The following is a 53,445-nucleotide window of genomic DNA, read 5'->3' on the forward strand; positions in this document are numbered from 1 at the left end:
GAGCGCTGCCACGTCAGCCAGCCGACGCTCTCTGTCGGCGTCAAGAAGCTTGAAGACGAACTGGGCGTCTTGATCTTTGAACGCAGCAAAAGCGCGGTGCGCGTCACGCCTGTCGGCGAAGGTATCGTGGCCCAGGCGCAGAAAGTACTCGAACAGGCCCAGGGCATTCGCGAGCTGGCCCAGGCCGGCAAGAACCAGCTGGCCGCACCGCTCAAGCTGGGCGCCATCTACACCGTCGGCCCGTATCTGTTCCCGCACCTGATCCCTCAACTGCATCGCGTGGCACCGGACATGCCGCTGTATATCGAGGAAAATTTCACCCACGTCCTGCGCGACAAGCTGCGTACCGGCGAACTGGACGCGATCATCATTGCCCTGCCGTTCCAGGAAGCAGATGTCCTGACTCGCTCGCTGTACGACGAGCCGTTCTATGTGCTGATGCCCAGTGGCCACCCCTGGTCTGCGAAAGACACCATCGACGCCTCCATGCTCAACGACAAAAGCCTGCTGTTACTCGGTGAAGGTCATTGCTTCCGGGACCAGGTGCTCGAGGCCTGCCCGACCACGCGCCGGGGCGAAGCCGCCAGTCACACCACGGTCGAATCCAGTTCGCTGGAAACCATCCGCCATATGGTCGCCTCGGGGTTGGGTGTCTCCGTCCTGCCATTGTCGGCCGTCAACAGTCATCACTATGCAGAGGGCGTGATCGATATCCGCCCCATGACGCCCCCGGTCCCCTACCGCACGGTCGCCATCGCCTGGCGGGCCAGCTTTCCGCGGCCCAAGGCCATTGAAGTGGTGATGGACTCGATTCGTCTCTGCTCCGTCAGCCGTTCGCCCAGTCCGGCCGTCACCGAACCGGCATGAGCGAACTGTCCCAGGTGCCGGTAACCACCCTGAAAGGGGTGGGCGCCGCACTGGCTGAGAAGCTCGCCAAGGTTGGCCTGGAAACGCTCCAGGACGTGCTCTTCCATCTGCCACTGCGCTACCAGGACCGCACCCGCATCACGCCCATCGGGGCCTTGCGTCCTGGTCAGGATGCCGTGATCGAAGGCGTAGTCGCCGGTGTCGACGTGGTCATGGGTCGACGACGCAGCCTGTTGGTGCGCCTGCATGATGGCAGCGGTGGCTTGTCCCTGCGTTTTTTTCATTTCAGCCAAGCGCAAAAAGACGGCATGAAGCGTGGCACTGCGTTGCGCTGTTACGGCGAAGTACGTCCCGGCGCCACCGGCCTGGAAATTTATCACCCCGAGTACCGCGCTCTGAGCGGGGCTGAGCCCGCGCCGGTCGAACAGACCCTGACGCCCATTTATCCCAGTACTGAAGGCCTGACCCAGCAACGCCTGCGTACGCTTAGCGAACAGGCCCTCGCGCGTTTAGGGCCCCACAGCTTGCCAGACTGGCTGCCCCTCGAGCTTGCCCGCGATTTCCGCCTCGGCGCACTGGACGAGGCGATCCGCTACTTGCATCGCCCGCCACCGGATGCCGACCTGGACGAGCTCGCCGAGGGCCAGCACTGGGCTCAGCGCCGCCTGGCCTTCGAAGAATTGCTCACTCACCAGTTGTCCCTGCAGCGCCTGCGCGAGCAAGTGCGCGCTCAGGCCGCACCCGCCTTGCCAATCGCTCAGCGCTTGCCGCAGCTGTTTTTACAGAACCTTGGCTTCGCGCCCACTGGCGCGCAGCAACGCGTTGGTGCCGAGATCGCCTATGACCTCAGCCAGCATGAGCCCATGCTGCGCCTGGTGCAGGGTGATGTCGGCGCCGGCAAGACCGTGGTCGCCGCGCTGGCCGCCCTGCAAGCGCTGGAAGCGGGCTTTCAGGTGGCGCTGATGGCGCCCACCGAGATTCTCGCCGAGCAGCACTTCATCAACTTCAGCCGCTGGCTGGAGCCGCTCGGCATTGAGGTCGCCTGGCTGGCCGGGAAGCTTAAAGGCAAGGCACGCGCCAGTGCCTTGGAGCGTATCGCCAGCGGTGCACCCATGATCGTCGGCACCCACGCGCTATTTCAGGAAGAGGTGCGTTTCCAGCGTCTGGCCCTGGCGATCATTGACGAGCAACACCGCTTCGGCGTGCAACAGCGTCTGGCGCTGCGCCAGAAGGGTGTCGATGGCCGGCTCTGCCCGCACCAGCTGATCATGACTGCCACGCCGATCCCGCGCACCCTGGCCATGAGCGCCTACGCCGACCTGGACACCTCGATTCTCGACGAGCTGCCACCGGGGCGCACGCCGGTGAATACCCTGGTGATCGCCGACAGCCGCCGCATCGAAGTCATCGAACGAGTACGCGCCGCCTGCCAGGAAGGCCGTCAGGCCTATTGGGTGTGCACACTGATCGAGGAATCCGAGGAACTCACCTGCCAGGCGGCCGAGACCAGTTTTGAGGAGCTCACCTCGGCCTTGGGCGAGCTGCGTGTCGGATTGGTACACGGACGCATGAAGCCGGCCGAAAAAGCGGCAGTAATGGACGCGTTCAAACGTGGCGAACTGGAGTTACTGGTTGCCACGACAGTGATTGAAGTCGGCGTCGACGTACCCAATGCCAGCCTGATGATCATCGAGAATCCCGAGCGCCTGGGTCTAGCACAGCTGCACCAACTTCGCGGCCGGGTCGGCCGTGGCAGCGCAGCCAGCCACTGCGTCCTGCTCTACCACGCGCCGTTATCGCAGCTGGGTCGCGAACGGCTGGCCATCATGCGCGAAACCAGCGACGGCTTCGTCATCGCCGAAAAGGACCTGGAACTGCGCGGCCCGGGCGAAATGCTGGGCACCCGGCAAACCGGCCTCTTGCAGTTCAAGGTCGCCGATTTATTGCGCGACGCCGACCTCCTTCCCGCCGTACGCGATGCGGCCCAAGCGCTGCTGGCCCATTGGCCTCAGCATGTCAGTCCACTATTGGAGCGATGGCTGCGCCATGGACAGCATTATGGCCAGGTTTAAGCATCCTGAACCCTACTGAATCGCGCCTTGCGGCCGATATAGTTGAAACCCTGGCACTACCGCGGACCCGTTTCATGAGTGAATGTTTTTCGCCTCAAGAGCACGTGTTGACTCCTCCCCTTATCATTCAGCAGCTGTTGCGAAAACTGGCCGTTCCCGTGCGCACGCGCATTGAGGAGCCCGGTCAACCGGCAGCCCAACGTGTCCAGGCGGTTCTGCTCGAAGATAGCGCCGGTGCCGTCCTGGTTCTTTACCCGCGCAACCAATTGCTCGATCTGAAACGCCTGAACGAGGTCAGCGGCCGCCCGTTGAGCATCATCAAGCCGGATCGCTTGAGCCGCATGCTCACCCGACACGGCCTGAGCAGCCTGCCGGCGTTGCCGGCGATCACCAGTTCGCCTTGCTTGTACGATGAACGGCTGCTTGAACAACCGGTACTGCTCATCGAAGCCGGTGTCCCCAATCTACTGCTCGATATTTCCCGCGAGCATTTCCAGCTATTACTCGGCAAGGCCAAGCCAGGCCTGTTTGGCCAGCCGTTGAGCAATATCCGCCTCAACCTGACCCGCCCGACCGACGACGGTACGGAAATCGACCAGGCCGTGCAGAATTTCACCGCTCGACGCATCCAGCAGCGTCTGGGCGAGACCATGGAAATTCCGCCGCTGGCGCAGACTGCTCAGCGCATCATCAAATTGCGGGCCGACCCAGAAGCGAACATCGACGACATCACCAGCGTGGTGGAAACGGATCCGGCTCTGGCCGCCCAGGTTATCCGCTGGGCCGCCTCGCCTCTGTATGCCGGGCCGGGGCAGAAGGTTCGCTCGGTAGAGGACGCAATCATCCGTGTGCTCGGTTTCGATCTGGTGATCAACCTGGCACTGTCCTTGGCGCTTGGCCGTCATCTGAATCAGCTCAGCGACCCGAAGCAACAGCGCACGCCTTATTGGCAGCAAGCCATTTACACCGCGGCGCTGATCGAAGGTCTGACCCGCCTGATGCCCCTCCCACAACGCCCCGAAACCGGACTGGCCTATCTCAGCGGCCTGCTGCACAACTTCGGTTATCTGCTGCTGGCGCATATTTTCCCACCGCACTTCGCGATGATTTGCCAGCATCAGGAAGCCAACCCGCACTTGGCCCATGGCCATATCGAACAACACCTGCTGGGTATTACCCGCGAGCAGATCGGCAGCTGGATGATGCGCGACTGGGCCATGCCGGATGAAATCGTGACGGCGCTACGCTTCCAGCATGACCCGGACTATGCCGGCCCGCATTGCGCCTACCCAAACCTGGTATATCTGGCGATCAACCTGCTGCGTGGACGCGGAATCGGCTCAAGTCCGCCACAGCCGATTCCCGATGGCCTCTTGCAGCGCCTGGGACTGGAGAAAAGCCAGGTTGAACACGCCCTGGACAAGGTATTGAAAGCCGAAGCGGCGCTGCGAGAGCTGGCCAACAACATCTCCCAGGCGCGCTGACTGCCCCTACCGGATTCGGTGTCGACGCAAAAACGCCACGCGGCCCAGAGATCGCGTGGCGTTTTTCATTTCGGCGTGTTCAGGCCGCTTTTGGGGACGCGCTTTTTTTCTTCGGCATCAGGTACTTGGTCAGACCCTGGAACCACATCACCAGCGCCGGGTTACCTTGAATCTGGATGTCTTTGTTCTGGATGCCCTGCATAAACGCCAGCTGCTTGTTCTTGGCGGTCATGGTGGCATATCCGTAGGTGGCGTCCTTGAAGCCAAGGGCAAAGGCCGATTGCTGGGCCGGACCGCGCTTGCTGACCACGCGTTGATCCTTGACGATGAAGTGGCGGGCGACCTTCCCGTCCAGGGTGTGCAACTGGAAAACCAGCTCCTTGTCGGCCAATTGCTTCTGGAAGTCAGGATTAGTGCGGCTGGCCTTGCTCATCAGGCGACCCAACATCCAGAGAAGAAAGCGGAATTTCATCGAAACAGTCTCAATGACAAAAGATAAGGCGCGCGATTGTAGCGGCAGGCCCGCCATATCACAGCCGGTCTTTCGGACAAATTCAAGCAATCGTCTGCACTAGCCGGCGCGCCCAGTGCAGACGCTGCCGGCCTGTCAGTTCACGGCGTCCTTGAGGGACTTGCCGGGTTTGAACGCCACAGTATTACTGGCCTTGATCTTTACGGGCTCGCCCGTTTGAGGATTCTTGCCGGTGCGCGCGCCACGGTGGCGTTGCACGAAGGTACCGAAGCCGACCAGGGTGACACTGTCCTTGCGGTTCAGCGCACCGGTGATTTCGTCGAGCACGGCATTGAGGACGCGGTTGGCTTGCTCCCGAGTCAAGTCAGCCTTTTCCGCAATGGCTGCGGCGAGTTCTGGTTTGCGCATACAAATTGCCTCTTAGACGGTGTTGTTGTTGTTTTTTCCGTGCTGCTCGCAGGAACAGCGCCCAAGGCGCCGCAGCGGCTCTACGCTGCGGCAGTCCTTGGAGAATGGCATGACACTCTGGGTCATGCCAGTTCCCCTATCCGCTTTCGTGAGCCAATGACCAGTCGTCTTAGGCAGAACCGTGCTCAGCCCAACAGGTCGGGGAGCTGGCGATTCAGGGCCAGCCGACCCTGCACCTCGGCACCGGCCAAGGCATAGCCGAGCAACTCGCCTTGCGCATCACGGCACAGCGCCCGGATATCCGCACCTGCGCCTTCGACTTGCCATTCGCCGTGCCGGCCTGCCGGAACCGGTGACAGCACCAGCGGACACACCGGCGTCTTGACCATGATCGGCATCGGCCCGTAGCGCACCTCACCCGGCTGTCCTGCCAACGACTTGCCCAGGGCACGAGCACCGGCCATCAACGGCATCACGTACATCAGGTTGAGACCGTCCACTTCGGCGCAATCGCCCAAGGCATAGATGTTCGGCTGAGAGGTGCGCAGCTCGCGATCGACCACAATGCCGCGATTGACCGTCAGCCCGGCCGTCTGTGCCAGTGCCGTGCGCGGGCGCAAGCCTACGGCGGAGAGCACCAGGTCGCACTGGACGTGCGTGCCATCAGACAACACCGCGCTCAGGCCATTCACCGTACGGTTCAGACTGACCAGCGTAGGCCCCAGGCGCAGGCGCACACCCAAACCCTCCAGGCCAGCCTGCAGTGCACTGGCCGCAGCGGGATGCAACAGATTCGGCATCACCTGTTCGCACGGCGCGACCATCTCGACCTGATAGCCTCCCAGGCTGAGGTCATTGGCAAATTCACAACCGATCAGGCCGGCACCGAGGATCAGCACGCGCTGCTGGCCGACTGCAGCGGCGCGAAAACGTCCGTAATCATCCAGGTCGTTGATCGAATAAATCGCCTCGCTGGCATCTCCCGCCACCGGTACGCGGATGCAATCCGCGCCCAGGGCCAGCACCAGATCGCGGTAGTCCACGGCTTCCTCATCAAGCCACAAGCGCCGCTGCGCTGGATCCAGGCCGGTCACTTGGGTATGGGTGCGCACCTGCGCATCCAGTTGCACCGCCATGGCACCCGCCTCGGCCATTACCAGAGCGTCGGCATCCTGGCCCTTGGCGAAGCCGGTGGAGAGCATGGGTTTGGAATAGGAGCGCCCATCATCGGCACTGATCAGCAGTAGCGGCGTCTGGCTATCGAGCTTGCGAAATTCCCGAGCCAAGTTATAGCCGGCCAACCCTGTGCCCACGATGACGACCGGCTTGTTGGGTATTGTCGATCCTCTCATGCCGATCAAGCGACTTTCTGCATTTCAAAATCCGCCTTGCTGACACCGCAGTCGGGACAGATCCAGTCTTCCGGCACATCGGCCCAGCGGGTGCCAGCAGGAATTCCCTCCTCTGGCCAGCCCAGTGCTTCGTCATAAATCAGACCGCAGACCACACATTGCCACTTGTTCATCCAGGCGCCTCAATTCGTTGCGTTGGCCGGCAACGCTATACCATGCCTGCCCCTCAGCCAACACTTGCGGACCCCTCCCTTGGTTGAGTGCAGCATCCGGTGCCAAGCCGTACGCGTGATAGACTTCGGCCTTCTTCCGCTGTGCCGATTGCCACCCGTGTCCGATTTCTGCTCCTGGCTGACCGCCGACCGTTTTGCCCCTGCGCTCGAACCGCTGTGCCACGACTGGCTGCACGAACCGGGATCCTTGACCCGCCGCCTCACCGCGCTTGCTTGCGGCGTCTTCAACGTCGAACCGCTGCGCGAAGGCTGGCAGCCACTGCGCCCTGACGAATGCACGGCCCTGGCCCTGCCCCGCGGAAGTACCGGCTGGGTGCGCGAGGTCTATCTGTGTGGACACGGCCAGCCGTGGGTGTTCGCCCGCAGCGTCGCCAGCCGGGACGCCTTGCAGGCCTTGGGGCTGGATCTGCAGCATCTGGGTACGCGCCCGCTGGGCCACCTGCTATTCAGTGACAAGGCCTTTGCGCGCACGCCGTTCGAAGTCTGTCATTACCCAGCGGCCTGGCTACCGGAGGCCATCCGTCAGCCCCAACTGTGGGGCCGGCGCTCGTGCTTCCTGCGCGGCACCGCGGGTGTACTGGTCGCCGAGATTTTCCTGCCCGCGCTGTGGAAGGCGGCGCAGAGCGCTCGCACGCCTCTATAATCGCCGCGTCCATTTGGAGGGGCCCCATGTATACCCACCTGCTGCATTCCTTCAATCGCCTGCACCCACGCGCCTGGGATTTCATTCAGCTCATGCGCCTGGACAAGCCCATCGGTATTTACCTGCTGCTCTGGCCGACGCTGACCGCCCTGTTGATTGCCGGCAAGGGCGCGCCCAGCGTTGCCAACGTGGTGATCTTCACCCTGGGAGTGATCCTCATGCGCTCGGCGGGCTGCGTGATCAACGATTTCGCCGACCGTAACGTCGACGGCCATGTACGCCGCACCCGTGAACGCCCGCTGGCCAGGGGCAAGATCAGCGTGCGCGAAGCCTGGACCCTGTTCGCCGTATTGGTCGCGCTGAGTTTCGGCCTGGTATTGATGACCAATGCCGTCACCGTCTGGCTGTCGTTCGGCGCCCTGGCGGTCGCCTCGCTGTACCCGTTCATGAAGCGCTACACCTATTACCCGCAGGTGGTGCTCGGCGCGGCCTATTCGTGGGGCATTCTGATGTGCTTCACCGCCGAGACCGGCAGCCTGCCGCCCGAAGCCTGGCTGCTGTTCGTCGCCAACCTGGTGTGGACCGTGGGTTATGACACCTACTACGCCATGGCCGACCGCGAGGACGACCTGAAGATTGGCGTGAAATCCACCGCCATTCTGTTTGCCGAAGCGGATCGCGCGATCATCCTCGGCCTGCAGTTTCTCTCGCTGTTCTGCCTGATGCTCGCCGCGGCGCGCTTCGAGCTGGGCCTGTACTTCCACCTCGGCCTGGTCGGTGCCGCGCTGTGCTTCTTGTGGGAATTCTGGCGCACCCGCCATCGTGATCCGCTGGTCTGCTTTCAGTGCTTCCTGCACAACCACTGGGCGGGGCTGGTGATTTTGATTGGCGCACTCGTCGATTACGCGCTGCGCAGCACGCCCCTGGCCGGCTAGTCGACTGGTGGCCTACCTCGGCCAACAGCGCGCCCTTACTTCGGCTTGGCGACGTGCCAGACGCCCATCAGGGTGTCGCCGGTGGTGTCGCCGGGTTTGGTGTCCTTGACGTAGGTGTACAGGGGCTTACCGTCATAGGCCCACTGTTGCGTGCCGTCGTCGCGGGTGACCAGGCTCCAGTCACCCGAGCCTGTGGCGTCCTCGCTGGCGACCAGGGGTGGCCAGATATCCGCGCATTCCTGGGTACAGTTGGATTGGCCCTCGCTGTCCTTGCCGTAGGTGTAAAGGGTCATGCCCTGGCCGTCGACCAATCGACCTTCTTTCACCATGGCCGGCTCCTGCGCCAGCACCAGGGCCGGCAGCGCCAGCCATGCGGCCAATGCGGCCCCCGTCAGCAACGTGAAACGTGTTTTCATCGTAATGTTCCTCTTGCCAGGCCAAGCGCGGGCTGCGGCCAGTTCGAAGGGTATGACCCTGCGCCCAGGCGGCATGTTCAACCCTGCCCCATCGGCAGCTGAAGTCCGCCTGTCACATCCCTGCAATAATTCCGTTATCTAATGCAGGCCAGTGACTGGAACCCAAAAGGCGATACCCATGGCAGGAAAAACCATTCTTATCGTCGATGACGAAGCACCCATCCGGGAGATGATTGCCGTAGCGCTAGAAATGGCCGGCTACGAAAGCCTCGAAGCCGCGGACAGCCAGCAGGCCCACAGCATGATCGTGGACCGCATGCCCGACCTGATTCTGCTCGACTGGATGCTGCCCGGCACGTCGGGCATCGAACTGGCCCGGCGCCTGAAGCGCGACGTACTGACCGCCAACATCCCGGTAATCATGCTCACCGCCAAGGGTGAGGAAGACAACAAGGTGCAGGGCCTTGAAGTCGGCGCCGATGACTACATCACCAAACCGTTTTCCCCGCGCGAGCTGGTTGCTCGCCTCAAGGCGGTGCTGCGCCGCACCGCGCCGGACGATGGCGAGACGCCGATCGAAATCGGCGGCCTGCACCTGGACCCGGTCAGCCACCGGGTGACCATCGACGGTCGTCCCGCCGAAATGGGCCCGACCGAATACCGTTTGCTGCAGTTCTTCATGACTCATCAGGAGCGCGCCTACACCCGCAGCCAGCTGCTCGACCAGGTGTGGGGTGGCAACGTTTACGTTGAAGAACGTACCGTGGACGTGCACATCCGCCGGTTGCGCAAGTCGCTGGGCGAAAACTATGAAGGGCTGGTGCAGACCGTGCGCGGCACCGGTTACCGTTTTTCCACTAAAGGTTGAGTAACGCCCTTGAATTCCAATTGGCGAAGTGTGCTGTTCCGCCACATGGCCCTCTTGGTGGGCACCAGCCTGCTGCTGGGTCTGTTCACCAAGGCGTGGGGCTGGAGTGTGGCACTGTGCCTGGCCGCCTACCTGGCCTGGCTGCTCACGGGTCTGCTGCGACTGCGCCATTGGCTGGAACATGCCGAACCGGACGATGAAGTGCCCCATGCCAGCGGCTTGTGGGAAGAACTCTACGACCGCATCCACTACCAGAAGCGCCGCAGCCGCCAGGCCCGCGATCGGCTGCAGGCGGTGATCAACCGCGCCCAGAAGTCGACTGCCGCGCTCAAGGATGCGGTGGTCATGCTCGATCGCGACGGTAATCTGGAATGGTGGAATCCCGCCGCACGCACGTTGCTCGGCCTGACCGCACCCCAGGACACCGGCCAGGCGGTGACCAACCTGATCCGTCATCCGCGTTTCAAGGATTATTTCGATCGGCAGAATTTTCACGACCCGCTGGAGCTGCCCTCGCCGATCAACCCGCAGCTGCAACTGCAGTTTTTTATCACCCTGTACGGTCAGAGCGAGCACCTGATGGTGGTGCGAGACGTCACGCGGCTGCAGCTGCTGGAGCAGATGCGCAAGGACTTCGTGGCCAACGTCTCCCATGAACTGCGCACCCCCCTGACGGTGATTACCGGCTATCTAGAGACGCTGCTGGATAACGTTGACCAGATCAATCCGCGCTGGCTGCGCCCCATGCAGCAAATGCAGCAGCAGGCCGGCCGCATGCAGAACCTGCTCAATGACCTGCTGATGCTGGCCCGCCTGGAAGCCACCGATTACCCCTCGGACAACCAGCCGGTGGCGGTCGACCTGTTACTGCTGTCAATCCGTGCAGACGCCCAGGCGCTATCGGGCGAGCGCCAGCATCGCATCAGTCTTGAGGCCGATCCGCACCTCAAGCTCAAGGGCAGCGAAAGCGAGTTACGCAGCGCTTTTTCCAATCTGGTGTTCAATGCGGTGAAATACACCCCGGATGAGGGGGAGATCCAGATTCGCTGGTGGGGCAATGAACAGGGTGGCCATCTGTCGGTGCAGGACAGCGGCATCGGCATCGAACCGCGGCATATTTCTCGCCTCACCGAGCGTTTTTACCGGGTCGATGCCAGTCGGGCTTCCGACACCGGCGGCACTGGGCTGGGCCTGGCGATCGTCAAGCATGTACTGTTGCGCCACCATGGCCGCCTGGATGTGATCAGCACGGTGGGCCAAGGCAGCACCTTCACCTGCCACTTCCCGCACAACCAACTAGTCCAGCGCAACGCGCCAAATTCAAGAGACTGATCTTTATGCCTTGAAAAACCGTGCGCGCAGGCCCATCTTGCGCGCTTCATTGGCCAACTTTCGTATCCATGGACCCTTCCCCTAGTTTTACCGCTGCCTCCTATTTTGCCGACTTCGGCCTCGTCCTGTTCGCCCTGTTTCTCGTCCTGCTCAACGGCTTCTTCGTCGCCGCGGAGTTCGCCATCGTCCGCCTGCGCGCCACCAAGGTCGACGCCATCGCCGAACAACACGGCTGGCGGGGACATATTCTGCGCACCGTTCACAACCAGATGGACGCCTACCTGTCCGCGTGCCAGCTGGGCATTACCTTGGCGTCGCTGGGATTGGGCTGGGTTGGCGAACCCGCCTTCGCCCATCTCCTCGAACCCATGCTGGAGATGTTCGGCGTCGAATCCGAGGCTTTGCTCCACGGTATTGCCTTCTTTTCCGCCTTCGCGGTGATTTCCTACCTGCACATCGTGGTCGGCGAACTGGCGCCCAAGTCCTGGGCGATTCGCAAGCCGGAACTGCTGTCGCTGTGGACCGCCGTGCCGCTGTACCTGTTCTATTGGGCGATGTATCCCGCCATTTACGTGCTCAACGCCAGCGCCAATGCCATCTTGCGTATTGCCGGGCAGGGCGAGCCGGGCGAACACAGCGAGCATCACTACAGCCGCGAAGAACTCAAGCTGATCCTGCACTCCAATCGGGCTCACGACCCCAGCAATCAGGATATTCGCGTACTGGCCTCGGCCGTCGAAATGGGCGAGCTGGAAGTCGCCGACTGGGCCAACTCCCGTGAAGACCTGGTCTATGTCGAGCGCAGCGCCAGCCTCGAAGACGTGTTCCGTGTGTTTCGCCGCCACAAATACAGCCGTTACCCGATTTATGATGAGGATGCTGGCGAGTTCATCGGCGTTCTCCATATCAAGGACCTGCTGCTGCAACTCTCACTGCTGGAAAAGCGTCCCGAGCACATCGACCTCGACGAGCTGATGCACCCGTTGGAGCGCGTTTCACGGCACATGCCGCTGACCACGCTGCTCGAAACCTTCCGCCAGGGCGGGGCACATTTCGCCTTGGTCGAAGAGGCCGACGGCAAGGTGATCGGTTACCTGACCATGGAAGACGTGCTCGAAGCGCTGGTGGGCGATATCCAGGATGAACACCGCAAGACCGAGCGTGGCATTCTGGCGTACCAGCCCGGCAAGCTCCTGGTGCGCGGCGACACGCCGCTATTCAAGATCGAGCGCCTGCTCGATGTCGACCTCGACCATGTCGAGGCGGATACGCTGGCCGGCCTGATCTATGACACGCTCAAGCGCATGCCGGAGGAAGAAGAGGCGCTGGACACCGAAGGCCTGCGCATCATCATCAAGAAGATGAAAGGCCCCAAGGTTGTCCTGGCCAAGGTGCTCAAGCTGGGGTGAGGCCCGATGGATGGGCAGCCGTTTACTCCGGCAGTGCCCGTCCATGATCCAGGTGCTGATCCACCAGCCACTTGCCATGCGCAATGGACGCGCGCTGAGCACTGTCCAGGTCGGCCAGAAAAGCCGATTGCACCGGCAAGGCGATCCGCCGCGTGGTGTGTCCGTCCGGGGCGGTGATATGGCAGCCGCCCGCCCAGGGCGTGGGCAAGTCCGGATGCTCGACCACATCGGCCTTGATGGCATGTTCGCGATACTCGCACTGCAATCGGGTCATGAAAGCGGTCCTCCTGGCGATTGCACCACGCCGCGCGGCCCGTCCGCGGCGGCTGGGTTCTACGGCATGTTGAGTAATTAGTAGTCAATATGAGCGCGCGCCTGCGCAACTCCGTAGCAGCCGACGAAGGGTCGTACCGCTATTCGCCGCCCACCGCAAAATTCGGCAGGCTATTGACCGGCTGGGTAAAGGTGAACGGAATCGATTCCAGCGCCAGCCCGACATTACGCTGCACGACGAAGTGCAGATGAGGGCCGGTGCTGTTGCCGGTATTGCCGGAGCGGGCGATCAGACTGCCGGTTTCCACACGCTGCCCTTCGCGCACTCGCACCGAGCCACGCATCAGGTGCAGATACACGCCCATGGTGCCGTCGTTATGCAGGATGCGCACATAGTTGCCGGAAGGGTTATTGCCGCGCCCGCTCTGCTGATTTTCCAGGCTGACCACCACACCGCCACGGGCGGCCAGAATTGGCGTGCCTTCTGGCATGGCGATGTCCATGGCGTAGCGCCCTTTGGGTGTAAAGTGACTGTAGCGACCGTTGGCGCCCTGGGTCAGCCGGAAGGGGCCGCCCTGCCACGGCAGCGGGTAACGGCTGCTGGTCGGCAGCAGCCGTGGATCGCCCAGGGCATGGCGCAGCTTGGGCGTATAGCTGAGCGGCTTGGCAGGGTCTCGCGGCGCCAGGGTCAGCAGGCGGATCTCGCTGCGTGGCGGCAAGATCCAGCGTACTGGCTCATCCGGAGCGCCCACGGCATTGTCCACCTCACTCAGGCGCAGCTCGATCTCCACCGGCGCGTACAACTCATTGTGCACCACCAGAGTTTCGCCGGCGGCGTGCTTGCGCGTGGTTAGATGAACGCGATTCTCCAGCTCCTCGACCATGCGGTCGCGAAACACGAACACCTGAGCACCGCTGTGGGCCTGGTCGCTGTAGGTGACCACGCCGTTGGCATCGGTGTACTTGTAGATGGTCAAGGCGGTGGTTGGCACGCACAGGGCCAGCAGACCGCCGAGAAGAAGCAAGCGTGCAAGCATGGTGAAGAATATCTGAACCGCACTAGGCTGAACGCGGGAGCCTAGCGAGCCTTGCCAGGCGGTGCGAGTGGTGCGGACTCAAGCTGTGAAGCCGTTCGATTTCCGGCTCCGTCGAGGAGCCGAAGCGTCAGGAAGCTCTCAGGCGCCAGGCACAAAATGCCTGTGCTGAGTACCGCGGGCGATCTGCCGCGACAAGTAATCGAGCTTCTTCGGATCACTGTCGACAAAGCGCAAGACCAACTGCAGCCATTCGCTGTCCGCCCGGGGCTCCGCAGCAGCAATGGCGTGCACATAGCCATTGAGCCGTGCCACTTCGCCCCCTTCGCCCTGTTCGAGGTCCAGCACGGCACTTTCCAGCACCTGCGGAATGAAACTGGCGCTTTTGATCAGCACCGAGGCATCTTTGAGGCTGAGGTCCTTGATCAGGCACGGGAGGATGCCACCGGACAGGCGCAACTGACCACGCCCGCGATTGTTCAGGGACTTGTTCACCGCCGGTTTTGGCGCAGTCGCGCTGACGGCAGGTTTGCCAGCGGCGGAGGCGCCCGGCACGGGCGGGGCATTGAGAAGCGACTTCGCCGCATCGACACGCGCACCGGTCAGGGCGCTGACCGAGTCGCCGGCCATGGCATAGGCGGACTGGCTGTTGGTGCCCGACGCCAATGCTTCAAGACGCCCCGACTGGTGCAGAGCCTTCTTGACCTTGCCAAGCAGCTGTTCGCTGGTGAACGGTTTGCCAATGTAATCGGTCACGCCTGCCTTGACCGCCTGCACGACATTTTCCTTGTCGCCGCGACTGGTGACCATGATGAACGGCGTGGTCTGGTGCGCGTCATCGCTGCGACACCACGCGAGAAGCTCGAGTCCGGACATCTCCGGCATCTCCCAATCGCAGAGGATCAGGTCAATCTCGTTACGGCTGAGGTATTGCTGGGCCTTGCGGCCATTGACGGCCTCTTCGATGCGAATGCCCGGAAAATGCACACGCAAGCCCTTCTTTACCAGATCGCGAATGAATGCCGCGTCATCCACGATCAGTACGCTGACTTTGTTCATCGCACCCTCCCACTCGAGGGGATCAAGCATAGGCGGCAGTAATAGCCTAATGCCACTTCAAATCGTTCCGCTGATTCAGCCAAAACCCGCCCCTTTCGCCCACGGCACAAGGAAAACCGAGGCGTGCGCCGGTTTTCCGTACGTTGACACCTAGCAGTGCCTGTTCTGTTGGGTATCGGCTGGCCCAGGCCTGGCTTTAGCAAGCCATTGAAAACGACAGCAGGGGCCAGACTGCGAGCGCTGCGGATCAAGTTTGGCGAAACGATGGTACCGTTTGGCCGCGAACGTTATGCGCCCACTCGCGGCCATGCAGCGGTTCTGCACGTTATGCCGGCGAACCCTTGTCGCCCTGAACTTCCTCGCGCATGCGCTTGAGGCCCATGTGACGTACATCGGTGCCGCGTACCAGGTAAATCACCAGTTCGGCGATGTTGCGCGCATGGTCGCCGATGCGCTCCAGCGAGCGCAGCGCCCAGATCACATTGAGCACGCGCGAGATCGCCCGCGGGTCTTCCATCATGTAGGTGACCAGCTCGCGCAGGGCGGTCTTGTACTCGCGATCGACGGTCTTGTCATACTGCGCCACTGCCAGGGCCAACTCCGGGTCGAAGCGCGCGAAGGCGTCCAGCGCATCCTGCACCATCTTGCGTACTTGGTCACCGATATGCCGCACCTCGACATAACCACGCGGCGCCGAGCCTTCCTCACACAGTTGAATGGCGCGACGGGCAATCTTCGACGCCTCGTCGCCGATGCGCTCCAGGTCGATTACCGATTTGGAGATGCTGATCACCAGGCGCAGGTCGGAGGCCGCCGGCTGGCGGCGGGCGAGGATGCGCAGGCACGCCTCGTCAATGTCGCGCTCCATCTGGTTGGTCTGCTCGTCGAGCTCACGCACCTGCTGGGCCAGGCCCGAATCAGCCTCGATCAGCGCGGTGACCGCGTCATTGACCTGCTTTTCCACCAGGCCACCCATGGCCAGCAGGTGGCTACGCACCTCTTCCAGCTCGGCGTTGAACTGCTGGGAGATGTGTTGGCTGTGATTGTCTTTCATATCAAAACTCCGAAAAGCCGCTGAAGGCTGAAGGCTGAAGGCTGGACGAGGAAGCCATTCGTTCAGCCTCCAGCCTCCAGCGCTCTTCTCGTCTTGCGTGGTACTAGCCGTAGCGCCCGGTGATGTAGTCCTCGGTCTGCTTCTGCGCCGGGTTGGTGAACAGCGTGTCAGTGTCGCCGTACTCGATCAGTTTGCCCATGTACATGAACGCCGTGTAGTCCGAAACGCGCGCGGCCTGCTGCATGTTGTGGGTGACGATGACGATGGTGTACTTGGACTTCAGCTCGTAGATCAGCTCTTCCACCTTGAGGGTGGAGATCGGATCGAGCGCCGAGCAGGGTTCGTCGAGCAGCAGCACTTCCGGCGACACGGCGATGGTCCGCGCGATCACCAGACGCTGCTGCTGGCCGCCGGACAGGCCCAGGGCCGACTCGTGCAGGCGGTCCTTGACCTCGTCCCACAGCGCCGCGCCCTTGAGCGCCCACTCCACGGCTTCATCGAGGGTGCGCTTCTTGTTGATGCCCTGGATGCGCAGTCCGTAAACCACGTTCTCGTAGATGCTCTTGGGGAACGGGTTGGGCTTCTGGAACACCATACCGACGCGGCGGCGCAGCTCGGCGACATCCTCGCCCTTGCGGTAGATGTCGTGGCCATCAAGACGAATCTCGCCGTCGACGCGGCAACCGTCCACCAGGTCGTTCATGCGGTTGAAGCAGCGCAGCAGGGTGGACTTGCCGCAGCCGGACGGACCGATGAAGGCGGTCACGCGCTCCTTGGGAATGTTCAGGGCGACATTGTGCAGGGCCTGCTTCTGCCCGTAGAACAGGTTCAGGCCGGGCACTTCCAGCGCCACCTTCTCGTCGGCCAGCGACAGGCTCTGCTTGTTGCGACCCAGGGCGCCGATGTCGATGCCGTGGCTATGGTTTTGTGCTTGCATGGGTGTCTCCGTCATTCGCTGGAGGCCGAAGGCTTGAGGCTGGACGAAAAAGCCCTCACTCGTCCAGCGTTCAGCCTCCAGCGCTTTTATCGGCTGTTAGTGTTCAAGCGCCTTGTACTTTTCGCGCAGGTGGTTGCGGATGTAGACCGCACTCATGTTCAAGGTGGCGATTACCACCACCAGCAGCAACGCGGTGGCATACACCAAGGGGCGTGCGGCTTCGACGTTGGGGCTCTGGAAGCCGACGTCGTAGATGTGGAAGCCCAGGTGCATGATTTTCTGGTCGAGGTGCAGGTAGGGATAGTTGCCATCCAGGGGCAGGCTCGGCGCCAGCTTGACCACGCCCACCAGCATCAGCGGCGCCACTTCACCGGCGGCACGCGCCACGGCAAGGATCAGGCCGGTCATCATCGCCGGGCTGGCCATCGGCAAGACGATCTTCCACAGCGTCTCGGCCTTGGTGGCACCCAGCGCCAGCGAACCCTCGCGCACGGTACGCGGAATGCGCGCCAGGCCTTCTTCGGTGGCAACGATCACCACCGGCAGGGTAAGGATCGCCAGGGTCAGCGAGGCCCACATCAGGCCCGGCGTACCGAAGGTCGGCGCCGGCGCGGCTTCCGGGAAGAACAGCCGGTCAATGGAGCCGCCCAGCACATAGACGAAGAAGCCCAGGCCGAACACGCCGTAAACGATGGACGGCACGCCGGCGAGGTTGTTCACCGCAATGCGGATCACCCGGGTCAGCACGCCCTGCTTGGCGTATTCGCGCAGGTACACCGCCGCGATCACGCCGAACGGCGTGACGATTACCGCCATGATCAGCGTCATCAGCACCGTACCGAAGATCGCCGGGAAGATGCCGCCTTCGGTGTTCGCCTCACGCGGCTCGTCGCTGACGAACTCCCACAGCTTGATGAAGTAGAAGCCGAGCTTGTCCCCGAACGACATGGCATTGGGCTGGAAGGCACGCACCACCTTGCCGAGGCTGATCTCCTGCTCCTGGCCATCGACCGTGCGCACCGTCACGCTGTCACGGTTGAACGCCTGATACAGCTCGACCAGGCGCGTTTCCAGTACCTTGTACTCGGCATCCCACTGCGCCCGCTCAGCATCCAGATCAGCCTGGGCGACGGCATCCAGCTTGCCTTGCAACTCCAGCTTGCGGCCCTGCAGGCGCAAACGCTCCAGGCCATGGTTGATGCGGCCAATGTCCTGCTTTTCGAGCGCCACGATGTCCTTGTGCAGCGCATCGACACGGTCGATGCGACGCTGCAACTCGCCCCAAGCGGCCTCGCCCTCGGCGACCAGCTGGCCGCTTTCCTTGACGTTCACCAGGTAGCCGTAGAAGTTGCCCCACTCGCGGCGCTCCAGCACCATCAACTCGGCAGGCGTGCGCAGGTTGGCCAGCCATTCGCCGACCACCCAGCTGAAGTCGGCGCCATACACTTCACGGTTGCCCACCTTGAGCAGCTCGCGGGTCATGAACTCGCCGCCTTCGGCGGTGACTGGCAGGCCGGACGCGGCCAGGCGAGCACGCGGCACTTCTTCCAGCTGCACCACTTCGCCCGCCAATACACGACTGGCCTGGCCGGGCATTTGGTAATCGGCTTCGATCACATCGGCCGGCCAGAAATGTCCCAGCCCGCGGGTGGCAATCACCAGCAACAGCCCCAGGGTCATGACCACCGCGATGGCAACCGCCCCCGCGTTCATCCACACCCAAGGCGTGCCGCTTTTGAACCAGGTTTTCAGATTGTTCTGTTTCACGTCAAAACCTTCCTCTTACAGCGCCGCGTACTTGCCACGCAGGCGCTGGCGGATCAGTTCGGCCAGGGTGTTCATCACGAAGGTGAACATCAGCAGCACCAGGGCAGCCAGGAACAGCACGCGATAGTGGCTGCTGCCGACCTCGGATTCGGGCATCTCCACCGCCACGTTGGCGGCCAGGGTGCGCAGCCCCTCGAAGATGTTGGCTTCCATGATCGGCGTGTTGCCGGTGGCCATCAGCACGATCATGGTTTCACCCACCGCGCGACCCATGCCGATCATCAGCGCCGAGAAGATCCCCGGACTGGCGGTCAGGATGACCACGCGGGTCAGCGTCTGCCAGGGCGTGGCGCCCAAGGCCAGCGAGCCGTAGGTGAGGCTCTTGGGTACGCTGAACACGGCGTCCTCGGCGATCGAGTAGATGTTCGGGATCACCGCAAAGCCCATGGCCAGGCCGACCACCAAGGCGTTGCGCTGGTCGAACGGGATGCCCAGGTCATTGCTCAGCCACAGGCGCATGTCGCCGCCGAAGAAGGCATTCTCCAGGTGACCGCTGATGCCCAGCGAGAAGGCACCCACGCCCAGCACCACCGGAATCAGCAGCAGTGCTTCCCAGCCGTCCGGCACGCGCAGGCGGATGGACTCCGGCAGGCGGCTCCACAGCCAGGCGGCGCCGATAATGCCCACCGGCATCAGCAACAGCAGACTGAAAATGCCTGGCAGGTGCCCCTCGATATAAGGCGCGAGGAACAAACCGGCGATAAAGCCGAGAATCACCGTGGGCATCGCCTCCATCAGCTCGATCACCGGCTTGACCTTGCGGCGCAGCGTCGGGGCCATGAAGTAGGCGGTGTAGATCGCCGCGCAAATGGCCAGCGGCGCGGCCAGCAGCATGGCGTAGAAGGCTGCCTTGAGGGTACCGAAGGCCAGCGGCGCGAGGCTCAGCTTGGGCTCGAAGTCGGTATTGGCCGAGGTCGACTGCCACACGTACTGGGGTTCGTCGTAGCTCTCGTACCAGACCTTGCCCCACAGCGCGCTCCAGGAAATCTCCGGGTGTGGGTTGTCGATGACCAGGTTTTGCAGGCTGCCCTCGCGCTCCACCAGCAGACGGTTGGCACGGGGAGACAGTGCAGCGTGCGCGGTGCCGTCGGCCACGGATTGGGTGAGCAGCGTGCGGTGCGCGGTGCTGTGGAAAACACCGACCTGGCCCGTCTGGTCCATGGCCAGGAAGCCTTTGCGGCGCTCCTCGGGCAGGATCTGCGTAATCGGGCTGTCGCCCAGCTGGAAGTTGCGAACGTTCTGCAGGGTGGACTGGCCATCCTCGTCGCGCACCATGAACCACTGGCCGATGCCGCCCTTCGAGTCGCCAATCATCAGCGAGATGCCGCCCAGCAGGGAACGCACCGTGGTGACCTCGCCCGTGCCGCTCAGCAGCTTGTAACGGCCGTTGAACTGCTGGCGACGCAGGTCGAACACGTCCACGCTCGCCTTGCCATTGAAGGCGAACAACCATTGCTGGCGCGGGTCGACGAGCACGGCCTTGATCGGCTCGGCGAGACGCGGCAGCTCGAAGCGATGCTCATCTCGGGTGACCTCGCCAGTGAACAGGTTTTCCTCACGCTCCAGACGCAGAGCATGCAGTTCATTGCCCGTGGCAGCGACCAGCAGCAGGCTCGATCCATTCAAGCTGACACTTACCTGCTGCAGCGCACGACCCTGGGGGTCCAGTTGGATCGGCTCCGGGCCGTAGGGGTAAACCAGCTCGGGGGTGATGGTTTTCTGATTGTTGGGGTAACTGAGCGTGTAGGCGTGTTCGATGACCAGCGCTTGGCCATTGCTCAGGCCCAGGACAAAGCGGCTGCTGCCGGGCGTGTCTTCGCCCAGGGAGACAATCTGGCTGTCGGCCGGCAAGGCTACGGCTTCGCTGCGCAAGACGTCGCCGCTGGTCACCGAGAAAAACTGTGCCTGTCCGTCTGTACCCAGGCGCAATCCCACCTGGTTCTGCTCTTCGACGGCCAGCAGCAAGGGCGGCGATTGCTCCGTCAGCCAGGCAGGTTGCACGGCCTGTTCGGCCTGCAGGTCGGCGCCTTGGAACATGGGCAGGACGACTTGAGCCAAGTAGAAGAAGATCAGGGTAATGGCGCCCAGCACAGCCAGGCCGCCAATGGTGACGTACCAGCGGGCCAGACGGTCCTTGAGAGCGCGTATGCGCCGCTTGCGCTTGAGGGCAGGAGTGTTGAAATCCAGCCCCGGCGAGTGGGAAGGAGCAGTCATGGGTTCATTCGCCAATTCATTCATGCCAGGAATTCCGCGACCGCTACCAAACGCAGCGGGCTGTCGTAAATTTTAAGTCGCCACTTTATGCCGATCGTGTGACAGAAAAGTTACAGCGCACTAACACGACAATGCCCGTCATCGCCGAGGGCGTGACGGGCATTGGGGGGAGTCGCGAAGCCCGCGCCAGGCGCGGGCTTGCTGACTTACAGACCCAGTTCTTTCAGCGTCTTGTCGACCACGTTCTTGGGCAGTGGGATGTAACCGTCCTTGACGACCACTTCCTGACCCTGCTTGGACAGCACCAGCTTGATGAACTCGGCATCCAGCGGGCTGAGCGACTTGTTGGGCGCCTTGTTCACGTAGACGTAGAAGAAGCGCGCCAGCGGGAACTTGCCGGCCAGGGCGTTAGCTTCCGAGGCTTCGAAGGCTTCACCGCCCTTCTTGGACAGCGGCACGGCACGGACGCTGGAGGTCTTGTAGCCGATGCCTGAATAACCGATGGCGTTCAGGGTGCTGGAGATCGACTGCACCACCGAGGCCGAACCCGGCTGCTCATTGACGTTGGCCTTGAAGTCACCCTTGCACAGCGCTTCTTCCTTGAAGTAGCCGTAGGTGCCGGACACCGAGTTGCGACCGAACAGCTGAATCGGCTTGTTCGCCCACTCACCGGTCAGGCCCAGCTGGCCCCAGGTGGTGATGTTCTTGTCGCCGCCGCACAGACGAGTGTTGGAGAAGATCGCGTCGACCTGGGCGATGTCCAGGCTCTTGATCGGGTTGTCCTTGTGCACGAACACCGCCAGGGCGTCGATGGCCACCGGAACCGCGGTCGGCTTGTAGCCGTACTTCTGCTCGAAGGCCTGGATCTCGTTGTCCTTCATCGGGCGGCTCATCGGCCCCATGTTGGCGGTGCCTTCGGTCAGCGCCGGCGGTGCGGTGGAGGAACCGGCCGCCTGGATCTGGATATTGACGTTCGGGTAGCTGCGCTTGAACTCTTCAGCCCACAGGGTCATCAGGTTGGCCAGCGAGTCGGAACCCACACTGGACAGGTTGCCGGATACACCTGACGTCTTGCTGTAGCTGCTCAGTGCCGGATCAACGGCCGCCATGGCTCCAACAGAAGTGACACCCGCGGCGACAAAGGTCATGGCCGCCATCAATCGCTTCAATTTCATTCCTTGCTCCTGAACTCTTGGTATTGGGATGCTTCGGGGGCCAGTATCTGCAGGCCGTGTGACCAGTCTATGAATGCAATATGACAGTTGGATGACGTCGGCGGTCATGGTCGCCCGGCCGCCAGGCTGCCGGTATACTGCGCTGCGGTGCTTTTTTATCCAGACGCGCCTACCACAACAACGATAACGACGATGCCCAAGAGCCTTTACCCCATGACTGAAGATCACGACCTGGAACTGGACGATCCGATTCCCCAAGGCGACCTGGCCATGCAGTTCACCGCGTTGCCACGTGAGACCAACGGCTTCGGCGATATCTACGGTGGCTGGCTGGTTGCACAGATGGACCTGGCGGGCACCTCCATGGCCAGCAAGATCGCCGGTGGCCGGGTAGCCACAGTGTCCATCGAGCGCATGGCGTTCATGGTGCCGGTGTCCGTCGGCGCACAGCTGTCCTTCTATACGCAAACCCAGCACATCGGTCGCAGTTCGGTGCGCCTGCTGGTCGAGGTGTGGAGCGACGATCCGCTGTCCAGCGAGTGGCGCAAAGTCACCGAGGCGGTGTTCGTGTTCGTCGCCATCGATGGCAGCGGACGCACCCGGCCGGTTCCCAAGCGCTAGCCATTGCCGCCCCACGTAACGCTGGGTGCAGAGCGGTTGTTTGCCGCTCGTGCGGCGCGACGGCTTATCTTTCAAGGCCGGTGAAGTTGCCGGCGTTTGGCCATGGGCCTAGAATCGCCGCCCTTCCTGCTTTCTCTTCCCTTAAGGACTCCCCATGTCCGCGAAAACTCCCCCCCTGCTCGCGCTTGCGCGGGCAATCGATGCGCTGAACGCGGCGCTGGGCCGAATCTGCGCCTGGATTCCCGTGTTTCTGGTATTCGGCACCACCGTCGTGGTCGTGCTGCGTTACGGTTTTGGCACAGGCGCCATCGCTCTGCAGGAAGCAGTGATGTACGGCCATGCCCTGGTGTTCATGGGCGCTGCCGCCTGGGCCTTGCAACGTGGCGCGCATGTGCGGGTGGATATTCTCTACCAACGCTTTTCCACCCGCACCCAGACCATCATGAACATGCTCGGCACGGTGATTTTGCTGATGCCGATGTGCGGCTTCCTGGCCTGGCTGAGCTGGGGCTATGTCAGCGCGTCCTGGGCCACGTTTGAAGGCTCGTCCGAAGCCGGCGGTCTGCCGCTCGTGTACCTGCAAAAAACCATCATTCTGATTTTGGTGTTCAGCCTGTTGCTGCAAGCCATCTCCGACCTGATCAAGGGCGCCTACCGACTAGCCGGCCGCCTCGCCTACGAAGACGCCGAGGTGCAACGTGGCTGAAGCAATGTCGCTCCTGTTGTTCGCCGGGATCTGTATTTTCCTGATGTCGGGCTACCCGGTGGCCTTCGTGCTGGGTGGAGTCTCCCTGCTGTTCGCCGGGATCGGCATCCTGACCGGCACCTTCGATGGCAGCTACCTGTCCGCGCTGCCCAACCGCATCTACGGCATCATGAACAACCAGACCATGCTGGCCGTGCCGCTGTTTGTATTCATGGGCGTGATGCTGGAGAAATCACGCATCGCCGATGACCTGCTGGAGTCCATGACCCGGCTGTTCGGCGCCAAACCCGGCGGCCTGGCGATCTCCGTGTGCCTGGTCGGTGCGCTGCTCGCCGCGTCTACCGGCATCGTCGGCGCCACCGTGGTAACCCTGGGCTTGCTGGCGTTGCCAACCATGCTGCGCCGCGGCTACGACCCAGCCATTTCCACCGGCACCCTGGCCGCCACCGGTACCCTCGGGCAGATCATCCCGCCGTCCATCGTGCTGGTTTTGCTGGGTGACGTGATGTCCAGCGCCTATCAGCAAGCACAGTTGAAGATGGGCATCTTCTCGCCGAAGACCGTTTCGGTCGGCGACCTGTTCATGGGCGCGCTGATTCCCGGCCTGCTGCTGATCGGCCTGTACATCCTTTACTTGGTGGTGATGGCCCTTCTCAAGCCGGCGAAGCTGCCCGCGCTGCCCAAGGAAGAACTGGGCGAGGTGCACTGGGGCAAACTCCTCGGCGCGCTGCTGCCGCCTTTGTTGCTGATTTTCCTGGTGCTCGGCTCGATCCTGCTCGGCTTTGCCACCCCGACCGAGGCGGCGGCCATCGGCGCCGTGGGCGCCACCGTACTGGCGCTGAGCAAAGGCAAGCTCAACTTCGCCCAGCTGCGTGACGTCTCGCAAAGCACCACCTCGATTTCCGCCATGGTGTTCCTGATCCTGATCGGCGCCTCACTGTTCTCCCTGGTGTTCCGCGGCTTCGGCGGCGAAGCGGTGATCGAGGACGTGCTGCACAGCCTGCCGGGCGGTGTGATGGGCGCCTTCTTCATGGTCATGCTGGTGATCTTCATCCTCGGCTTCATCCTCGATTACATCGAGATCTGCTTCGTGGTGGTGCCCATCATCGGGCCGATCCTGCTGGCCATGGGGCTGGATCCGGTCTGGCTGGGCGTGATGATCGCCATCAACTTGCAGACCTCGTTCCTCACGCCGCCGTTCGGCTTCTCGCTGTTCTACCTGCGCAGCGTGACCCCCGCCTCGGTGCCGACCATGACCATGTACAAAGGCGTGCTGCCCTTCATCGCCATTCAGTTGTCGATGCTGGTGATCTGTTACTGCTGGCCGCAAATCGTCACCTGGCTGCCGGACACCGTGTACGGCCCGTGACCCGGAGCATTTGCTCCAACATAACGCCCGTCCTTGACGGGCGTTTTGCTTTGCGCAGGCTTAGGATTACTGCACAGCCCTATAACGAACCAAGGAGACGACCGTGACCACCAGCATCGAACTGCAGCAGATCGGCGACCTCCCCTGTTGGCAAATCACCCATCAGGGCGCCCAGTTGCTGATCGCCGAACAGGGCGCGCAAGTTCTCGCCTACCAGCGAGACGATAACCCGCCGCTGATCTGGCTCAGCGACCAGGCCGAATATCACAAGGGCCAAGGCCTGCGCGGCGGGGTACCCGTGTGCTGGCCCTGGTTCGGTGCGCTGGAACGCAATCCTGCCGAGGTACAGGCGATGCACCAGGGCGCCGTGCCGGCACCCGCCCACGGCTTGGTGCGTACCCTCGACTGGCGGTTGCAGGACATCAGCGAACAGGACGGCGCGGTCATTGCCGAATTCTGCTTCGACAGCCGCGACCAACCATTAGCGGACTGGCCTCACGCGGTCAAATTAAGCCTGCGCATCCGCCTCGACCAGCGCCTGCACCTGGAACTGACCAGCCACAACCATGACCCGCAGCCGGTGTTTCTCAGCCAGGCCCTGCACACCTACTTCGCCGTCAGCAATATCCACGACGTGCAAGTCGAAGGCCTGCACGGCTGCCGCTACATCGACACCCTGGAAAATTGGGAAAGTCGCCTGCAACAAGGCCCGCTGCACTTTACCGGCGAAACCGACCGCATCTACCTCGACGTACCCAGCCAGGTGAACATCCGCGACCCGCACTGGCATCGCCGCATCCACCTGCAGAGCAGCGGTTCGCACTCCGCTGTGGTGTGGAATCCGTGGACCGAGAAAAGCCGACTTTTATCGCAATTCGCCGCCGATGCCTGGCAAGGCATGCTGTGCATCGAAACGGCTAATGTGCTGGAAGATAGAATTGAGTTGGCGCCGGGTGGAAAACACCGCTTGACGTTAACGTTATGGGAAAGTTCCCTAGACATATAAACCACGACATATATAACAGATATATATCGGCGCCAACCTGCTGTAATCAGCTCATAATTAGAATGATCGCTCTAATTATTTGAGACGTGATTAAAGCTTTGTCTCTTTTGTGCAAAAACCTAATTTTTATTAAATGGCTAAAACCCCTAACAGTTCACGCCATTGAACTTGTTCTATCTGACCAGCCGCTCTAGGATGCCGCCCTTCCTGCAGTGCGTAATGCTTGCGCCTAAATAGCGCAACTTGTTGCGCACTTAATTAATTATAAAAAATACCCCCGGCGCTAATTGCGCCTGCGGCGAGTCATGGAATGACCTATTCAAGCGCGCTCCATTCACATTATGTACAACTGGCCAATCTCCCCATTCGTCCCGACAACTTCGCGGGCGACGATGCGCGCTATTCCTCCGAATATGAATATCTAGAGCGGCAACTACAAAACGCCTCGTCCATTCATGCCGATGGCGCTGTCGATTGGCCACATATGCTCGACGCCTGCGCAGCGCTGCTCGCCTCGCAATCCAAGGATCTGCGCGTAGCGGCCTGGTTGACCTGGGGCCTGTTACAGCAGGAAGCCTTACCTGGCCTGCATGCTGGCCTCGGCATACTGCGGCACCTGTGCGTGCATCATTGGAACGATCTGCACCCCCGCAAACCGCGCACCCGGGCGGCTGCGCTTAACTGGTTGGTACCGCGCCTTGAGCAGGCGTTGAACGAAGAGCTGCCCCCAGGCGAGCAACCAGCATTGCTCCAATCTCTGGCCGAACACCTGCGCGATCTGGATGCCTGCCTGGGCCAACACCTGGCCGACGACGCGCCGCTGTTGCTGCCGCTGTCCCGGCGCCTGACGGATCTGCTGAATACCATGCGACAAAGCCCCGCAGTGGCGCCCGCAGAAACACCGACAGTCGCCACGGCGCAGTCGATAACGCCGTCTGCTCCAGCCGCGCCCGGAGTGGTGCACAACGACAAGGACGCCCACAAGTGCCTGCGCCAGCTGCAAGACCAGGCACGCCCCCTGTGCGCCTGGTGGCTCGCTCGCCAAGCCGGCGACGTACGCGCCCTACGCCTGTCGCGCACCCTGTTGTGGCTGCCGATCGACAGCGTGCCGGAGCACAACGCCGAGCAGATCACCGCCTTGCGCGGCTTGCCGGTCGACAAGCTGGTCCAGTTTCAAGAACGCTTTCAGCAAGGCCGGCACACCGAGTTGCTGGTCGAGCTGGAGGCGAGTCTCGCCCGCGCGCCGTTCTGGCTAGATGGCCAACACCGCGTCTGGGAATGCTTGCACGCCCTGGATGCCACGCCCGCCCTGCAGGAAGTGGAGATTCAGCTGGCGCTGTTTCTGCAGCGTATACCGGGCCTCGACGAACTGCGTTTTCACGACGGCACGCCCTTCGCCTCGGAGGCCACCCGCGCCTGGATCAGCGCGCGTGTCATGCCCCATGTACAGGCGCCGCAGGCTGCACCGGCTTCCTCGCCTCCGCCTGCTGACGGCGCAGCCCCGTGGGAAACCGCCCTGCAGGAGGTTCTGCCCCTGCTGCGCAAGGAGGGGCTCAAGCCCGCCGTGCGACAGCTCAGCCAAGGCTTGGCCAGCGCGCGCGGCGGTCGGGAGACGTTCTTTTGGCAGCTTGCCCTGGCCCGCCTGTGCCACCAGGCCAAGCAGTACGAACTGGCCAAGGTCCAGCTCGAAACACTTGACCAGAAGCTACAAGCCAGCGGCTTGGACGCCTGGGAACCCAATCTCGCCCTGGACATCCTGCACCTGCTGTACGCGTGCTACGAGCGATTGCAGCAGCACGCCGGTGTGCGGGAACGCAAGGACGAGATTTACCGCAGGCTGTGCCACCTTGATCTCGGCGCGGCACTGGAATAACCACAAAGGAGAGAACCATGGCCAAAGAAGGCTCGGTCGCACCCAAGGAACGCATCAACGTCACCTTCAAGCCCGCCACCGGCAATGCCCAGGAAGAGCTGGAACTGCCGCTCAAATTGCTGGTGCTCGGCGACTTCACCCAGCGCGCCGACGACCGCAAGATCGAGGACCGCAAGCCGATCGCTATCGACAAGGGCAGCTTCGACGAGGTGCTCGCCAAGCAGGAGTTGAGCCTGTCGTTCACCGTGGCGAACCGCCTCCAGGACGACGCCAGCGACGACCTGGCCGTGGAATTGCGCCTCAACTCAATGAAGGATTTCAACCCGGCCAGCCTGGTCGAGCAGGTTCCCGAACTGAAAAAGCTCATGGACCTGCGTGACGCGCTGGTGGCCCTGAAAGGCCCGCTGGGCAATACCCCGGCCTTTCGCAAGGCGATTGAAAGCGTGCTGGCCGACGACGATGCCCGCGAACGCGTGCTGGGTGAACTCGGTCTTGCCGCCCAACAACCGCTGGATGCCTGAACATTTCACAAGGACTTGAACCCATGACCACTTCCGCATCGCTTGCCGAACCGGGCAACAGCCTCGCCGACGTCGGCATCCTCGACCGCATCATTGCCGAAACCCGCCTGACCCCCGATGACGACACCTATGACATCGCCAAGCGCGGCGTCTCGGCCTTTATCGAGGAGCTGCTCAAGCCGCATAACCAGCACGAGCCGGTAAAAAAGGCCCTGGTCGATCGCATGATCGCCGAGATCGACGCCACGCTCAGCCGGCAGATGGATGAGATCCTCCATCATCCGAGCTTCCAGTCGCTGGAATCCGCCTGGCGCGGTCTCAAGCTGCTGGTGGATCGCACCAACTTTCGCGAGAACATCAAGCTGGAAGTGCTCAACGCCTCCAAGCAGGACCTGCTCGAGGACTTCGAGGACAGTCCGGAAGTCGTCCAGTCCGGTCTGTACAAGCACGTTTATACCGCCGAGTACGGCCAGTTCGGCGGCCAGCCGGTGGGCGCCCTGATCGCCAACTACTTCTTCGACCCCAGCTCGCCGGACATCAAGACCCTGCAGCATGTGGCCAGCGTCGCCAGCATGGCCCACGCACCCTTTATAGCCGCGGCCGGCCCCAAGTTCTTCGGCCTGGAGAGCTTCACCGGCCTGCCGGACGTGAAGGACCTCAAGGACCATTTCGAGGGCCCGCAATACGCCAAGTGGCAAGGCTTTCGCGAGCAGGAAGACGCCCGCTACGTTGGCCTCACCGTGCCGCGCTTCCTGCTGCGCACGCCCTATGACCCTGAAGACAACCCGGTGAAAACCTTCGTCTACAAGGAAACCGTGGCCGGCAGCCACGAGCATTACCTGTGGGGCAACACCGCATATACCTTCGCCAGCCGCCTGACCGACAGCTTCGCCAAGTACCGCTGGTGCCCGAACATCATCGGCCCGCAGAGCGGCGGCGCGGTGGACGACCTGCCGCTGCACCACTTCGAGAGCATGGGCGAGATCGAGACCAAGATTCCGACCGAGGTATTGGTTTCCGACCGTCGCGAGTACGAGCTGGCCGAGGAAGGCTTTATCGCCCTGACCATGCGCAAGGGCAGCGACAACGCCGCGTTCTTCTCCGCCAACTCGGCGCAAAAGCCCAAATTCTTCGGCAACAGCGAAGAAGGCAAGAATGCCGAACTGAACTACCGGCTCGGCACCCAGTTGCCCTACATGTTCATCGTCAACCGCCTGGCCCACTACCTGAAGGTGCTGCAGCGCGAGCAGATCGGCGCCTGGAAGGAACGCACCGACCTGGAGCTGGAGCTCAACAAGTGGATTCGCCAGTACGTGGCCGACCAGGAAAATCCCAATCCCGAAGTGCGCAGCCGCCGTCCGCTGCGCGCCGCCCAGGTGATCGTTAATGAGGTAGCGGGCGAGCCGGGCTGGTTCCGCGTCACCCTCAACGTGCGACCGCACTTCAAGTACATGGGCGCCGATTTCACCTTGTCGCTGGTCGGCAAGCTGGATAAGGAATAACCCGCAGTGAGCTATGGCAGCCTGTTCGAACGCCTGGGCGGCACCACCGTGCAGCGCGCCGGGCACAGTCTGGAAGTGGCTGCCATGGCCTCGGTGGCCGCCCATCTAAGCCAGATGCTGAGCACCCGCGCGGGCAGCGTGCAAACGCTGCCCGACTACGGATTGCCTGACCTGAACGATATGCGCTTGTCGCTGCACGACTCGCTGCAGCAGGCGCGCCTGGCCATTGAACGCTTCATCGAATCCTATGAACCGCGCCTGAGCCGCGTGCGGGTGGTGTCATTGCCCCGCGCCCACGATCCCCTGCGCCTGGCCTTCGCCATCGAAGGCTGGCTCGCAGTGGAAGGCGTCAACCGCCACGTGAGCTTTTCCGCCAGCCTGGATGGCAGCGGACAGGTTCAGGTGCAGTAACAGGAGAACACGGATGTCTGCTAAACCTGCCGCCCGCGTCAATGACCCCACCGCGTGCCCGCTTCCCGGCCACGGCAACAACCCGATTACCGCCGGCTCACCCGACGTGCTGATCGAAGGCCTGCCCGCCGCGCGCCTGGGCGATCCCACCGGTTGTGGCAGCACATTGGCCAGCGCCGTGGCTTCAACGGTGCTGATCAATGGCAAACCGGCAGCCGTACAGGGCTCAATGGGCAGCCATGGCAATGTGGTGACGGCAGGCGCCGGCACCGTACTGATCGGCGCTTGAAATGTCCTTCAACTCCTACTACCAGAGCGAACTCAGCGCCCTGCGCCAGCTCGGCAAGCGTTTTGCCGAGCGCAATCCGGCGTTGGCGCCATTCCTCGGGCAGAGCGGGCGCGACCCAGATGTCGAGCGGCTGCTGGAAGGGTTCGCCTTTCTCAGCGGACGGCTGCGTCAGAAGCTTGATGACGAATTGCCGGAGCTGACCCATTCGCTGATGCATTTGCTGTGGCCGAACTACATGCGTCCGCTGCCGGGCTTCAGCATGCTGCAATTCGACCCGCTCAAACGTCCCGGCCCGGCATTGACCGTGCCGCGCCATACGCCGGTAGAGGCGCGACCGGTGCAGGGGGTGACCTGCCGTTTTCGCACCTGCCAGACCACCGAGGTGTTGCCGCTGGCGTTGCAGGCGCTGGACTATGCGGTCAAGGGCGACGGCGCGTTGCTCAGCCTGCGCCTGGCCATGAGTGCCGACGGTCACCTCGGCGAGCTTGGGCTCAGCCGACTGCGGCTTCACCTGGCGGGCGAACGGCATATCAGCCAGATGCTCTATCTGGCCTTGTTGCGCAACTTGGGTGGCATCGAAGTAGTGCTGCTGGATGCCGCCGGCGCGCCGTTGCAGGAGGCCGACGGCCAGCCCGTCGCGGGTATCCAACTGAAGAGCGATCAGGTGCACCCGGTGGGTTTCGCGGAAGACGAAGCACTGGTGCCTTACCCGCTCAACACCTTTCGCGGCTATCGCCACCTGCAGGAATACTTCGCCTTCGAGGAGAAATTCCTCTTCGTCGACCTGCTCGGCCTCGACGCGATCGGGCGTCAGCCGCAGGCGCTGCTCAAGCGTGCGCGTGGCCTGCTGCTGCGCTTCGACATTCGCAAGGCCGACGGCCAGCGGATCCGCCCGACGGTGGACAACGTGCGCCTGTACTGCACGCCGGTGGCCAACCTGTTCGCCCACGACGCCACGCCGATCCGCCTGGACGGCAAGCAGGACCAGTACCGGCTGCTGCCGGCTGAATACGACACGCAGCAGTGCGGAGTGTTTGCCGTCGAGCGAGTCACGGGCTGGAAGCCGGGCGGCATGGGCTACGAGGAATACGTACCGTTCGAATCCTTCGAGCACGACCCAAGTTTTGACGTGCCGCTGGCGCGCCCGCACTACAGCGTGCGCCAGCAACCCTCGCTGTTCGGCGACGGCCTGGAAACCTGGCTGAGCTTCGGCCAACGCAGCCTCGATTCGCACGAGACGCTGTCCATCGAGCTGACCTGCACCAACCAGAACCTGCCGCGCCAGCTCAAGCTCGGCGACATCTGCCTGCCCAGCGAGGACACCCCGGAATTCCTCACCTTCCGCAATATCAGCGCGGTGACACCCAGCTACGCCCCGCCGCTGCACGGCGATTATTTATGGCGGCTGATTTCCAACCTGTCGCTGAACTACCTGTCGCTGGCCAACGTCGAGGCGCTCAAGGTGATTCTGGAAACCTACGACCTGCCGCGCCACTACGACAAACACGCCGCCAATGTCAGCCGCCAGCGGCTCGGCGGGCTGAAGCAGATTGCTCATCAGCACATCGACCGCCTACACCGCGGCCTGCCGGTGCGCGGCGTGCGCACCGAGCTGAGCATGGATCTGGAGGGCTTTCTGGGCGAAGGCGATCTGTTCCTATTCGCCTCGGTGCTCAATGAGTTCTTTGCCCTGTACGCCAGCCTCAATTCGTATCACGAGCTGCACGTGCGCAGCCTGCAAGGAGAGGTGTACCAATGGTCGCCGCGCATGGGTCAGCAACCGCTGCTGTGACATCGCTCAGCCCGCGCATCCGCGAGTACAGCCTGTTCCAGGGCGTACTGTTGGTGCTCGACCGGCTGCGCACCGCACATCCGCACCTGGACGACGAAGCGCTCTATGAGCGGCTGGAGTTCCAGGCCAACCCGAGCCTGGGATTTCCCGGCAGCGATATCGAGCACGTGGAGTTCTTCGAAGAACACGGCGAGCTGCGTGCACGCCTGTGCATCAACCTGCCCAGCCTGGTGGGCGCCGGCTCACCGCTGCCGGCCTTCTATGGCGAACAGGCGTTGGGTGATGATGAAAACGGCAACCCCACCCGCGAATTTCTCGATCTGTTCAATCACCGTCTGCAGCGGCTGTTGCTTCCCATCTGGCAGAAATACCGCTACCACGCCCGTTTCAGCGCCGGCGCCAGCGACCCGTTCTCCGCTCAGCTGTTCGCCCTGATCGGCCTGGGCGGCGAGCCCATCCGCGACAGTGCCGAGCTGAACTGGAAACGCCTGCTGCCCTACCTGGGCCTGCTCAGCCAGCGCGCTCATTCGGCGGCGCTAATCGAGTCAGTGCTGCGTTATTACTTCAAACATGCCGCGTTGACCCTCGAGCAATGCTTGGAGCGGCGTGTGGACATCCTGCCCGACCAGCTCAACCGCCTGGGCCTGGGCAACAGCCAGCTGGGCGAAAACCTGGTGCTCGGCGAGCACGTGCGTGATCGCGGCGGCAAATTCCGCCTTCACATCCATCAGCTGTCCTGGCAGCGCTTCCACGATTTCTTGCCGACCGGCAGCGCCTATCAGCCGCTCTGTGCGTTGGTGCGTTTCATCCTGCGCGACCCGCTGGACTACGACATCACCCTGGAATTGCACCGCGACGACCACCCGGACAGGCAATTGCGGCTCTCCGCTGACAGTCAGTGCAGCCTCGGCTGGACCAGTTGGCTGGGCCATACCCAGACCAGCGCCGTGGTCACCCTGCGCAGCGCACCCCCTCTTCATTAAGGATTGATGAAATGCTCAACGTCGATTTGCAACAGCTGGTCCAGGCGCTGGACGCCGCCACCAAACGTGACCTGGAAACCGCCGCCGAACGCTGCGTAGTCCGCGGCGGCAGCAAGATTCTCGTCGAGGACCTGCTGCTCGGTCTGCTGGAACGCCCGCAGGGCCTGCTTGAGCGCGCCCTGCAGGATGCTGAAATAGAGTCCGGCGAACTGGCTTGCGTCCTGCGCGCTCGTGGCGAGGCCAGCGAATCGCGCAACCCGGTGTTTGCCACCGAGCTGGTGCAGTGGCTGCAGGACGCGCTGCTGCTGGCCAGCCTGGAACTGGGCCAGCAGCGCATTGACGAGGCCGCGCTGATCCTCGCCTTGCTGCGCAATCCACTGCGCTATGCCGGCAGCCATTACCAGCCGTTGCTGGCCAAGCTCAATGCCGAGCGCCTGCGCGAATTCGCCCTAGCCGCGCAGCCGCAACAGCCCGCTGGCCAGCCGGCAAGCCACGGGGAATCGGCCCTGCAGCGCTTTACCCACAACTTCACCCAGCAGGCGCGCGACGGCAAACTCGATCCAGTGCTGTGCCGCGACGGCGCGATCCGCCAGATGGTCGATATCCTCGCCCGCCGCCGCAAGAACAACCCCATAGTGGTCGGCGAGGCCGGCGTGGGCAAGACCGCCATCGTCGAGGGCCTGGCGCTGCGCATTGCCAGCGGTGAAGTGCCTGACATTCTTAAAGACGTCGAACTGTTGTGCCTGGACCTCGGCCTGCTGCAGGCCGGCGCCAGCGTCAAAGGCGAGTTCGAACGCCGCCTGCAAGGGGTGATCGACGAGGTCAAGGCCGCGCCCAGACCGATCATCCTGTTTATCGACGAGGCGCACGCGCTGATCGGCGCCGGCGGCCAGGCCGGCAGCGGCGATGCCGCCAACCTGCTCAAACCGGCCCTGGCACGCGGCGAGCTGCGCACCATCGCCGCCACCACCTGGAGCGAATACAAGAAGTACTTCGAGAAGGACCCGGCCCTGGCGCGGCGTTTCCAGCCGGTCCAGTTGCACGAGCCGACAGTGGACGAGGCGGTGACCATCTTGCGCGGGCTCGCGCCGGTGTATGAAAAAAGCCACGGCATCTACCTGCGTGACGACGCGGTGGTCGCCGCCGCCGAACTGTCGGCGCGCTACCTGGCTGGGCGCCAGCTGCCGGACAAGGCCGTAGACGTGCTGGACACCGCCTGCGCCCGGGTGCGCATCAGCCTGGCCGCCGCGCCCGAAGCACTGGAACGCCTGCGCGGCGAAATCGCCGAGGGTGAGCGCCAAACCCTCGCGCTGCGCCGCGACCTGGACGCCGGCCTGCTGGTGGATACCGAGGCCCTCGCCCAGCTGGAACAGCGCCTGACGCAGGCTGCTATCGAACGCGAACAGCTGGAACGCCGCTGGGCACAGCAACGGACATTGGCCGAACGCCTGCTCGAACTGCGCCAGCAGTGCGCCGAGGCCCGGCTGGCCGACACGCCCGCAGACGCGCTGCAAGCCCTGGACAACCAATTGCGCGCCACCCAGGCGGAACTGGCCACCGCCCAGGCCGCCGAGCGCCTGGTCAGCCATGAAGTCAATCCGCGCCTGGTCGCCGAGGTGATCAGCCACTGGACCGGTGTGCCGCTGGCGCAGCTGGCCCGCGAACACAGCACGAAAATCGCCACCTTCGCCGACGACCTGCGCGAGCGGGTGCGCGGTCAGGAGCAGGCCATCGCCGCCCTGGACCGCGCCATGCGCGCCAGCGCCGCCGGGCTCAACACACCCGATGCGCCGGTCGGTGTGTTCCTGCTGGTCGGCCCCAGCGGGGTCGGCAAGACCGAAACCGCCCTGGCGCTGGCCGACCTGCTGTACGGCGGCGAACGCTTTCTCACCACCATCAACATGTCCGAATTTCAGGAGAAGCACACCGTTTCGCGACTGATCGGCGCGCCACCGGGCTATGTCGGCTATGGCGAGGGCGGCATGCTCACCGAGGCCGTGCGTCAAAAACCCTACTCGGTGATTCTTCTCGATGAGGTGGAAAAGGCCGACCCGGAGGTGATGAACGTCTTCTACCAGATCTTCGACAAAGGCGTGGCCAACGACGGCGAAGGCCGCGAGATCAACTTTCGCAATTGTTTGATCCTGATGACCTCCAACCTGGCCAGCGAGCGCATCGCCAGCCTGTGCGCCGGCGATCTGCGTCCTGAGGCGGAGGCTCTGGAACGAACGATCCGCCCAGCGCTCAGCCAGCACTTCAAACCGGCGCTGCTGGCCCGCATGCGCGTGGTGCCCTATTACCCGGTGGCCGGCGACGTGCTCAACGAACTGGTCGAACTCAAGCTGGCGCGCTTCGGCGACCGCTTGCAACGCCGTCAGGTGCGCTTCAGCCACTGCGCCCACCTGATCACCCACCTGGCCGAGCGCTGCACCCACGGCGACAGCGGCGCGCGCCTGATCGATCAACTGATCGATTTGCACCTGCAACCGCTGGTGGTCGACCGCCTGCTGGACGCCATGGCCGGCGGCGAACCCCTGCAACAGGTTCACGCCACCCTCGACAGTGAAGGAGGTCTGCTCTGTGAGTTCGCTTGAAATCCCCACCCGCCTCACGCCGGTCGCACAACCGCTACGCCATGCCGAGGTGCTGCTGACGCAGCTCACCGAACTGGCCCACGCCACCAGCAGTGAACGGCTACTGGCCGGCCTGGTGCAGGCGGCGGCGCAGCTGTCCGGTTGTGAACTCAGCCAGCTGTACCTGCTGGACGACACCCATACGCGCCTGTGGTTGTGCGCCGAATGGCACGATGGGCTGCTGCAACCTCGCGAGGCGGCCAGCCTGCCGAGCGATTACGACGGCGAGCAACTGCTGCAATTTTCCCTGTGCCAGAACCGCACGTTGTTTTTGGGCGAGCTGGATACGCGCCTGCACAACACCGGTTTCCTGCCGGCCAGCCCGCATGCCTGGCGCAGCCTGCTGTGCTGTCCACTGATGGACAAGCACGGCAAGGTCGGCGGCCTGCTGGTGCTCGCCAGCCGTCGCCCCCACGCCTTGCAAAGCGTTGCCGACGCGCTGGGCCAGTTGGGCACCTTTGCACTCGCCCAACTCAAGCTGCTGCGCCGCTTGCACGCCCCGCAGGACGACGGCCCGATCACCACCGCCCCCTGCGCCAGCGGTTACGGACTGATTGGCGACAGCCCGCGCATGCGTGCTTTGTACCGCCTGATCGGCAAGGTACTGCACAACCCGGTCAGCGTGCTGATCACCGGCGAGACCGGCACCGGCAAGGAGCTGGTGGCACGCGCCATCCATGACTGCGGCTTGCGCCGCAGCAAGGCATTCATCGTGCAGAACTGCGCCTCGTTGCCGGAAAGCCTGCTGGAAAGCGAGCTGTTCGGCTATCGCAAAGGCGCCTTCACCGGTGCCGACCGTGACCGCAGCGGCCTGCTGGACGCCGCCCACGGCGGTACGCTGTTCCTGGATGAAATCGGCGACATGCCGTTGATCCTGCAGGCCAAGCTGTTGCGTGTTCTGCAAGAAGGCGAGGTCCGCCCGCTGGGCGCCACCGAACCCCATACCGTCGACGTGCGCATCATCGCTGCGACCCACCGCGATCTGCGCGCGCTGGTAGAAAAAGGTCAGTTCCGCGAAGACCTGTTTTACCGCCTGGCCAACTTCCCCATCGAACTGCCGCCGCTGCGCGAACGCAACGAAGACATCCTGCGCCTGGCTCGGCATTTCGCCGACGCCGCCTGCGCCTTGCTGCAGCGCGAGGCCAGCCGCTGGTCCGCGGCGGCGCTGGAACACCTGGCCACCTATGCCTTCCCCGGCAATGTGCGCGAACTCAAGGGCATGGTGGAGCGCGCGGTGCTGCTGTGCGACGGCAACGAGCTGCTGCCGGAACACTTCAACCTGCCGCAGACCAACGAGCCTGTGGCCTCCGGTAGCGGCCTGCGCGAACGCCTGGAGCGGGTCGAGCGCAACCTGTTGCTGGACTGCCTGCGCAAGAACGGCGGCAACCAGACCCAGACCGCCCGCGAACTGGAGCTTCCGCGTCGCACGCTGCTGTACCGCATGGAGCGCCTGAAGATCAGCGCCGCCGATCTTTGAGGCTCAAGGAGATGAGCATGTCCACGCAGAATCATTTCACGCTCGACCTTCAGGGTATCGCCCACGACTTCAAGGTGCTCGCATTCCACGGCCACGAAGCGATCAGCCAGCCCTATCGCTTTGTACTGGAACTGGTCAGCGAACGCCCGGATCTCGACCTAGACAACCTGCTCGGGCAACCGGCCTTTCTGGCGTATTCCACGAGCAGCAGCGGTGTGCACGGGCTGATCGAACAGATCGCCCAAGGCGACTCGGGCTCGCGCCTGACGCGTTATCACCTGACCCTGGCGCCGCAACTGAGCCAGCTCGCCCTGCGCCGCAACTCGCGGATTTTCCAGCACCTGACGGTGCCGCAGATCATCGCTCAACTCCTCGAAGAGCACGGCATCCAGGCCGATGCCTACCGGTTCCAGCTGGGTCCGACCGTCTATCCGGCCCGCGACTATTGCGTGCAATACGGCGAAACGGACCTGCATTTTGTGCAGCGTCTGTGTGAAGAGGAAGGCCTGCATTACCACTTCCAGCACAATGCCGAGGCTCATGTGCTGGTGTTTGGCGATGATCAGACAGGGTTCCCCAAACTGGGCCGGCCCACCGCCTACCTGCCGGATTCCGGCATGGTCGCCACCGAGCCGGTGATCAAGCATTTTGGCGTGCGCCTGGAAACCCGCACCAGCGCCGTCATCCGCCGCGACTACGACTTCCAGAAACCTCGCCTGCAGCTGGAAAGCCGTACCTCGAGCCAGAACAGTCCGGCGTTAGAGGACTACGCCTTTCCTGGACAGTTCACAGAACGCAACCGTGGCAAACACCTGGCCCAGCGTGTCCTGGAGCGCCACCGCGCCGACTTTCAGCAGGCCACGGGCGACAGCGACCAGCCCCTGCTGGTCAGCGGGCATTTCCTCGAACTGAGCGAGCACCCGCGCCCCGAGTGGAACCAGCTGTGGTTGTTGACTGAGGTTGAGCACCAAGGGAAGCAGCCGCAAGTGCTGGAAGAGGTGATGACCAGCGACACCGTCCCGGCCGACGGTTTTCAACAGGGTTACCGCAACCGCTTTACCGCCACGCCCTGGGACGTGCCGTTCCGCCCGCCGCTGAAACACCCCAAGCCCCGCCTCCTGAGCAGCCAGAGCGCGGTGGTCACCGGACCGGCTGACGAGGAGATTCATTGCGACGAATACGGCCGGGTCAAGGTTCGCTTCTTTTGGGACAGAGAGCATTGGGATCGCGACGGCCAAGGCGATGACAAGAGCAGTTGCTGGCTACGCGTGGCCAGCGGCTGGGCGGGCGATCGCTACGGCAGCCTGGCTATCCCCCGCGTGGGCATGGAAGTGCTGGTCAGTTTCCTGGAAGGCGACCCTGACCAGCCCCTGATAACCGGCTGTCTGCATCACAAGACCCACCCGGCCCCCTACGACCTGCCGGCGCACAAGACCCGCAGCCTGTTTAAAACCCTCAGCTCGCCCGGCGGCGGTGGTAGCAATGAACTGCGTATCGAAGACAAGCAAGGCGCCGAGCAGATTTACCTGCATGCCCAGCGCGACTGGGAGCAGCACATCCGCCACGACCAAACCTTGCACGTCGGACATCAGCGCCACGACACCGTGATTGCCAACAGCTACAGCGAATTCAAGGCCGAAGAACACCACACCACCCACGGCGATCGCCGCAGCGAAGTCCGTGCCGACGACCACCTCAGCGTCGGCGCCAGCCGGCACATAAGCATCGGCACGGGCCAGTTCATCGAAGCCGGCGACGAAATTTACTACCACGCCGGCAGTAAAGTGGTCATCGACGCCGGCATGGAACTCACCGCCAGCGGCGGGGGCAGCTGGCTGAAGCTTGATCCGGGTGGCGTCAGTCTCAGCGGCGCGACGATCAAGATCAATTCCGGCGGGGCGCCGGGCACTGGATCGCACATCAAGATCAAACCACCCGTTATTCCGGGAGCGGTGGAGCAGGGTAAAGCCGGAGAGAAGCCCCGGCTCGCCCTGGCTAACGTCCAACTGCAAATGGCCCGCAAGGCTCGCCAGCTTGGCGCAAGCCGCTGCCCGATTTGCGAGGCCTGCCGAGAAGGCATTTGTGCGGTGCAGCCGAGCGCATTAACCACATCGCCTAACCATACATTGACACCTGCACGCTCTACGGCAAAACCTGTCATCGCATCCAACACTGCGACGCCAGCCACAAGCGGCCCCGGTAAATGGGTGACCCAGGAGGTTGATTACCATGGCGTCCGAAATACGGGAATGCTGCTTATCAATCGCCTCGCATCAATGAGCGACCAAGGTCGAGCTTTTGGTTCAGACGGAAAGGACTATCAGCACACCAAGCGCACCATGATCCAGACCTGGCAACCGCTGGGAGAAAACGAACAGCACCTTGCTGCCAGCTCGCTCATTCGCCGCTACGGCGAGGAGCGCAAGATTGAGCAGACCTATCTGGAAGGGCCGGACGCCTGGCACGTGTCAGGAAGGTCGTGGCACTGGCAGCCCGTAACCGCCACTACCGTTTATGAAAATAAGGATGTCGAAAGGTGATCAGAAGACTGGCACGGATAAATAAATCGCTGCTGATATGGGGGCTTCTGGATGCCCTCTATGTCGTCTGGTACAGCGTGATGAGCTGGGAAAACGACCGCATCCCATATATCACCGACCTGTCCAATACCCTTGCGCTTGGCTCTGAACTTGGTGGCCCCAACATAGCAATGGCGGCCATGTCATGGCTCCTGCAGTTATCCATCGTATTGAGCGCCGCGTTGTTCCTGTGTGGCTACCGGTGGGCTCGCTACCTCGGTTATGCGCAGATTCCATTCCGCCTCCTGCTCGTATACCCGTCGGTTTCGCTGATTCTCGTGGCGGGTGGCTACTGGCAAGATCATCAGGCAATGCTGGTTGTGCTGGTTCTCGCCTCCGAAGCATTGAAAGCCTGGTCACTGTGGAGGTTCGCATGACGCAGGCAGAACAAGGCCTTTATCCGACAATCACTGCCTCCGAGTGGATCGCCGATCAGCTTGCACAGCAGCGCGAACTGGTACTAGTTATCGACCGCCTTGCCGAGCCGGACCCAGTCCAGGCCCTGTTCAACGCGGACCTGATGCAGGACTACGTCAACCTTTACCAAGACACCGAATTCGCCGATATGGCGGAGGTCGGCCCTTGGCTGGTTCGTTTATATAACCCCGATGCAGAGCTTGTGCAAACGCTGCTAGATACGCCTGAAGACAACTGGGGTTGGTTGGCCAGCGCAGCAGATATTGATCTGACGATTTTCGCCCAACACTGGCGCGAACGCATATTGATCGATGAGGAAGAGCAACCTGCGCTTTACCGCTTTCAGGACAACCGGGTGATTGCACGCAGTCTTGCCCACCTAACATCCCAGCAGCTTCCTCAATTGCTCGGCCCGCTGAGTTCGATCCTCTATTGGGACGGCGGCGCTTGGCGCAGCCAGGATAATCCGGCGCCGGGTTCTGAACCGTTTAGTAAGCCCGCTCCGTGGTTGTATCCAGAGCCACAGCACATCGCACGACAGATACGTCTGGACAATCTCGAGCAATGGCTGTGGGAAACCCAGCCGGATGCCACTACCGCACTGGCCAAGCATCACAACATTCGCCACTGGCTGAACGAACGCCTCGATCTGGCTGAGCGCTGGGGTTGGGCAGCGGCGGAACAGGTATTGCTGGTACTGAACACCAAAAGAGGCACGCTGGATATGCATCCGGCCTGGGAGCCTTTGCCCGGCGAGGCTGCGGAGAATCACTTTTTGCGTTGCCAGTCGATCTTCGCCTCGCTCAACCATGAGGGCTCCCAGGCATGAGGCGCCTCATTTTGTTGTTGAGCGTGGCGCTGCTCGGCTCCTGTTCCTGGGTCGGCAACGCCATCAAGGAGGGCGCGATCGAGGCCGTCAGCTATTCCAGCCGCGCGCATTTCACACTCACGGGCAAAGTGCCTGAAAACTACTGGTTCCAGTACTCAGCGTACTACCAGCCTGAAAAACACATGGCATGCGCTCGGTTCAGCCCAGGCACGGGCGGCTATGTGCCCCGCGAGCATGTTGAGCAGGCCATCATCGAACCCATGAGCGAGCCCCACACATTCCGTTACCGCATCCCGTTGGCCTATCACACGGCAGGCTGCACGCTGAAACTGGTCAACGTGAGCATGCTGGCGTTTAGCCGGTTTCGATCCGGCGACTGGAGCTCGGGGCGCGATGGAGCCTCGCTGGGCATTTACGACACCTTGCCCGACAGCGTGCCCCCCTTTCCCGCTAGTGGCGTGCGAGAACTGCGCGGCACCTGTATGTGGCTGTTTCGCCTTATTGGAAAAAACAACTCGCTGGTAAAAATTTTGGTGTGTCACGAAGCCGATGAGCACTGGCAAGTGCCGCAGGATTATGACCAGCGACGCCGCTTGGGCGCTTCGCTGCGCCGCGATGAACTGAATGGCAAGACGGTGCATGTGGAGTTTAGGCATTCGCAGGAAGAACGGCCTTTATTCAGAGGAACATGGCTGAATACCACGGCTGGCTGGAAGCCCTGTATCGAAACACATACTTCTATTCGCTGCCAAAACCCACCTGAGTTCCGACCATTCCTAATAAATGGTCGTAAATGCACGGTATATCCGAACTGCACGGAGTAAATATTCATGGACGAAATATTTTCCGCAGCCTTTGCGGCGAAGGCCCAGCAATGCCCTTTACGCACACACTGGATTAGCTTCCGGCTGGTTGACGAGTTTGGAAGTGGTGCGCCGTATGCTGACTTACACTATTTAGTTATTGATGGGCAAGGACAAGAAGTTACAGGAATATTGAATGGTGATGGATATGCGCTAGTTGATAATTGTTACAGCGGACCGTTTGTTCTTCGCTTTTCTGATCCATATCAGGGCGGTACCGATATTTGGTATGAGCGTTTAATGATTAGGGAAAATTACCCCCTGCCTATCACCGCCCTGCAAGTCGCCGCCGAACACACCCTGCGACGGCCTTCCAGCGAGCCCAGCGCAAGCCTGACCCGCGCCGTTAAGGAAAAAGCCGAATTCTATCGAGTCGAGGTCAGAGACCTGGTCGAAATCACCAGCCATTTACCGCCGGCCTCCACTCTTGTCGCGCCGCGCCCTTCAAAAGTGCTGGCCGCCAATGCTCGTCAGAATGGAGTTACTTTTGGCGTTGCCCTGGAGCCCAACAAGCATCATGTACTGGAAGTCAGGGCACTGCGTGCCTGGCGTCCATTGCTGTCGCTGACTCCCACATTCTCCGCACTGGATGCCTACCAACTGGCGCTCTTCACCAACCTTGCCTATGCCGGCTTCGGCCAGAAATACGATGAGAGCGAAAAACAACCACCCACCTATCCGGTACCTGGCACCGTTGGCCATGTGCTCAATGCCCGCCTCGGAAATATTCAGACCGGCGCGCTGATTGAAGAGCCCGGTCGATTTCATCGCGCTCAAGGCTTTTATCCCATTCTGGAAGAAGTGCCGTATTCCAAGCGCCTGGAAGTCGTGCCCTACGATCCACAGCGCTACACAAAGCACAAGGAACAGCTGCCCTGGGACTTGCATACCCTCGATCACACCGATAGCAACACCCAGGCCTATGTCACCCATGACGACCGCATGATCCTGATCGGTGTACGCGGTACCCAGGAAAACCCGGATGACCTGATGCTCGATCTGGATGCGGCCCAAGTTCCTTATGAGGAAGGCATCGGCCAAGCACACCAAGGTTTCTATCGGGCCTTCAAGGCAGTGAAGGCTTTTGTTGAGCCCTATCTGCTCAACTTTCATACAGGTCAAAAAATCGTTGTCTGCGGTCACAGCCTGGGTGGCGCTATCGCCTTACTGCTGGCTGAATGGATTCGTCGAAACGAACAAAAACATGACGTTCTGCTCTATACCTTTGGCGCCCCACGTGCCGGTGACCGCGCCTTCGTCGAAGGGGCATCGGCGTTGGTGCATCATCGTCTGGTAAATCACAACGATCCGATCCCCAGCCTGCCAGCCACCTGGATGGATACCGACAAGCGCCTGTGGATACCTGGCCTGGCGGCACTGATCACTGGCACCACCGGAGTTGGCGGGGCGGCCTTTCTTGCCGGGGTGGTCAATCTCCAGGGTGATCCCTACCAGCATCACGGCACGCAGCATCATTTCCTGCCCCTGAAAATAGCCAAAGACGAGGAAACTTCGCTGCTTTGGCAGCCCGCCTGTTCAGGCATCGAGAACGCAGCCGGTGCGCATTACGCCGCTAAAACCACTGCCGACATGCCAGACCGCGCCACCTTCGTTGCTCAACTCGCATCTGTGAAACAGCACTACATGGCCAGTTATATCTCGGCCTGCCACAACACCATCCTGCGTTGGAAAACCGCGACTGAAACGATGCCGAGCACCTACCTGACCGCGCGCGAAGAGCATTGGCTACGCGAGGAAATCGAAAGCTACCACCGGAAACTTGAGAACTGGGAACGGCAAGCCAGACGCCGTTACGAAGCCGATCATCGGTATAGCGGATCGTTGGTTACCCACAGGGAAAAGCTTGAGCAAGCGATATCTGAGGCCATGGCTGAACGCCGGCGCCTGCCGCGAACCCTGGCACGCATAAAGCTGCTGGCAGAGCAGTACGTCGATAAAGCCCAGCTCTATGGCGTCCAGGCCACCAACCCACAGCTGGAAAGCTTGATAGCACGCTGGCAGGAGCACGAACGCAACCTGCCCACTCTGCGCCAACAACAGGCGCAATTTTCCCGCGCTATTTCAGCACATCACGCCCAACTGCAATGAAAGGTAACGTCATGAACATCCATCCCCTTGCCCTTTTGGCACTGGCCCTTGCCCTCTCCGGCTGCTCCGGCAATTACACCTGGAGCGATGATCAATACCGTCCCTTGGGCGAGCCGCAGGCTGCTCAGCGCGGCAAGTGAGTTTAAGGAGCAACACACCATGGAACTGGTATTCGATGTGGTCAGTGCCGGGGAATTTCTTCCGGGGCTATTGACCAGCAAGACCTTTACTCAAGCAGGTGGCGTCATTGGGCGCGCGGAGGGCTGCGACTGGATGATCCCGGATCGCACGCGCGTGTTGTCTGGCCGGCATGCCACGGTCAGTTATCGCGATGGCGCGTTTTATCTGACCGACACCAGCAGCAATGGCATCCAGCTCAAGGACACGGGGGCCAGCCTGCCCAAGGGACTGGCGCAGCGCATCGAAAATGGCAGTGAATATTGCTTGGGCGATGTGCAGATCCGTGCGCGGTTGCTGCAGGACCCCATGCTGTTCGAGGGCGATCTTGGGCGTCCACAGCCTGCCGGCAGCCTGATTCCTGACGATGCCTTTCTCGATCTCGATCCTTTGCACGGTCTGGAGCAACCCGTGGCCGCGTATGCCGAGGTCGATGAACTGGCGCTGTTGACGCGCCCAGCCCAGGCTTCGCAGCAGCACGATTATGCGCGCAGTGAGCGGGACAACCTGCCGCCGCCCACGCTGGTGAACCCCCCACCGCCCCACGAAGTCGCGATGCAGCCGCAGCCTGCGCCTGCCAGTTTCTGGGAGCGTTTTGGTGCGGCCCTGGGAGTCGATCTGGACACGCTGGAAGAAGCCCAACGCGAAGACCTGGCGCTGCGCTGCGCCCAGTTGCTTAAGCAGAGCATTGGCAGCCTGCAACAAAGCCTGCGCACGCGCAGCGAATTGAAGAACGAATTGCGCCTGGCCCTGACCACGGTGCAGGGCACCAGCAGCAACCCACTCAAGCACAGCGTGGACAGCCAGACCGCGCTGACGGCTCTGTTGCGCGACAACAGACCCGGCCAGCTGCCCGCCGAACAGGCGATCAGCCAGGCCTTTCGTGATTTGCAAGCCCATCAGGTGGCGTTGCTTGCCGCCAGTCGCGCGGCGGTCAACGGCATGCTCGAACAGCTGTCGCCCGAGCGTTTGGCGCTGCAGTTCGAGCGCGACGGCAAGCCGCTGCTGGCCACCGGTGGCAGCCGCTGGCGGGCCTATCAGCGCTGGCACCGCGCCCTTGAGCAGGACAAGGACTGGAGCGAGCGCCTGCTCGCCCGCGACTTTGCCAAGGCCTATGAAGAACAGGTGCGCCTGATCGCCACCCTCACTACCGACGTTCAAGGATGATGTGCATGCCTCGCTCGATTTTCCTGCCGTTACTGCTCGCTCTACTGATGCTTGGCGGCTGCAGTTCCTCGATGACCAAACTGGACCTGTCACTGACCGGCAGCCAGCGCCTTAATCCGGACCTCAACGGTCGGCCTTCACCCATCGTCGTGCGCCTGATTGAACTCAAGCATCCGGCGGCCTTTGCCAATGCTGATTTCTTCTCGCTGTATGGCAGCGCCAAAGAAGCGCTTGCGCCTGATTTCGTGACCCAGGAGGAGCTGGAACTGCGCCCCGGACAAAGCCAGACCCTGAAAGTCTCAACCAAGCCCGGCAGCCGCTATATAGGCGTGCTGGCCGCCTACCGCGACCTGCCGGACAGCCGCTGGCGGTTCGTCATCCCGCTGCGGGAAGAGGCCCGTCACCGCGTCCAACTGCACTTCGGCGCCCGCGAAATCATCGATGCCGAATCCTTCGCCTTGCAGGAGCACTGAACATGAGCCTGCATAAAGTGATTTGGCAGGAAGGCATGCTGCTGCGCCCGCAGCACTTCCAACAGAACGACCGCCATTACGAGCACCAGTTGAAGACCCGCACCCGGCATCTGCACAGCTACGCCTGGGGCTTTTTTACCCTGGAGATTGATCGGCAATTTCTCAACATGGGCAAGCTGGTGGTCAGCCAGGCCAGCGGCGTACTGCCAGACGGCAGCCTGTTCGAGCTGGACGCCGAACGCGAGCCACTGGCTGTGGATATTGCGCCGAACACCGGCAATACCCCGGTGTACCTGGCATTGCCGCTGGTGACCGGCAACCACATCGAAAGCCGCCGTGCGGAACAGAAAGACGTGCTGGCCCGCTTCACGGCCTTCGAGACCGAGGTGGCCGATTCCAATGCGGGCGATAGCAGCATCAGCCAGGTCAGCTGCGGCCGGCCGGATTTTCGCCTGCTGGTGGGCGAGCAGCAGAGCGACCAGGCCTTTGTGAAGCTGCAGCTGTGCGAAATTCTCGATACCACCCCAGACGGCGTGATCAGCCTGAGCGCGGAGTTCATTCCCACGTTTGTTAGCTTTCATGCCAGCGGTTACCTGCTGTCCTGCCTGAAGGAGGTGATCAGCATGCTCGCCCACCGCGGCGACACCCTGGCTGAGCGCATTCGTGCGACGGGCAAGGTCGGGGGCGCAGAAGTTGGCGACTTCATGATGTTGCAGTTGATCAACCGCCACGAACCGGTGCTGCGCCATTACCTGGGTGTGGAGCAGGTGCATCCCGAGCAGATCTACCGTGAATTGCTCGGACTTCTGGGTGAGTTGGCCACCTTCGCCAGCGAAAGCAAGCGTCCGCGGCTGGACGGCCGCTACCAACATAGCCACCAGGGCGCCAGCTTCCGCACGCTGATGGATGCGATTCGGCAGGTGCTGTCGATGGTGCTGGAACAGCACGCCGTTGAATTGCCCCTGCAGCAACGTCAGTACGGCATCCAGGTGTCGCCGCTGCACGATCATCAACTGCTCGGCACTGCGTCCTTCGTGCTGGCCGCCAGCGCCGAGGGCGATTCCGAAGCGCTGCGCCAACGCTTGCCGGCGCACCTGAAAGTCGGTCCGGTGGAGCAGATCCGTCAGTTGGTCAACCTGCATCTGCCCGGCATAAAGGTTCGGCCGCTGCCGGTTGCGCCACGACAAATCCCTTTCCATAGCGGCAAGACCTACTTCGCCCTGGAGCTGGGCACCGAGGAACAGGCGCAGCTGTCGCGTTCCGGCGGCTTTGCCTTTCACGTGTCCGGCGAGTTCACCGGGCTTGATCTGAAATTCTGGGCGATCAGGGACTGAGCGACATGATCAGAGAAATGGATAACCTCGCGGATGACAAGACCGTGGTGCTCAATCGCCATGGCGCGACGCCGGCGCAAAGCCCGCTGACCGATTTTGCCGCGCCGCGCTACGAACAACTGGAAGAACGCATGGTTTACGCGGCGCGCCTGCGCCCGGCGGAGACGTTCAATATCAGCCTGAACCCGCTGGTCGCGGCAGCCTCAGCGCTGCTGTCGGAAGTGGTGCGGCTGAAACCCACCCTGGAGCCCGAGGATCTGTTCGTGCTCAAGGAGCGCCTGACGGGCGAGATCAAATTGTTCGAGCACCGCGCCCTGCACGAAGGTGCGGAAAGCGCTCAGGTCATGGCCGCGCGCTATGTACTGTGCACCGTGCTGGACGAGGCGCTGGTGACCACCTCGTGGGGCAACGAGAGCGAATGGTCACAGATGAGCCTGCTGTCGAGCTTCCACAACGAGACCTTTGGTGGCGAGCGCTTCTTCCAGTTGCTGGAGCGCCTGGCCCGCAACCCGGTAAAACACCTGCACATGCTGGAGTTGATGTACCTGTGCCTGTCGCTGGGGTTCGAGGGCAAGTATCGCGTGCTGCCCCGCGGCATGCTGGAGCTGGAAGCGGTGCGCGACAGCCTGTACCGGCAGATTCGCCAACTGCGCGGCGACGTGCCCCGCGAACTGTCCCCACACTGGGAAGGCCTGCGCGACCCGCGCCGGCGACTGGTGCGCATCGTGCCCTGGTGGATGGTTGCCGTATGCACCCTGAGCTGCCTGGTCATGCTGTATGCCGGCTTCGCCTGGGTGCTTGGCGAGCAACGCGACACGGTGCTGCAACCGTATCAGGTGCATGAAATGGCCAAGGATGGATCTACATTGTCTGCAGGGATGAATTGAGATGAAAGATTTTTTCGCCAAGGTTGCCAAGGTGTTGCGTAAAGCCTGGGTTTGGAGCCTGTGCCTGGTACTGATGGTGGCCTTGCTGGTGTGGTTTGTCGGACCGCTGCTGGCCGTCAACGACACCAAATTCTGGGCCTCTGCCACCAGTCGCCTGCTAAGTATCAGCGGGCTGTTCTTGCTCTGGGGCCTGAGCATGGTGTTCGCCAGTTGGCGCGCCACGGCCCGTAAGAAGCAAGCCGAGGCGGATGAGGACGCACAGGAAAAACTGCGCCGCGACGAGCTGCTTGGTGACGAACAGCACGAGTTGCGCCAGCGTTTCAAGCAGGCGCTGCGCACCGTACGGCGCTCCAGTCTGTATCGCGGTCGCAGCGAAAAATGGCGCAACGACTTGCCGTGGTACTTGCTGATCGGCCCGCACGGCAGCGGCAAGACCAGCCTGCTGGATTTCTCCGGCCTGGAGTTTCCACTGCACAGCTCGGAGCAGCGCCTGACCAAGGATGTCTCCGGCACCCGCTACGCCGACTGGTACTTCGCCGAGCATGCCGTGTTGCTCGACACTGCCGGGCGTTACCTGACCCAGCCCGACGCCCACCTTGATGGCGCCGCCTGGCGCACGCTGCTCGGCCTGCTACGTCAGCGCCGTGCCCGGCCGCTCAATGGCGTGCTGGTCACCGTTCCGGTAGAGCAGTTGCTCAATGGCAACGAGCTGGAGCTGGAAAACCTCGCCCGTCACACCCGCCAGCGGCTGCACGAAATTCGTGAACGCCTGAGCGTCGAGGTACCGGTATACCTGGTCCTGAGCAAAGCCGATCAGTTGCAGGGCTTCGATGAGTTTTTCGACCAGTTGTCCCGCGAGGAAAGCGATCAGGTGCTCGGAGCCAGCTTCCGTAAGGAGCAAAACGGCACAGACGCGCAGGTCGTCCGCCAGGAGTACGAGGAACTGCTGCGGCGTTTGAACAGCCAGGTGGTGATGCGCATGCATCAGGAGCGCGACACCCAGCGGCGCGGGCGCATCCTGGATTTTCCGCACCAGATGGGGCAGATCGGCGAACGCCTGTGTCTGTTCATCGAGCTGGCCTTCAGTGGCAACCGTTACCAGCAGGCCAGCCAGCTGCGCGGCTTCTACCTGACCAGCGCGCCACAGCTGCGGGATGCGCTGGATCCGACCACCGTCGATATCGGTCGCCAGCTCGGCTTGCCGAGCACCGCCCTGCCGAGTTATCGCAGCGGACGCGCACGCTTCATCCATCATCTACTCAGTCGGGTAATTTTCCCCGAAGCCGAATTGGCAGGGCTCGACCAGCGCGAGATCAAGCGCATCGATTGGGGACAGCGCGCCCTCTATGCCGGCGCCTTCGCCTGCCTGTTGGTCGTTGGCGGGCTGTGGGCCAACAGTTTTTCAGCCAACCACGGGCGCCTGGAACAACTGCGCGAAATCGCCCAGCGACTCGGCGGCGAACGCCAGGAAATCGCCCCTGCGGACGATGCCCTGCATACCCTCAAGGCGCTGGATAGTAGCTATGCCGCCAGCCAGGTGTTCCCTTCCGGCACGGATGTGTCCTGGCTGCAGCGCGGCGGGCTGTACCAGAAAAACGCCGTCGATCCGGTGCTGCACGATGCCTATCACCGCGACCTGCATACCCTGCTGCTACCGCGCGTGGCCAACCAGTTGGAGGCCCAGGTACGCGCCAACCTGGATGAGCGCAGCCGCCTGTTGGGTAGCCTGCGCGCCTATTTGATGCTGAACATGGAAGCACGCCGCGACCCAGCCTTCCTCAAGGACTGGCTGGCTAGCGACTGGTCGCTGCGCTACGCCGGCAATGCGACAGCGCAACAGGGTCTGAACAGCCATTTCGAGCGGCTGCTGGCCGAAGGTTTCAGCCCTTACCCGCTGAACGATCAACTGATCGCCGAGGCCCAGCAGGTGCTGCGCAGTGAATCGTTGGCTGAGGTGGTCTATCGCATGCTGCGCGACCAGGCACGCAGCATGCCGGATTATCAGCTCAACCAGAAACTCGGCCCACAGGGCGGCGTGTTTACCGGTGCCGATTACCGCATACCCGGCTTTTATACCCAGCGTGGTTACCAGCAGTACTTCGTTGCCCAAGGCGCCGAGCTGGTGCGCGAGATCCTGCGCGACAACTGGGTTCTGGGCGAAAGCGATAGCCTCAGCCTCAACGAACTCAGCCGCTTGCTAGTTAGTGTCGAGCAGCTGTACTTCGGCGATTACACCCAATACTGGGGCGATGCGCTGTCGCAACTGGCGTTGGAGCCCATTGGCAATGCCCAGCGCGGCGCCGACCAGTTCACCGCCTTGAGCGCGGCCAACTCGCCGTTGCTGGCGCTACTGGTTGAAGTGCGAGCCAACACCAGGTTCGAAGGGCCGGCAGCCACCGAAGAGGTGGCCGACGCTGCACTGGACCTCGGCGGCTCGCTCGGCAAAGCCGGACAACTGGCCGCTGCGGCATCCCGCCAAGCCCAGGCGGCGTTAGCCAAGAACTTGCCGGATACCTCGCGCAAGGCTCTGGAGCGCCGCTTCGAGCCGCTGCACCAGTTACTCGATGAGCATGGCGGCCCCACCGGCAATCTCACCGCCACGTTGCAAGCCATGGACGCCCTGCAAGCACAGCTGTCCACACTCGCGCATGCCAGCTCACCGGAGCAGACCGCGTTTGAAGCCGCCAAAGCCCGCCTCAATGGCAAGCAGGACGCCATCAACCTGCTGCGCAGCAGCGCAGGCCGCTTACCATTACCGCTGGGAAACTGGCTGGGCCTGCTTGCAGAAGACAGCTGGCTGCTGGTGCTCAACGAAGCTCACCAGTACCTCAATCAGCGCTACCAGAGCGAACTGTACGACGCGTATCAGGGCTCGCTGAAACAGCGTTATCCCTTCTATGCCCACAGCCAGAGCGAAGTGGCGATAGCCGACTTTCGCGAGTTCTTCAAGAGTCAGGGCATTGCCCAGCGTTTCTTCGATACCTACCTGAAACCCTTCGTCAGCGGCAGCGCCGGACGCTATCAGTTGCGCCGCGTGGACGGGCTCGGCCTGCCGCTGTCGCAGGAGTTCCTGGCCCAAATGAGCCATGTGCAGACAATCAACCGCAGCTTCTTCACTGAGAATCCCGCCGAGCCGTCGGTGCTGTTCAAATTGGAACCGTACTCGCTGGACTCCAGTCTCAGTCGCGCCGATTTCCGTCTGGGCAACCAACTGATGGAGTATCGCCACGGGCCCATCGTGCAGACAGCCTTCCGCTGGCCGACCCAAGACGGCGAGGCGCGAAGCAGCCTGGTCGTTGAGGAGTTAGGTGGTCGGCGTATCGGCATTGAGCAGAATACCGGCCCCTGGTCGCTGTTCCGCTTGCTGGATTTGATGGAAGTGGATTACCACAGCGGCCGCGATGTGCTGTTGCTCAAAGCCAACCTGGGCGGAGTGCGGGCCAACTACCTGCTGCATAGCCAGCGCTCGCCGAATCCCTTCGACATCGCTCTACTGCGCGGCTTCAAGCTGCCTGCAAGCCTGTGAGGGCGAGGCAGCCATGATGCTAACTTGGCACAGCGCCGCGCGAACCGACACCGGCAAGGTTCGCACGCGCAACGAGGACGCCATACTCAATCTGCCCGAGCGGGGCTTGTGGGCCGTGGCCGATGGCATGGGAGGGCATCATAACGGTGCCCTCGCCAGCCGGCTGATCGTGGAGAGTCTGGCTGACTTACCCTACGAGGGCAGCCTGGAAGATCGTATAAAGCAACTGCGCCACTGCTTGCATCATCTTAATCTGCGTTTGGGGCGCGATCTGACCCTCCTGCGTGACAACCCTGATCCCATCGTCGGCAGCACGGTCGTGGCACTGCTCGCTGCCGGAGACCGCGCCGCATGCGTCTGGGCCGGCGACAGTCGTTGCTACCTGTGGCGCCACAAGCATCTATATCAGCTCAGCCGCGATCATTCACTCGCCCAGCAGCTGATTGATCGACAGCAACTGCGTGCGGAACAGGCGGCTCGCCATCCCTCAACCCATGTCCTGACCCGCGCCATTGGTGCCAGTGAGGAATTGGTGCTGGATATCCTGCAATTCGAACTGTTACCCGGTGACGTGCTGCTGTTATGTAGCGATGGCCTCTATCAGAGCCACTCGGCAGATTCCCTGGGTGCGGCACTCAATTGCTGCACGCCCACGCAAGCAGTGGCACGTTTGTTCAACCAGGTGCTGTCAGGGCCGGCTCGGGACAACCTCAGCGCCGTGGTGATGAAGCGGTGAGGAAACATTTATGAGCATTCAGGACGTGGCAGGCTCGGAGGCGCTGACTTACTTCGCCTTCACCGGCCCTGGCAACCCGCGCCAAGCAGATCGTCCTGCCAGGTCCGCGCAGCCGTTGCCTGACGTATTATCAGGCCGCTATCGCATCGAGCGCCTGCTTGGGGTGGGAGGCATGGGCGCGGTTTACCGCGGCTGTGATTTGCTACGCAAACAGCTTGGTGATCCACACCCCTACGTGGCGCTGAAAACCCTCAGCGAGAGCTTCCTCGACTATGCCGATGCCCACGCGTTGCTGCACAGCGAGTTCGCCCTCACCTCACGACTGCACCACAGCCATGTGATCCGTCTGTTCGGCTTTGAGATAGACCCGGTCAGTGAGCGGCCTTTCATCATCATGGAGTTGCTCACTGGCTGCACCCTCGATGACCTACTGTTACGCTATCCCCAAGGACTGCCCTGGCTCAAGGCCAGAGACATCTCACTGGCGCTGCTGCTGGCGCTGCGTTATATCCACAGCCAAGGCGTGATTCATGGCGATATCAAGCCCAGTAATCTGATGCTAGGGAACCAGGGCATTCGGTTATTTGATTTCGGCCTTGGGCACGCTAAAGAAAACTCACTGGCTGGCTTGCCCCAACTGTCACGAGAGCGTTTTGCCGCGTGGACACCGCGCTATGCGGCGCCAGAAGTTTTCAACGGCAGCCCCCTGAGCACGGCTACAGACCTGTACTCTGCCGCTTGCGTCATTTATGAGCTGTGCCACGGCCAGCCACCTTATCCACAGGTCGACACTAAACAGGTGGAAGCCATAAGCGCTCAGCCGACTAGACCGAGTGATATGCCCCAGCGTGTGTGGAAAGTGCTAAAGCAGGGCTTGGCCCTTGATCCAGGCAAGCGGCTCCAGACCGTAGACGCCTTGCTCAGTGCTGTTGAGGCCCAGTCGAGGCTTGCCGCGCTGACCTCTTGGCTCAACCGCAGCGGGCGTAATTAGCTATTTGGCTTCGCGCGTTTTTTCTCTGCCCAAAGACAAAACCCCAACCCGCGTGCGCGGATTGGGGTTTTGGGTTTAGGCGCTTGACGATGACCTACTCTCACATGGGG

Annotated in this window: 46 protein-coding genes and 1 pseudogene (1 of these 47 running past the window's edge); 34 read left to right on the forward strand and 13 right to left on the reverse strand. The window is 62.3% G+C overall.

Going from position 1 to position 53,445, the window contains the following annotated elements:
* From ACTV8E_RS08275 to ACTV8E_RS08285, 3 genes are all read left to right on the forward strand, one after another.
* A protein-coding gene (locus ACTV8E_RS08275; RefSeq protein ID WP_251834408.1) for a hydrogen peroxide-inducible genes activator crosses the window boundary here: on the forward strand, positions 1 to 867 show its 3' portion. 66 nt of this gene lie to the left of the window's left edge; the window shows 867 of its 933 coding nt (coding positions 67-933); the start codon falls outside the window, past its left edge; the stop codon is at positions 865 to 867.
* On the forward strand, positions 864 to 2,939 hold the full coding sequence (gene recG / locus ACTV8E_RS08280) for an ATP-dependent DNA helicase RecG (protein ID WP_443199156.1): 2,076 nt from the start codon (positions 864 to 866) through the stop codon (positions 2,937 to 2,939). The genes ACTV8E_RS08275 and recG overlap by 4 nt, the downstream gene beginning before the upstream one ends.
* A gap of 107 nt (positions 2,940 to 3,046) precedes the next feature.
* Positions 3,047 to 4,423: an HDOD domain-containing protein gene (locus ACTV8E_RS08285; protein ID WP_251834406.1), complete on the forward strand. Its 1,377-nt coding sequence runs from the start codon at positions 3,047 to 3,049 to the stop codon at positions 4,421 to 4,423.
* A gap of 79 nt (positions 4,424 to 4,502) precedes the next feature.
* Here the strand turns inward: ACTV8E_RS08285 and ACTV8E_RS08290 are convergent, their stop codons facing one another.
* From ACTV8E_RS08290 to ACTV8E_RS08305, 4 genes are all read right to left on the reverse strand, one after another.
* On the reverse strand, positions 4,503 to 4,895 hold the full coding sequence (locus ACTV8E_RS08290; RefSeq protein WP_273538990.1) for a helicase: 393 nt from the start codon (positions 4,893 to 4,895) through the stop codon (positions 4,503 to 4,505).
* Positions 4,896 to 5,030: 135 nt separating this feature from the next.
* Positions 5,031 to 5,303 (reverse strand): HU family DNA-binding protein, encoded by a 273-nt coding sequence (locus ACTV8E_RS08295; RefSeq protein WP_251834405.1) that lies wholly within the window; start codon positions 5,301 to 5,303, stop codon positions 5,031 to 5,033.
* A 185-nt stretch (positions 5,304 to 5,488) separates the two neighbouring features.
* Positions 5,489 to 6,655, reverse strand: a complete 1,167-nt coding sequence (locus ACTV8E_RS08300) for an FAD-dependent oxidoreductase (RefSeq protein ID WP_443199157.1) — start codon at positions 6,653 to 6,655, stop codon at positions 5,489 to 5,491.
* A 5-nt stretch (positions 6,656 to 6,660) separates the two neighbouring features.
* Positions 6,661 to 6,828 carry a rubredoxin gene (locus tag ACTV8E_RS08305; protein WP_251834403.1) on the reverse strand — a complete coding sequence of 56 codons (168 nt, stop codon included), beginning with the start codon at positions 6,826 to 6,828 and terminating at the stop codon, positions 6,661 to 6,663.
* Positions 6,829 to 6,985: 157 nt separating this feature from the next.
* Between ACTV8E_RS08305 and ACTV8E_RS08310 the strand changes: the two genes are divergently transcribed.
* On the forward strand, positions 6,986 to 7,531 hold the full coding sequence (locus ACTV8E_RS08310; protein WP_443199158.1) for a chorismate--pyruvate lyase family protein: 546 nt from the start codon (positions 6,986 to 6,988) through the stop codon (positions 7,529 to 7,531).
* A 26-nt stretch (positions 7,532 to 7,557) separates the two neighbouring features.
* The gene (gene ubiA, locus ACTV8E_RS08315; RefSeq protein WP_443199159.1) at positions 7,558 to 8,466 is read left to right on the forward strand and encodes a 4-hydroxybenzoate octaprenyltransferase; all 909 of its coding nucleotides are present in this window, start codon (positions 7,558 to 7,560) and stop codon (positions 8,464 to 8,466) included.
* 35 nt (positions 8,467 to 8,501) lie between these two features.
* Here the strand turns inward: ubiA and ACTV8E_RS08320 are convergent, their stop codons facing one another.
* Positions 8,502 to 8,882 (reverse strand): COG4315 family predicted lipoprotein, encoded by a 381-nt coding sequence (locus ACTV8E_RS08320; RefSeq protein ID WP_273538957.1) that lies wholly within the window; start codon positions 8,880 to 8,882, stop codon positions 8,502 to 8,504.
* A gap of 178 nt (positions 8,883 to 9,060) precedes the next feature.
* Here ACTV8E_RS08320 and phoB point away from each other — a divergent pair, with 178 nt between their 5' ends.
* The 3 genes from phoB (at position 9,061) to ACTV8E_RS08335 (ending at position 12,491) form a co-directional block, all read left to right on the forward strand.
* A complete protein-coding gene (gene phoB / locus ACTV8E_RS08325) occupies positions 9,061 to 9,750 on the forward strand; it encodes a phosphate regulon transcriptional regulator PhoB (RefSeq protein ID WP_443199160.1) in 690 nt (229 codons plus the stop codon).
* 9 nt (positions 9,751 to 9,759) lie between these two features.
* A complete protein-coding gene (phoR, locus tag ACTV8E_RS08330; protein ID WP_443199161.1) occupies positions 9,760 to 11,082 on the forward strand; it encodes a phosphate regulon sensor histidine kinase PhoR in 1,323 nt (440 codons plus the stop codon).
* 68 nt (positions 11,083 to 11,150) lie between these two features.
* Complete coding sequence (locus tag ACTV8E_RS08335; protein WP_251834397.1) at positions 11,151 to 12,491, forward strand: hemolysin family protein; 1,341 nt, start codon at positions 11,151 to 11,153, stop codon at positions 12,489 to 12,491.
* A 22-nt stretch (positions 12,492 to 12,513) separates the two neighbouring features.
* Here ACTV8E_RS08335 and ACTV8E_RS08340 read toward each other — a convergent pair whose 3' ends face one another.
* The 8 genes from ACTV8E_RS08340 to ACTV8E_RS08375 all read right to left on the reverse strand — a co-directional run bounded on the left by ACTV8E_RS08340 (position 12,514) and on the right by ACTV8E_RS08375 (position 22,064).
* Entirely contained in the window at positions 12,514 to 12,765 is a 252-nt protein-coding gene (locus tag ACTV8E_RS08340) for a hypothetical protein (protein WP_251834396.1), read from the reverse strand.
* 139 nt (positions 12,766 to 12,904) lie between these two features.
* Positions 12,905 to 13,801 (reverse strand): peptidoglycan DD-metalloendopeptidase family protein, encoded by an 897-nt coding sequence (locus ACTV8E_RS08345; RefSeq protein ID WP_251834395.1) that lies wholly within the window; start codon positions 13,799 to 13,801, stop codon positions 12,905 to 12,907.
* A gap of 138 nt (positions 13,802 to 13,939) precedes the next feature.
* Complete coding sequence (locus tag ACTV8E_RS08350; protein ID WP_251834394.1) at positions 13,940 to 14,857, reverse strand: response regulator; 918 nt, start codon at positions 14,855 to 14,857, stop codon at positions 13,940 to 13,942.
* A gap of 325 nt (positions 14,858 to 15,182) precedes the next feature.
* On the reverse strand, positions 15,183 to 15,911 hold the full coding sequence (gene phoU / locus ACTV8E_RS08355) for a phosphate signaling complex protein PhoU (RefSeq protein WP_251834393.1): 729 nt from the start codon (positions 15,909 to 15,911) through the stop codon (positions 15,183 to 15,185).
* Between the two features lie 103 nt (positions 15,912 to 16,014).
* Positions 16,015 to 16,848, reverse strand: a complete 834-nt coding sequence (pstB, locus tag ACTV8E_RS08360; protein ID WP_273538949.1) for a phosphate ABC transporter ATP-binding protein PstB — start codon at positions 16,846 to 16,848, stop codon at positions 16,015 to 16,017.
* A gap of 96 nt (positions 16,849 to 16,944) precedes the next feature.
* Positions 16,945 to 18,561 (reverse strand): phosphate ABC transporter permease PstA, encoded by a 1,617-nt coding sequence (pstA, locus tag ACTV8E_RS08365; RefSeq protein WP_443199186.1) that lies wholly within the window; start codon positions 18,559 to 18,561, stop codon positions 16,945 to 16,947.
* A gap of 69 nt (positions 18,562 to 18,630) precedes the next feature.
* A complete protein-coding gene (locus ACTV8E_RS08370) occupies positions 18,631 to 20,913 on the reverse strand; it encodes an ABC transporter permease subunit (protein ID WP_443199162.1) in 2,283 nt (760 codons plus the stop codon).
* 182 nt (positions 20,914 to 21,095) lie between these two features.
* A complete protein-coding gene (locus ACTV8E_RS08375) occupies positions 21,096 to 22,064 on the reverse strand; it encodes a phosphate ABC transporter substrate-binding protein PstS (RefSeq protein WP_443199163.1) in 969 nt (322 codons plus the stop codon).
* A gap of 213 nt (positions 22,065 to 22,277) precedes the next feature.
* Between ACTV8E_RS08375 and ACTV8E_RS08380 the strand changes: the two genes are divergently transcribed.
* The 26 genes and pseudogenes from ACTV8E_RS08380 (at position 22,278) to ACTV8E_RS08505 (ending at position 53,335) form a co-directional block, all read left to right on the forward strand.
* Positions 22,278 to 22,685, forward strand: coding sequence for an acyl-CoA thioesterase (locus ACTV8E_RS08380; RefSeq protein WP_443199164.1), 408 nt, complete (start codon positions 22,278 to 22,280; stop codon positions 22,683 to 22,685).
* Between the two features lie 154 nt (positions 22,686 to 22,839).
* A complete protein-coding gene (locus ACTV8E_RS08385) occupies positions 22,840 to 23,391 on the forward strand; it encodes a TRAP transporter small permease subunit (RefSeq protein WP_251834388.1) in 552 nt (183 codons plus the stop codon).
* A complete protein-coding gene (locus ACTV8E_RS08390) occupies positions 23,384 to 24,760 on the forward strand; it encodes a TRAP transporter large permease (protein ID WP_251834387.1) in 1,377 nt (458 codons plus the stop codon). The genes ACTV8E_RS08385 and ACTV8E_RS08390 overlap by 8 nt, the downstream gene beginning before the upstream one ends.
* A 103-nt stretch (positions 24,761 to 24,863) precedes the next feature.
* Positions 24,864 to 25,766, forward strand: coding sequence for a D-hexose-6-phosphate mutarotase (locus ACTV8E_RS08395; RefSeq protein ID WP_443199165.1), 903 nt, complete (start codon positions 24,864 to 24,866; stop codon positions 25,764 to 25,766).
* A gap of 310 nt (positions 25,767 to 26,076) precedes the next feature.
* On the forward strand, positions 26,077 to 27,639 hold the full coding sequence (gene tssA / locus ACTV8E_RS08400) for a type VI secretion system protein TssA (RefSeq protein WP_443199166.1): 1,563 nt from the start codon (positions 26,077 to 26,079) through the stop codon (positions 27,637 to 27,639).
* Positions 27,640 to 27,656: 17 nt separating this feature from the next.
* Complete coding sequence (tssB, locus tag ACTV8E_RS08405; protein WP_251834384.1) at positions 27,657 to 28,160, forward strand: type VI secretion system contractile sheath small subunit; 504 nt, start codon at positions 27,657 to 27,659, stop codon at positions 28,158 to 28,160.
* A gap of 23 nt (positions 28,161 to 28,183) precedes the next feature.
* Entirely contained in the window at positions 28,184 to 29,662 is a 1,479-nt protein-coding gene (gene tssC, locus ACTV8E_RS08410) for a type VI secretion system contractile sheath large subunit (RefSeq protein WP_251834383.1), read from the forward strand.
* A gap of 6 nt (positions 29,663 to 29,668) precedes the next feature.
* Positions 29,669 to 30,073: a type VI secretion system baseplate subunit TssE gene (gene tssE / locus ACTV8E_RS08415; RefSeq protein WP_251834382.1), complete on the forward strand. Its 405-nt coding sequence runs from the start codon at positions 29,669 to 29,671 to the stop codon at positions 30,071 to 30,073.
* Between the two features lie 13 nt (positions 30,074 to 30,086).
* Positions 30,087 to 30,362, forward strand: a complete 276-nt coding sequence (locus ACTV8E_RS08420) for a PAAR domain-containing protein (protein ID WP_251834381.1) — start codon at positions 30,087 to 30,089, stop codon at positions 30,360 to 30,362.
* Between the two features lies 1 nt (position 30,363).
* Positions 30,364 to 32,154, forward strand: coding sequence for a type VI secretion system baseplate subunit TssF (gene tssF / locus ACTV8E_RS08425; protein ID WP_251834380.1), 1,791 nt, complete (start codon positions 30,364 to 30,366; stop codon positions 32,152 to 32,154).
* On the forward strand, positions 32,118 to 33,137 hold the full coding sequence (tssG, locus tag ACTV8E_RS08430; RefSeq protein ID WP_443199167.1) for a type VI secretion system baseplate subunit TssG: 1,020 nt from the start codon (positions 32,118 to 32,120) through the stop codon (positions 33,135 to 33,137). Before tssF ends, tssG begins: the two co-directional genes overlap by 37 nt.
* A gap of 11 nt (positions 33,138 to 33,148) precedes the next feature.
* Entirely contained in the window at positions 33,149 to 35,731 is a 2,583-nt protein-coding gene (gene tssH, locus ACTV8E_RS08435) for a type VI secretion system ATPase TssH (protein ID WP_443199168.1), read from the forward strand.
* A complete protein-coding gene (locus tag ACTV8E_RS08440; RefSeq protein ID WP_443199169.1) occupies positions 35,718 to 37,247 on the forward strand; it encodes a sigma 54-interacting transcriptional regulator in 1,530 nt (509 codons plus the stop codon). The genes tssH and ACTV8E_RS08440 overlap by 14 nt, the downstream gene beginning before the upstream one ends.
* A gap of 11 nt (positions 37,248 to 37,258) precedes the next feature.
* Positions 37,259 to 39,349 (forward strand): annotated as a pseudogene (locus ACTV8E_RS08445) (type VI secretion system Vgr family protein); the annotation flags it as partial.
* A 434-nt stretch (positions 39,350 to 39,783) separates the two neighbouring features.
* Positions 39,784 to 40,203, forward strand: coding sequence for a hypothetical protein (locus ACTV8E_RS08450; RefSeq protein WP_443199170.1), 420 nt, complete (start codon positions 39,784 to 39,786; stop codon positions 40,201 to 40,203).
* Entirely contained in the window at positions 40,200 to 41,072 is an 873-nt protein-coding gene (locus ACTV8E_RS08455) for a DUF4123 domain-containing protein (RefSeq protein WP_251834375.1), read from the forward strand. The genes ACTV8E_RS08450 and ACTV8E_RS08455 overlap by 4 nt, the downstream gene beginning before the upstream one ends.
* A complete protein-coding gene (locus ACTV8E_RS08460; RefSeq protein ID WP_443199171.1) occupies positions 41,069 to 41,896 on the forward strand; it encodes a hypothetical protein in 828 nt (275 codons plus the stop codon). Before ACTV8E_RS08455 ends, ACTV8E_RS08460 begins: the two co-directional genes overlap by 4 nt.
* Positions 41,897 to 41,902: 6 nt before the next feature.
* Complete coding sequence (locus ACTV8E_RS08465; protein ID WP_443199172.1) at positions 41,903 to 44,044, forward strand: lipase family protein; 2,142 nt, start codon at positions 41,903 to 41,905, stop codon at positions 44,042 to 44,044.
* An 11-nt stretch (positions 44,045 to 44,055) separates the two neighbouring features.
* The gene (locus ACTV8E_RS08470; protein ID WP_443199173.1) at positions 44,056 to 44,184 is read left to right on the forward strand and encodes a type VI secretion protein; all 129 of its coding nucleotides are present in this window, start codon (positions 44,056 to 44,058) and stop codon (positions 44,182 to 44,184) included.
* Between the two features lie 19 nt (positions 44,185 to 44,203).
* Positions 44,204 to 45,388, forward strand: a complete 1,185-nt coding sequence (gene tagH / locus ACTV8E_RS08475; RefSeq protein WP_443199174.1) for a type VI secretion system-associated FHA domain protein TagH — start codon at positions 44,204 to 44,206, stop codon at positions 45,386 to 45,388.
* Between the two features lie 5 nt (positions 45,389 to 45,393).
* Entirely contained in the window at positions 45,394 to 45,861 is a 468-nt protein-coding gene (gene tssJ / locus ACTV8E_RS08480) for a type VI secretion system lipoprotein TssJ (protein WP_251834370.1), read from the forward strand.
* Between the two features lie 2 nt (positions 45,862 to 45,863).
* On the forward strand, positions 45,864 to 47,195 hold the full coding sequence (tssK, locus tag ACTV8E_RS08485) for a type VI secretion system baseplate subunit TssK (RefSeq protein WP_251834369.1): 1,332 nt from the start codon (positions 45,864 to 45,866) through the stop codon (positions 47,193 to 47,195).
* A 5-nt stretch (positions 47,196 to 47,200) separates the two neighbouring features.
* Positions 47,201 to 48,082, forward strand: coding sequence for a type IVB secretion system protein IcmH/DotU (gene icmH, locus ACTV8E_RS08490; RefSeq protein ID WP_273538908.1), 882 nt, complete (start codon positions 47,201 to 47,203; stop codon positions 48,080 to 48,082).
* A gap of 1 nt (position 48,083) precedes the next feature.
* The gene (gene tssM, locus ACTV8E_RS08495; RefSeq protein ID WP_443199175.1) at positions 48,084 to 51,608 is read left to right on the forward strand and encodes a type VI secretion system membrane subunit TssM; all 3,525 of its coding nucleotides are present in this window, start codon (positions 48,084 to 48,086) and stop codon (positions 51,606 to 51,608) included.
* A 13-nt stretch (positions 51,609 to 51,621) separates the two neighbouring features.
* On the forward strand, positions 51,622 to 52,344 hold the full coding sequence (locus ACTV8E_RS08500) for a PP2C family protein-serine/threonine phosphatase (protein ID WP_273538904.1): 723 nt from the start codon (positions 51,622 to 51,624) through the stop codon (positions 52,342 to 52,344).
* 10 nt (positions 52,345 to 52,354) lie between these two features.
* Positions 52,355 to 53,335, forward strand: a complete 981-nt coding sequence (locus ACTV8E_RS08505; RefSeq protein WP_443199176.1) for a serine/threonine-protein kinase — start codon at positions 52,355 to 52,357, stop codon at positions 53,333 to 53,335.
* The last annotated feature ends 110 nt before the right edge of the window (positions 53,336 to 53,445 follow it).

Origin of the sequence: Pseudomonas sp. B392_1p (genome assembly GCF_052245235.1) — a bacterium.
GTDB classification, from domain to species: domain Bacteria; phylum Pseudomonadota; class Gammaproteobacteria; order Pseudomonadales; family Pseudomonadaceae; genus Serpens; species Serpens gallinarum.

Bases quoted from the DNA above. Each gene is read 5' to 3' on its own strand.
- tssJ (WP_251834370.1), top strand. From the start codon at position 45,394: ATGCCTCGCTCGATTTTCCTGCCGTTACTGCTCGCTCTACTGATGCTT.
- ACTV8E_RS08460 (WP_443199171.1), top strand. From the start codon at position 41,069: ATGAGGCGCCTCATTTTGTTGTTGAGCGTGGCGCTGCTCGGCTCCTGT.
- recG (WP_443199156.1), top strand. From the start codon at position 864: ATGAGCGAACTGTCCCAGGTGCCGGTAACCACCCTGAAAGGGGTGGGC.
- ubiA (WP_443199159.1), top strand. From the start codon at position 7,558: ATGTATACCCACCTGCTGCATTCCTTCAATCGCCTGCACCCACGCGCC.
- ACTV8E_RS08305 (WP_251834403.1), bottom strand. From the start codon at position 6,828: ATGAACAAGTGGCAATGTGTGGTCTGCGGTCTGATTTATGACGAAGCA.
- tssF (WP_251834380.1), top strand. From the start codon at position 30,364: ATGTCCTTCAACTCCTACTACCAGAGCGAACTCAGCGCCCTGCGCCAG.
- tagH (WP_443199174.1), top strand. From the start codon at position 44,204: ATGGAACTGGTATTCGATGTGGTCAGTGCCGGGGAATTTCTTCCGGGG.
- tssG (WP_443199167.1), top strand. From the start codon at position 32,118: ATGGTCGCCGCGCATGGGTCAGCAACCGCTGCTGTGACATCGCTCAGC.
- pstB (WP_273538949.1), bottom strand. From the start codon at position 16,848: ATGCAAGCACAAAACCATAGCCACGGCATCGACATCGGCGCCCTGGGT.
- phoB (WP_443199160.1), top strand. From the start codon at position 9,061: ATGGCAGGAAAAACCATTCTTATCGTCGATGACGAAGCACCCATCCGG.
- ACTV8E_RS08385 (WP_251834388.1), top strand. From the start codon at position 22,840: ATGTCCGCGAAAACTCCCCCCCTGCTCGCGCTTGCGCGGGCAATCGAT.
- ACTV8E_RS08290 (WP_273538990.1), bottom strand. From the start codon at position 4,895: ATGAAATTCCGCTTTCTTCTCTGGATGTTGGGTCGCCTGATGAGCAAG.
- tssH (WP_443199168.1), top strand. From the start codon at position 33,149: ATGCTCAACGTCGATTTGCAACAGCTGGTCCAGGCGCTGGACGCCGCC.
- ACTV8E_RS08470 (WP_443199173.1), top strand. From the start codon at position 44,056: ATGAACATCCATCCCCTTGCCCTTTTGGCACTGGCCCTTGCCCTCTCC.
- ACTV8E_RS08500 (WP_273538904.1), top strand. From the start codon at position 51,622: ATGATGCTAACTTGGCACAGCGCCGCGCGAACCGACACCGGCAAGGTT.
- ACTV8E_RS08380 (WP_443199164.1), top strand. From the start codon at position 22,278: ATGACTGAAGATCACGACCTGGAACTGGACGATCCGATTCCCCAAGGC.
- icmH (WP_273538908.1), top strand. From the start codon at position 47,201: ATGATCAGAGAAATGGATAACCTCGCGGATGACAAGACCGTGGTGCTC.
- tssK (WP_251834369.1), top strand. From the start codon at position 45,864: ATGAGCCTGCATAAAGTGATTTGGCAGGAAGGCATGCTGCTGCGCCCG.
- ACTV8E_RS08335 (WP_251834397.1), top strand. From the start codon at position 11,151: ATGGACCCTTCCCCTAGTTTTACCGCTGCCTCCTATTTTGCCGACTTC.
- ACTV8E_RS08295 (WP_251834405.1), bottom strand. From the start codon at position 5,303: ATGCGCAAACCAGAACTCGCCGCAGCCATTGCGGAAAAGGCTGACTTG.
- ACTV8E_RS08420 (WP_251834381.1), top strand. From the start codon at position 30,087: ATGTCTGCTAAACCTGCCGCCCGCGTCAATGACCCCACCGCGTGCCCG.
- tssB (WP_251834384.1), top strand. From the start codon at position 27,657: ATGGCCAAAGAAGGCTCGGTCGCACCCAAGGAACGCATCAACGTCACC.
- ACTV8E_RS08375 (WP_443199163.1), bottom strand. From the start codon at position 22,064: ATGAAATTGAAGCGATTGATGGCGGCCATGACCTTTGTCGCCGCGGGT.
- phoU (WP_251834393.1), bottom strand. From the start codon at position 15,911: ATGAAAGACAATCACAGCCAACACATCTCCCAGCAGTTCAACGCCGAG.
- ACTV8E_RS08370 (WP_443199162.1), bottom strand. From the start codon at position 20,913: ATGAATGAATTGGCGAATGAACCCATGACTGCTCCTTCCCACTCGCCG.
- ACTV8E_RS08465 (WP_443199172.1), top strand. From the start codon at position 41,903: ATGGACGAAATATTTTCCGCAGCCTTTGCGGCGAAGGCCCAGCAATGC.
- ACTV8E_RS08505 (WP_443199176.1), top strand. From the start codon at position 52,355: ATGAGCATTCAGGACGTGGCAGGCTCGGAGGCGCTGACTTACTTCGCC.
- ACTV8E_RS08345 (WP_251834395.1), bottom strand. From the start codon at position 13,801: ATGCTTGCACGCTTGCTTCTTCTCGGCGGTCTGCTGGCCCTGTGCGTG.
- tssC (WP_251834383.1), top strand. From the start codon at position 28,184: ATGACCACTTCCGCATCGCTTGCCGAACCGGGCAACAGCCTCGCCGAC.
- ACTV8E_RS08340 (WP_251834396.1), bottom strand. From the start codon at position 12,765: ATGACCCGATTGCAGTGCGAGTATCGCGAACATGCCATCAAGGCCGAT.
- ACTV8E_RS08320 (WP_273538957.1), bottom strand. From the start codon at position 8,882: ATGAAAACACGTTTCACGTTGCTGACGGGGGCCGCATTGGCCGCATGG.
- ACTV8E_RS08455 (WP_251834375.1), top strand. From the start codon at position 40,200: ATGACGCAGGCAGAACAAGGCCTTTATCCGACAATCACTGCCTCCGAG.
- ACTV8E_RS08300 (WP_443199157.1), bottom strand. From the start codon at position 6,655: ATGAGAGGATCGACAATACCCAACAAGCCGGTCGTCATCGTGGGCACA.
- tssM (WP_443199175.1), top strand. From the start codon at position 48,084: ATGAAAGATTTTTTCGCCAAGGTTGCCAAGGTGTTGCGTAAAGCCTGG.
- pstA (WP_443199186.1), bottom strand. From the start codon at position 18,561: ATGAACGCGGGGGCGGTTGCCATCGCGGTGGTCATGACCCTGGGGCTG.
- tssA (WP_443199166.1), top strand. From the start codon at position 26,077: ATGACCTATTCAAGCGCGCTCCATTCACATTATGTACAACTGGCCAAT.
- ACTV8E_RS08350 (WP_251834394.1), bottom strand. From the start codon at position 14,857: ATGAACAAAGTCAGCGTACTGATCGTGGATGACGCGGCATTCATTCGC.